This is a genomic window from Candidatus Binatia bacterium (genome assembly GCA_036493895.1).
Taxonomy (GTDB): Bacteria; Desulfobacterota; Binatia; order UBA1149; family CAITLU01; genus DATNBU01.
The window spans coordinates 55,666-113,336 of record DASXOZ010000033.1 but is presented as its reverse complement, the minus strand read 5'-3'; the positions used below and the strand labels follow the sequence as shown (position 1 = coordinate 113,336).

The window sequence follows — 57,671 nt, the reverse complement described above, 5'->3', positions numbered from 1 at the left end:
CCGCGCCCTACGGCCGGCCTGTCGGCGGCGACGGCTCGTCGAATGGCGGCGCAGAGGGCGGCGCCTCGTTGGCGGACGCTGCGCGAGCGGCAGCCAACGTCGCCGCACGCATCTGTTTCCACGCGGGCGGCTGGTAGACGCAGTCGGGATCGGAGCCGAACGCGTCGCCGGTAAGCGCGAAGCTGCGCGCACGCGAGCCTCCGCACACGTGGCGGTAATCGCAGACACCGCACTTGCCGGCGAAGTGGTCGCAGTCGCGCAGCGCCTTCATCAGTCCGTGCTGCTGGTAGACGTCGACGACCGACCGTTCGGGAAAACGGCCGCAGGCAAGCGGAAGAAATCCGCTCGGATGAATCAGGCCCGTGTGCCCGATGAACACGACGCCGTTTCCGTCGTTGGTGCCCGCCATGCCGGGTGCACTCATGAACGACATCGTGGACGACGGGGACATCGCGGGAATGGAGCGATCGAGACCGTCGCCAGGGGCCGCCGCGCCGGCGGCCGTCTTCTTCTCGTGCTTCTGCATCACGAAGCGGCGGTAATGCGGCGCCTCGGTGGTCTTGATCGCGTACTTGTGCCACGCCGACTCGCGCTCGAGCAGCGCGAAGATCGTTTCGTACTCGGCGGGACGGATGCGTGCGTCCGCAGCAGCCCTTCCCACCGGCACGAGGAAGAACACCGACCAGAGCGCGATCGAATAGCCGTCCAGCAGCGCCGCCAGCTGCGAAAGCTCGCCGGCGTTGCCCGAATGGACCGTCGTGTTCACCTGCAGCGACAACCCGTATTCGCGCGCGTCGCGCAGGATCTCCAGGCTTCGCGCAAAGCTGCCGGGCACGCCGCGCAGGCCGTCGTGGCTGGCCGCGCCTGCACCGTCGATACTGACGGCGAGGCGCGCCAGCCCGCATTCGGCCAGCCGTCGCAGCGCCTGGCGCGTGACGAGCGGCGTGGCCGACGGCGTCATGGCCATCGAGAGGCCGATGCCGGTGCCGTGTGCGACGAGATCGAAGATGTCGGGCCGCTTCATCGGGTCGCCGCCGGTCAACACGACGAGCGGAGGCACCGCAAAGCGGCGCAGGTCCTCGAGCAGCAGCTTGGACTCGCCGGCGGACAGCTCTCGCGCGCTGCGCTTGGGCTGCGCGCAGGCCCGGCAATGGGTGCACACGAGATCGCAGGCCTGGGTAGCCTCGTAGAACGCGACGATCGGGCCGCGGTCGAAAGCTGCCCGCGGCGCGGCGGGGCGCGGCCCCGGAGTCGGCGATTCCGTCATGCGGGGCAATGAGCATCATTCGTGCCATCCCCGCGACGCGGAGCCGTGCGACGCGGCCGGAGCATCGGCATCGATTGCAGGGCAATGCCGGCGCGCATGACGACCGGCAGTTGTAACGCCGGCAGCGCAAAATGCGCGATCCGCCGCCCGCGCCGGATGCGCGACTTCCTCACTGCGCCGCTCCAACTTTCCACGAAATGATAAACCAGCCGGAGGTCCGTCGCGGAATTGAGAACAGGACGAAGAACGCTTCCGACGCCGAGGCCGCAAAGATGCAGTTCCACGTCACGAGCCATCGCCACGCCCGGTGGCATGTTTTCTGCTTTTCCCTAGGCGACCAAATCTCGAAACGGCCCAGGCACGTCCCGTCGACTGCGGGACGGCCACGGGTGGCGGCCGGGGACGCCGTCGCATCGATCCGATCGGAAGGAGGCGGACCAATGACGACTTATTCGCGGCTTACGGCGCTCGACCGGTCTTTCCTCGACATCGAGGACCGCAACACCCACATGCACGTCGGCGCCACCTGCATCTTCGAGTGCGGTCCGCTGCACACCGCCGGCGGCGGCATCGACATCGACCGCATGCGCGCCTACGTCGACTCGCGACTTCACCTGCTTCCCCGTTATCGCCAGCACATCGCGCACATCCCGCTCGAAGGCCATCCGGTGTGGGTCGATGACGACCAATTCGACATCCGTTACCACGTCCGCCACCTGAGCCTTCCGCGCCCGGGCTGCGACAGGGAGCTCAAGCGCCTGGCGGGCTGGATCAATTCGCAGCAGCTCGATCGCGGCAAACCGCTGTGGGAGTTGTGGGTCGTCGAAGGTCTCGAGCAGGACCGCTTCGCGGTGATCGCAAAAACCCACCACTGCATGATCGACGGCCTGGCCGGCGCCGACTTCCTCGCAGTGCTGCTGCGGGCCGATGACGATGCGTCGATCGAGGAGCCGCCGCGCTGGCGGCCCCGGCGCGCGCCATCGTCGCTGGACCTGGTGCGCGATGCTGCGCTGCGCCGCCTGACGCTGCCGATCCGCGCCGCGCGCGCAATTGCCGGCGACCCTGCAGGAATGTGGAAGAACACGCGCGACCTGGCCAGCGCGCTGTATGAAACCACGGCCGCCGCGGTGCAGGCGGCTTCGGAGACGCCGCTCAACCGGCCGATCGGCAGCCACCGCCGCTTCGACTGGCTCTGCTTCGAGCTCGAGCAGGTCAAGGCCGTGAAGAACCGCCTCGGCGGCACCATCAACGACATCGTGCTGGCATCGGTCGCCGGCGGGCTGCGCGGCTACCTCGACAATCGCGGCGTCGAGCTCGATCCGTCGTTCCTGTTCCGGACGTTCTGTCCGGTCGGCATCCACACGTCGCAGAGAGGCAACAGTGGAGGCAACTTCGTCTCGGCGATGATGGCCGAGCTGCCGGTAGCCGAACGCGACCCGCTGGCGCGCCTTGCGCTGGTGCGCGCGTCGACCAGGAGCCACAAGGATGCGGCACCTGTGCACGGCACCGAGGTACTCGAGCAACTGGCCGACGAGCTGTTCCCGACGATGCTCGCCAGGTTTGCCTCGACCATCGAGAGCAGCCGCGCGTACAACATGGTCGTCACCAACGTCCCCGGACCGCAGTTCCCGCTCTACCTGCTCGGCGCACCGATGGTCGCGAGCTATCCGCTGGTGCCGCTGTTCGGCCACCAGGGAGTCGGAATCGCGCTGCTCAGCTACGACGGGAAGCTGTGCTGGGGCTTCAGCGCCGATCGCGACGTCGTTCCCGACATTCATGACCTTGTCGAAGGCATCCGGCACGCATTCCACGAGCTTTGCGCGGCCGCGGAGGTGCGTGTCAGCAAGGCTCGCCTCGACGAGGCACCCGCAGCGTCGACGCCGGACGGCCAGAGGAAAACGCGACGAGTCGCTGCGGTGGATCTCGAGCGCGCGGCCGTTCCAGGCTGACGGGGCCGCCGATCGTTACAGCATCGCGAGACTGGAGCGCCGCGCGCCGACGGGAAACGCGGCATCGATCCGCTGCGCATCGTCGTCCGAAAGCACGATGTCGCCGGCACCGGCGTTCTCGGCCGTGTGCACGGAGCTGGCGGACTTCGGGATCGCGAACATCGACGATTCGCGCGTAAGGAACGCCAGCGCCACCTGGCGCGGCGTTGCGCCGATGCGCGTCGCCACTTTCGCCAGCGCCCGCCCTCCCGGCGAGGACGGAGCAGGAAATCGATCGGGCCCGAACGGGGTGTACGCGACGACAGCAACTGCGTTGGCCTCGCACCACGGAATCACGCCGTGCTCGATGCTGCGCTCCTCGAGGTGATAGAGCACCTGGTTGCACGCAATGCGGCCGGGGCCGGCGATCGCAAGCGCTTCGTCGAGATCGCGCACGTCGAAATTGCTGACTCCCCACGAAACGATCTTCCCGTCCTGCACGAGCCGCTCGAAGCCTGCGATCGTATCCTCCAGCGGATGACGGCCTCGCCAGTGGAGGAGATAGCAGTCGAGGCGATCGGTCTTCAGGCGCGACAGCGAGTGTTCGCAGGCGCCCACGACGCCTGCCGTCGAAGCGTGGTCAGGCAATACCTTGGAGACGAGGAACACCTCGTCGCGGCGCGCGCCGATCGCCTCGGCGATCACGACCTCGGCGTCGTCGTACATCTCGGCGGTGTCGATGTGGGTCATCCCCCGGTCGAGACCGCGACCGAGCGCAGCGACCGCGCTGCGCCCGCTGCGCGTGCTGATGCGCCACGTGCCCTGGCCGACGACGGGCACGGCAACACCGGTGCTGCCGAAGAAGCGCAGGCGCATGGGACTCTTCTAGCAGCGTTCGCCGCGGCCGCACAGGACGCCGGCCCGCCCTTTTCCGCCGCGGCGCCTCGCTGCGCTGTCGCGATTCCCCTTTTGCGGCGGCGTCGTTAAGGTCCGCGCGTGTGCACGCTGGCGCTGTATCGCAACGTCTCGCCGCGCTATCCGCTGATCGTCGCCGCCAATCGCGACGAGTTCCTCGGGCGTGCCGCCGCGCCGCCATCTGCGTGGCCCTCCCCGCGGGGAATCGTTGCAGGACGCGACCTGGTAGCGGGCGGCACCTGGCTCGGCTGCCGCGTCGACGGCTCCGGCAGGATCGTCGGGCTGCTCAACCGGCGTCCTGCCGCCGACAAGCCTGCATCGGGGCCCGGTGAGCGCTCGCGGGGCCTCCTTTGCGTGGACGCGCTCGCGTCGCCGAACCTCGACGATTTTTTCGCGAGCCTCGACGCGCGCGAAGCCGCGCGCTACGGGGGATTCAACCTCTTCGTGGCCGATCTGGGCGGTGCGTGCGTCGTCGACAACGGGATTGGCGTGCGCCGGGTCAGCCTCGACGCGGGACTGTCGGTGCTGACGAACCTGGACGTCAACGACCCGCGCTGCCCGCGCCTGGCCGGCGCGACGCGGCGTTTCGATGCCGTTGCACCGCTGCTCCGCAGCGGCGCCGACGTCGCCGAGGCGGTGCCTGCCCTTGCCTTCGTGCTGTCGAGCCACGAGGCCGGACTGGAGCCTGGCTTCGAAGAAGACCCCGCGCTACGCGCCGTCGGAGGCGCGGCCGCGTTCTCGAAGATCTGCGTGCACGTCGCCGATTACGGCACTCGCTCCTCCTCGATGATCTTCGTCGATCCGACGGGCCACGTGCGTTATTTCCACGCCGATGGACCGCCGTGCAAGGCGCAGTTCGTCGAAGTGCCGCGCGCGATCGGTCTTTGAGGCTCAGGCCTCCGGCCCGGACGCCGCGTACCAACGCATGCCGCGCAGCACGTAACCGCTACCCGACACGAAGCTGGCCAGTCCCGTGGCCACGAACACGACGTTCAGCCACACGTGCGGGATGTCGCACCACGTGGCCTGGTCGAGCAGCACCAGCGTCACGGACAACAGCTGCGTGAACGTCGTCAGCTTTCCCGAGAGGGACGGTGCCATCTCCATCGACTTGCCGACGACGGCCGCCGTCAGCAGGAAACCTCCGAGGATCACGACGTCGCGGGTGATGACGACGATCATGAGCGGCCTCGGCACCAGCCCCATGATCCCGAGCGCGATGAAGGAGCTGACGACGAGCAGCTTGTCGGCAAGCGGATCCATGTGCGCGCCGAGCTCGGTGCGAAGGTTCCACATACGCGCGATCATGCCGTCGATCGCATCGGTGATGCCGGCAGCGATGAACACCGCCAGCGCCGCGTCGTTCTGTCCTTCGACGAGCAGCGAGAGGAACAGCGGCACGGCCAGGATGCGCGCCAGCGTCAGGATGTTCGGGATGTTGAACATCGCAGCATTGGGATCGGGGGCTTCCATGTTTCGTCAACGCCGCCGTGCGGCAAACCTCGACCACCCGTAGCCCATTCCGCGCCCGCCGGCACACGAGGGCCTAAGGGGCTGATAAACCTGGGGTTTCCCATTTCCAACCGCGCCAACTTCCGCCTTCCCGGGCATAGCTCATGCCACGAGCCTCGTGCGCGTCCGAATGCGGCCACCTGCAGCCGACTCATCGTCAGGTGCTTCGCGGTCATCGGTCAGGTTCCGCTGCCGCAGGTGGCGATGTCGGGGCCACGACCAGCGACTCGGCGCTTTGATTGCGGACCTGTCGGATCGGCTGCGGGATGGACGAATTCCATTCCCGCCGCCGATCAGCGAACATTCTGACGGAGAGGAACGGCCGCGCTTCAACCAGAGAGCTTGCCGCACCGAATGAAGAACTCGATCCGATATGCCGTAGCGAGCGCTGTGATGATGAGTTGCGCGTGCGCTGCTGCGCAACGAGCTCCTGAGGCTCTTCACCCGCCGAGGTTTGAAGACTATCCGTCGGAGCGGAAAGTCGGTCCTAAAGCAGCTCTACAGCTGCGACGGGGCACACCGCCCTGGGAATTTCGCACCGTCATCAGGTATGGTTACCAGAGTACCCCGGTCAATTTTGCGGGACACTACGTCGTCTTGGATTGGGGCTGTGGCTCCCCATGCCAGCAGTGGGCTTTGATCGACGCCGACACTGGAGTTCCGTACCTCCTTCCGGTCGAAACGATGGGCGAAGCATCATTCAGGCCCGATAGTCGTCTGTTCGAGACCGATCCAGCGTCATGCTCTGGTCTTCAGTGCAACGAGCACTCCGCGCTCTACGTTATCGAGAAGGGGGACTATACCGCCTACTACGTCTGGGATGGTCATTCTCTCGTCGAAATCTACGACACGTGGGACGAGTTGGAGAAGCTCCACGGGCCGGTTCCGGTCATGGAAACGAGCGCACCGCCGGCCGCGCCCGCTCAAAAATGACGGACCGGGTATCCGGACGCACGGATCATCTGCTCGAGCTGACCCGCCGACTTGCGGCTGAGCCACACGATCACTCTGGTGCCGTCCGCCTGCTCGCTTTCTTCGACGACGCGGCCGTTGCGATGCAGCCATGCGCGAGTACGCCCGTCGCCGTGCGGCACGACGATCGCGAGTTTTTCCTCGACCGGAGCGAACGCGTTGTCGAAAGCCTCGAGCAGCGCACCGAAACCATCGCCGGTTCGCGCCGAGACGCCGATCGCTCCCGGCGGCGGCTCTGCAGCAGCTGCCAGGTCGCGCTTGTTGTAGACGAGAAGCCGCGGCCTGCCGGCAGCACCGAGCTCGCCGAGGATTCCTTCGACGACGGTGCGCCGGCCGTCGAGATCCGGTGAAGCGGCATCGACCACGTGCACGACGAGATCCGCCTCGACGACCTGCTCCAGCGTTCCCTTGAATGCGGCGACCAGCTCGTGCGGCAGCTTGGAGACGAAACCCACCGTGTCGACGAGCATCACGACGCGTCCCGACGGCAGCACCAGGCGCCGCGTCGTCGTGTCCAGCGTCGCGAAAAGCTGGTCGGCGACGTAGACGCCGGCCTCCGTCAGCCGGTTCATCAGCGACGATTTGCCGGCGTTCGTATAGCCGACCAGCGCGACGATCGGATACGGCACCGCCTCGCGCTCGCGGCGATTGAGCTTGCGCGTGCGGTCCACTTCCTCGAGGCGATCGTGCAGTTTCTCGATCCTGTCGCGCACCTGGCGACGGTCGGACTCGAGCTGGGTTTCGCCGGGTCCGCGCGTGCCGACGCCGGCCTTCATGCGCGACAAGTGACTCCACGCGCGCGTCAGGCGCGGCAGCATGTACTGGAGCTGGGCCAGCTCCACCTGCAGCTGGCCGGCGCGGGTCTGCGCACGCAGCGCGAAGATGTCCAGGATGAGCTGGCTGCGGTCGAGCACCTTGATCTCGAGGATCTTCTCGAGGTTGCGCCGCTGCGCAGGCGTCAGCGGATCATCGAAGATCACCACGTCGGCGGTGGTCTCGGCCACCGTGCTCTTCAGCTCGTCGACCTTGCCGCTTCCGATGCGCGTGGCGGCCGACAGGCGCTTCATCTGCTGCGACAGACGCGCGACGACCTCGACGCCGGCAGTAGCGGAGAGCAGCGCGAGCTCGTCGAGCGACTCGGCCGCGTGCGTCGCGTCGTGCCCCGCCCACACGAGCACTGCGCGCTCGGCTACGAGGCGTGTCTCGTGTTCCACCGTTGCTCCCGCTGCGGCTCCTCGAGCACGCCGCGCAACTCGATCGACCCCTCGCCGAGAAGCGCGAAAATCGCCTGCAGCAGCCGGTCGTTCGGCTCGACCGCCAGGTCCTGCGGCAGTTCGACCTCGGTTTCGGCGACGCCGTCGCGACGGATCAGAAGGTAGGGCCTGCATTTTCCCGGATATCGGCGAAACTGGGAGCCGAGCGACGAGACAATCGTCTCGGGCAGCCGATCGGAATCGACGCGCAGCGTGATCTTGTCGGTGGACTTGCAGCGCGCCTCCGGCAGCGGCAGCACGAGGTCCGCGATGACCTGCGCCTTGCGCGAGTAGTCCGGTGCCCCCTCTTCATACTCCGCGTCGACGCCCGTAGCTTCCCCGAGCTCGAGTCGCCCGACGATGACAACCGGCTCGCGTCCGACGATCGCGGTCTCGCAGCGGCGGTAGCAGTCGGGCCACGCGATGACTTCCACCAGTCCGTCGCGATCCTCGATGTTGAACGTCGCATAGCGCTCGCCCTTCTTGCTGTTTTTTCGCTGAATCGTGTTCGTGACCCCCGCCACCCTGACCGTCGCTCCGTCGCGCCCCGACTCCAGCTCGCCGATCGGCGTCGCCTTCAGCCACTCCAGGTCGTGAAGGTACCGCTCGAGAGGATGGCCGGAAATGAAGAATCCGACCGCGTCGTGCTCGAACGCCAGCACCTCCAGGGCTTCGTACTCGGCAACGTTCGGAAGCGCCGGTTCGGGCTGGGTCCCGCCGCCCCCGCCGCCGAACAGGCCGATCTGCCCGCTCACCAGGTCCTCGCGAACGCGCTCGGCCCAGCCCGTCGCCGCCTCGATTCCCGCCAGCAGCCGCGCCCGCGAAGGATCGATGCTGGCCATCGCGCCCGCCTTGATGAGACTCTCGATGATGCGCCTGGTCACCTGCGAGCCGCTCGCGCGAAGGCAGAAATCCCCGAGACTGCGGAACTGGCCTTCGAGGCGGGCCTGCGTGATCAGCTCCACGGCCTTCTGGCCGACGCCCTTGACCGCGCCGAGGCCGAAGCGGATGCCCGAGGTGATGACGGTGAACCCTTCCTGGCTTTCGTTCACGTCGGGAGGCAGCACGCGCACGCCGTGCTCGCGCGCATCGGCGAGGTTCTTGTACGTGCGGTCGGCCGATCCCATCTCGAGCGTCAGCAGCGCCGCAAGGAACTCCTTCGGATAGTGCGCCTTCAGCCACGCGGTCTGGTAAGTGACCATCGCGTAAGCGGCCGAGTGCGATTTGTTGAAGCCGTAGGCGCCGAAAGTCTCCATCTGCTCGAACAGCTCGACCGAGACGTGCTCGGGACGGCTGGCGACCCTCGCCCTCTCGAGGAAGATTTCCTTCTCGCGCCGCATGTCCTCGAGCTTCTTCTTGCCCATGACCTTGCGCAACGTGTCGGCCTGCCCGAGGGTGTAGCCCGAGTAGACCTGCGCGATCTGCATCACCTGTTCCTGGTAGACGATGACGCCGTAGGTGTCGCGCAGCACCGGCTCCAGGCATGGATCGAGGTAGCGCACCGGGGTCTTGCCGTTCTTGCGCTCGATGTACTGGTCGACCATGCCGCTGTCGAGGGGGCCCGGACGGTACAGTGCGAGTGCGGCGATCAGGTCCTCGAAGCAGCTCGGCTTCATGCGCGTGAGGATCTTGCGCATGCCGCCGCTTTCGAGCTGGAAGATCCCGATCGTGTCGCCGCGCTGCACCAGCCGGTACGGTGCCGGGTCGTCCAGCGGCAGCGCCGCCATGTCGATGCTGGCCCCGGTGGTTTCGTGCACGCGGCGAACGGCATCGGCGATCAGGGTCAGCGTTTTCAGCCCGAGAAAGTCGAACTTGATCAGGCCGATGGCCTCGACGTCGGGCCCGGAGAACTGCGTGATTACCGTGCCGTCCTTGTCGACGAACAGCGGCACGTCCTCGACCAGCGGCCTGTCCGAGATCACGATTCCCGCGGCGTGCTTGGAAACGTGGCGGGCCAGGCCTTCGAGCTTGATCGCGTACTCGAAGAGCTTGCCTTCGCGCTCGCCCGAATCGCGCAGCTCGCGCAGCTTGGGCTCCATCTCGAGCGCTTCCTCGAGCGGCACGTCGCGCCCCTGCTTGGACGCGGGATACAGCTTGCAGATCCGGTCGGTCTCCCCGAACGTGAAATCGAGGACGCGGCCCACGTCGCGCAGCGCGGCCTTCCCCTTCAGCGTCCCGAACGTGATGATGTGCGCGACCTTGTCCTCGCCGTACTTGCGGCGAACGTAGTCGAGCACCTCCTCGCGCCGCTCGTAGCAGAAGTCGACGTCGATATCCGGCATCGAGACGCGCTCGGGGTTGAGAAAGCGCTCGAACAGGAGGTTGTACGGAAGCGGGTCGATGTCGGTGATCCGCATGGCGTACGAAACCAGGCTGCCGGCCGCCGAGCCGCGGCCCGGTCCCACCGGAATGCCCTGCTCCTTGGCCCAGTTGATGAAGTCCGCGACGATGAGGAAATATCCGGCGAACTTCATCTGCTGGATCATCGCGATCTCGGACTCGAGGCGCGCGCGGTAGCGCTCCTCGTCGACGCTGCGGCCGCCGGCGCGGATCACGGCCAGCCTTTCGTCGAGGCCGCGGCGCGCATCCTCGGCGAGTACGTCGTCGAGACTGCGTCCCGCGGGCACCTGGTAGACCGGAAACTTGTTCTCGCCGAAGCGAAGGTCGAGGTTGCAGCGCTCGGCCAGGCGCGCCGTCTCCTCGACGGCCTGCGGTGCATGCGGGAACGCCGAGAGCATGTCCTCGTAGCCCTTGACGTAGAGCTGGTCGGTCTCGAACTTCCAGCGGTCTTCGTCGATCAGGCGCTTGCCGGTCTGCACGCACAGCAGCACCTCGTGCGCGACGTGGTCGTCGTGCTCGAGGTAGTGGCAGTCGTTGGTGGCCACCAGCGGAATGCCGATCTCCTTCGACCACGGGATCAGCACTTCGTTGACGGCGCGCTGCTCGGGCAGGTGGTTGTCCTGAACCTCGAGGTAGTAGCGGTCGCCGAACAGTCTGGAATATTCCTCGATGGTGGCGCGGGCCCGGTCGAGGCGGTCGGCAGTGATCGCGGTGGCCACCTCACCGGCAAGGCAACCCGAGAGGCAGATCAGCCCTTCGTTCCACTCCTTCAGGATTTCCTTGTCGATGCGGGGTTTGTAGTAGAAGCCGTCCTTGTAGCTCTGCGACACCAGGCGCGAGAGGTTGGCATAGCCGGTCGCGTTCATCGCGAGCAGGATCAGGTGATTGTTTCCCGCCCTTTCGTGGTCGCTGGCCGCGACGGCCGTGCGCTCGAGCCGGCTTCGCGGCGCGACGTAGACCTCGCAGCCGATGATGGGCCGCAGGTCTTCCTTGCGCGCCGCCTTGTAGAACTCGACGGCCCCGAACATGTTGCCATGGTCGGTCATCGCGACCGACTTGAGACCCAGCTTCTTCAACCGCGGCATCAGCCGCGAGATCTTGTTCGCGCCGTCGAGCAGGCTGTACTGGGTGTGCAGGTGCAGGTGCGCGAAGGCTTTCTGCAGGACCAGCCCGTCGCTGCACGTATCGGTGTGCACGTGGGGTTTGGCAGGCTTTGAGTGAGGGTCACTCATGCGTCCGGCCTTGAACGCTCGGTTGCGGCGTCTGGATAATGACTCCGCTCGGTTGTGGCGTCTGGATAATGACCCCGCTCGGTTGTGGCGTCTGGATAATGACCCCGCTCGCCAGCTCGCGGGGTCATTCCCACTCCACGGTGGCCGGCGGCTTGGTCGAGACGTCGTAGACGACGCGGCTCACGCCCTTGACCTCGTTGGCGATGCGCGAAGCCGTCCTCGCGAGCACGTCGGGCGGGAAGCGGAACCAGTCGGCTGTCATGCCGTCTTCGCTGACAATGGCGCGAAGCGCCACCACCAGGTCGTACGTGCGGTAGTCTCCCTGCACCCCGACGGTGCGCACCGGCAGCAGCACTGCGAAAGCCTGCCAGATCTCCTCGTACAACCCGGCGCGATGGATCTCCTCGATGAAGATCGAGTCGGCGCCTCGCAGCATCGCCAGCGCCTCGCGCGTGATCGGTCCGAGAACGCGCACCGCCAGGCCGGGCCCCGGAAACGGATGGCGCCACAGCCAGTCGTGCGGCAGGCCGAGCACCGCGCCGAGTGCGCGGACTTCGTCCTTGAACAGCTCACGCAGCGGTTCGACCAGCGACATGTGCATGCGCTCGGGCAGCCCGCCGACGTTGTGGTGGCTCTTGATCACGGCCGACGGTCCTTTGACGGACACCGACTCGATGACGTCCGGATACAGCGTACCCTGACCGAGGAACGTCGCGCGCGCTCGCCCGTGACGGGGCTTCAGCGACGCCTGTTCGAACACTTCGATGAAAACACGACCGATCGTCTTGCGCTTCTTCTCGGGGTCTTCGATTCCGGCCAGGGCATCGAGAAAGCGATCCGACGCGTCGACGAACAGGAAGTCCTCGCCGAAACGGGGTCCGAGCATCGCACAGACCTGCTCGGCTTCCCCGTGGCGCAGCAGGCCGTTGTCGACGAAGACGCAGGTGAGCTGGCCTGGAACGGCTTTTTCGATCAGCGCCGCCGTCACCGTCGAATCGACGCCGCCGCTGATGCCGCAGACGACCTGCGCGTCGCCGACCAGCGTGCGAATGCGCGAGACCGCGGCTTCCAGGTAATTGTCCATCGTCCAGTCGGCCGACAGCCCGGCGATGCGGAACAGGAAGTTCTCGAGGATCTCGCGGCCGCGCCGGCTGTGCACCACTTCGGGATGGAACTGCACGGCCCAGCGCTGGCGGCCGCGGTTGCGAATGGCGGCCAGCGGAGAACTCGGGCTGGACGCAATCGGCTCCCATCCGCGCGGCAGCGTTTCGAGCCGGTCGCCGTGGCTCATCCACACCGACGTTTTTTCACCGCCGGAGAAGCCGGCGAAAAGATCGTCGCAGACGTCGATGGTGAGATCGGCCTGTCCGTACTCGCGATGATCCGAGCGCAGCACGACGCCGCCGTCGGCCAGGCCGAGAATTCCCATGCCGTAGCAGATGCCGAGCATCGGTACGTCCATGCCCAGAAGAGCCGGCACCGGCGCAGGCGCGCCTTCGTCGTAGACGCTGGCCGGGCCTCCGGAGAGGATCACGGCCGCCGGAGCGATCTCACGGATTTTTTCGGCTGCAAGATTGCAGGGATGGATCTCGCAGTAGACCTTCGCCTCACGCACGCGGCGGGCGATGAGCTGGGTGTACTGGCTGCCGAAGTCGAGGATGAGGACGGTTTGCAAGCTCGAGGGTCCTTGTCGTTTTTTTCAGCTCACGGTCGGGGCATCGCGATGGATTGGCTCATTGTGGCGCTTGGATATCGACCCCGCTCGCGGCTCACTGGGGCGCTTGGATATCGACCCCGCTCGCCAGCTCGCTGGGTCGATCACTCTCTTTGATAGTTCGGCGGCTCCTTGGTCATGACGACGTCGTGGACGTGGCTCTCGCTGAGTCCGGCCAGGGAGACGCGCATGAACACGGCCTTTCGTCGAAGCTCACCCAGGCTGGCGGCGCCGACGTAGCCCATGCCGGCCTTCAGCCCGCCGACGAGTTGGTGGATCGTCGCGCCTGATGCACCTTTGAACGGCGTTCGTCCCTCGATTCCTTCCGGAACCAGCTTGATGTCGTCGGTGTCCTGCTGCGCGTAGCGGTCCTTGCTCTGGCCGCCGCGCATCGCCTCGAGCGACCCCATGCCGCGGTACACCTTGTAGGTGCGGCCCTGGTACAGCACGGTCTCACCCGGGCTCTCTTCGGTTCCGGCCAGCAGGCTTCCGATCATGCACCCGGAAGCACCGGCGGCCAGTGCCTTGGTGATGTCGCCGCTGAAGCGGATGCCGCCGTCGGCGATCACCGGCACTCCGGCGGGATTCGCGGCCTTGCATGCGTCGCTGACGGCAGTGAGCTGCGGAATGCCGACGCCGGAGATGATGCGCGTCGTGCAGATCGATCCGACGCCCATGCCGACCTTGACGGCATCGGCTCCGGCGTCGATCAGCGCCTGCGCACCTTCGGCCGTCGCGACATTGCCGCCGATCACTTCGAGACCGGCGAATTTTTTCTTGATCTCCGCCACTGTCTCCAGCACGTTCTTCGAATGCCCGTGCGCCGTGTCGACGGCGACGACGTCGACGCCGGCCTCGACCAGCGCCGCGACGCGCTCGAGGCGATCGGGCCCGACGCCGACGGCCGCAGCGCACAGAAGCCGGCCAAGGCCGTCCTTGCTCGCGCTCGGGAACTCGATCGACTTCTGGATGTCCTTGACGGTGATCAGGCCGACGAGACTGCCGGCCGCATCGACAACGAGAAGTTTTTCGATGCGGTGCCGGTGCAGCAGCGCAGTGGCGGCTTCGAGCGTGATGTCGGCGCGCGTCGTCACGAGCTCCTCGCTCGTCATCAGCTCGCGGACGCGGCGCTCGAGGTTCTTCTCGAAGCGCACGTCACGATTGGTCAGAATGCCGACGAGACGGCCGCTCTTGGTGACCGGCAGCCCGGAAATGGAGTGCCGCGACATCAGCTCGAGGGCCGCCGACAGCGGGGCATCGGGGTCTACCGTCAGCGGATCGCGCACCATCCAGCTCTCGCTCTTCTTGACCCGGGCCACTTCGGCGGCCTGGTCTTCGGGCGAGAGATTTCGATGGATGAACCCGATGCCGCCGACCCTGGCCATCGCGATCGCCATTCGCGATTCGGTCACGGTGTCCATGGCGGCGCTCAGCAGCGGGATGCTCAGCGAGATGCGCCGGGTCAGCTTCGTGCTGACGTCGGCTTGGGCGGGCAGGATCGAGGAGTCACCGGGGACGAGCAGAACGTCGTCGAAGGTGAGAGCCTCGCGAAGGTTGTCCAAGGCTTCCATGTTGCCTTGTAGCGACCTCCATTTTACGTTGCAACAAAGCCCCGATCCTCTGCGCACAGCGGCGCGGCGCCCTTTCGAACGCGCTGCCTCGTGCAGGGGAGGCCCGCGGTCGCGCCTGCGCACGCCGCAAGCCGGGGCCGGAGCGGGCGGCGACGCCCCGCGACACGATGATCCGTCCTTACCTCGAGATCACGCCGCGCATCGCGGCTTCGGCATGGATCGCACCGTCGGCCGACGTCATCGGCGACGTCGAGATCGGCGACGGCTCGTCCATCTGGTACGCGAGCGTCGTGCGCGGCGACGTGTTTCCGATCCGCATCGGTGCGCGTACCAACGTGCAGGACCATTGCGTGCTGCACGTCACGCACGAGCGTCATGCATGCATTCTCCGCGACGACATCACGATCGGGCACCGCGTCGTGCTGCACGGATGCACCGTCGAAAGCCGTGCGCTCGTCGGCATCGGTGCGATCGTGCTCGACCGCGTGGTCATCGGTGAAGGCGCGCTGGTCGCTGCCGGAGCCCTGGTCACGCCCGGAACCCGCGTGCCGCCCGGCATGGTCGCGATGGGCTCCCCGGCCAGGATCGTCCGCGAGGTTACCGATGCCGAACGCGCGTGGATGGAAGAGTCGTCGCGCAATTACGTGCTCTATGCGCAGCAGCACGCGACGGGAGTGCGTTGAGGAGCTCGATTCCCCGACCGAAACCCCGGCAAGTCGTCGCCCTGCGTCTGTCCGTGGCGTTCAGCGTGCCTGCGTTCGGGCACCGTGCTTCGAACGGCTGCTGCCGCCGCTGCCCTTCTTCGCGCGCGCCGGCCCCTCTCCCTGTTCACGGCCGCCGTGCGAATCGCGCCGCATAAAGCGCAGCCGCAGCGGACTTCCCGCGAAGTCGGCTTCCTCGCGGAAGCAGCGCTCGATGAAGCGCACGTATTCCTCGGGAAGCTCGATGCGGTTGGTGAAGATCGAGATCGTCGGCGGGCGCACACCGGTCTGGGTGCCGTAGAACAGCTTGGCACGGCCGCGCGCCACTACCGGCGGCTCGCGCCGCCGTCCGACCTCCGCGAGGATGCGATTGACCTCGGCCGTGGGCAGGCGCCGGTTGTGTGCGTCCTTGGCCAGGTCGATCAGCGCGAACGCTTCGTCGATGCCCTGGCGCCTCTTCACCGACAGGCGGCCGACCTGGACAGGTGAGAGCGTGCGGTAGACGCTGCGCATCTCGCTCTCGACGCGTGCAAGCTGGGCCTCCGTCGCAAGGTCGGCCTTGTTGACGAGCACGACGAGGGCGCGCCCTTCGTCCCAGGCGCGGCGCGCGATGCGCGCGTCCTGGTCGGTGATCCCTTCTTCCGGCTCGACGAGCAGGACGACGACGTCGGCCCTGTCGATCGCCTCGATCGCCCGCCGGACACTGATCCTTTCGACGCCTTCCTCCACCCGCGAGGGCCGCCGCATGCCAGCAGTATCGAGAAGCAGATAGCGGCGTCCGCCGCGCTCGATTTCCGTGTCGACGACGTCCCTCGTGGTACCCGGCTTGTTGTCGACGAGCGAGAGCATCTGGCCTGCCAGCAGGTTGAGAAGCGAGGACTTTCCGACGTTGGGGCGACCGACGAGCGCGACGCGACACGGACGACCCGTGTCCGCTTGCTCGGCAGCCTCTTCTTCCCCGGAATCTTCACCCTCATACTCACCGTCATCGACGTTCTCGTCCTCTTCCTCGGGGAGACCGCCGGCCTCGCGCACCATGTCGGCGATCATGCTTCGCAGCTCGGAGATGCCGTGTCCGTGCTCGGCCGAAATGACGAGCGGGGGATCGATGCCGAGCGCGCAGAACTCGAGCGCGGTATCCTCGCTTGCCCGGCCCTCGCCCTTGTTCGCGACGTAGATCGCCGGCAGGCCGCTTCGCGAAACCAGGTCGACGGTGTCGCGGTCGAGGGGACCAAGACCGGACCTTGCATCGAACAGCACGATCAGGATGTCGCTCGCGCCGATCGCGCGCACCGTGTGTTCGTGAACCCGGTCCGCAAGCGCGATGTCGGCCTCTCCGCCGAGGCCGCCGGTGTCGACGAGGTCGAGGGGCATGCCTTCCAGGTCCATCGGCTCGACGATGGGATCGCGGGTAATGCCGGGCTCGTCGAGCGTGATCGCACGACGGCGGCCGAGCAGGCGGTTGAACAGCGTCGACTTGCCGACGTTGGGGCGACCGACGATCGCGAGCCGCATTCGCGGCGAAGTGCCGGCTCCACCCCAGGAAGCGGTCGGACGGCTCACAGGCCCAGCTCCTCGAGAAAACGCGGATCGTCCTGCCAGCCCGGCTTCACCTTGACGAACAACTCGAGGAAAATCTTGCGCTCCAGCAGCTCCTCGATGTGCTCCCGTGCGACGATCCCGACGTTTTTGATGCGGCTTCCTCCCTTGCCGACGATGATGCGCTTCGTCGATTCGCTGTCGGTGTAGATCGTCGCCGAGATCGACGTGTGCCGGGGCCCGTCGCGAAAAACGTCGACGGAGACCGCAACGCGGTACGGCAGCTCGCGGTCGAGCTGCACGAAGAGCTGCTCGCGCACCAGCTCTCCGACCAGGTAGCGCTCGCTCTGGTCGGTCAGCAGCTCGGGATCGTACATCCATTGGCCTTCGGGCATGCGCGAGACCAGATGTGCGACGAGCTCTTCGACGCCCTGCCCGCTTCGCGCGCTGACCGGAAAAATCTCGCTGCCCGGCAGCAGTGCCGAGGCCTGCGCGATGCGGGGAAGGACCGCCGGTTTGTCGACGGCATCACACTTGTTCATCACGACGATGGTGCGGGCGGGATCCAGTGAGGCCGCCTCTTCGCGATCGATACCGCGGATGCCGTGCGATGCATCCAGCATCCAGCACACGACATCGGCTTCGCGGAGGCCCTGCCTCGCCTGCGCGTTCATGCGATCGTGCATCAGCCCGTGGATCGGATGGATGCCGGGCGTATCGCAGAACGCAATCTGCACGTTGCCGCGCGTCTCGACGCCGAGCAGGCGCCGGCGCGTGGTCTGGGGCTTCGGCGTCGCAATGCTGAGGGGACGCCCGAGAATACGGTTGAGCAGCGTCGATTTTCCGACGTTCGGAGCCCCCGCGATCGCGACGTAGCCGCAGCGCTGCGCTTCGGGTTGACCGGAAACAGTCACCGGGCGCCTTGATCGAGCGGTTTCTCGCCGGAATCGGCGGCAGCGGCGGCGTTGTCGGCAGCGGCGGCGGCCGCGTCATCGGCAGGACGCGCTTTGGCGCGGCTTCGTCGCTTTCGAGGCGGCGCAGCTTCCGGTTCCGGTGCCGGTTCAGGCGGCAGCGGCTTGTCGCGCAGCACGGCGACTGCTTCGCGCGCCGCCATCTGCTCGGCGCTCTTGCGGCTGGCGCCGCTGCCGTTGCCGATGGTCTCTCCGGCGACGCGGATGGCAACCTCGAAGTGCTTGGCGTGGTCCGGGCCCGACGTCGACACGAGGGAATACGACGGCGTGCAGTGGTAACGGGCCTGGGTCAGCTCCTGGAGCTCGGTCTTCCAATCGTCGCCGGTCGGGTCTGCCGCGGCGATCTCCTGCGCGAACGTCGCTTCGAGAAGCTTGCGCGCCGCTTCGTAGCCGCTATCGAGGAACACGGCCGCGACGACCGCTTCGTAGGTATCCGCAAGGATGTTGGCCTTCTTGCCGCCACCGCTGCGAGCTTCGCCGCGTCCGAGCCGGATCCAGCGCCCGAGATCGAGCCTTGCCGCCGCCGTCGCCAGGCCCTTGGCGCTGACGATGCTCGCACGCATCCTCGTCAGCTCTCCTTCGGCACGCTTCGGATGGCGGCGCAGCAGGAATTCCGACACCGCAAGGTCGAGCACCGCATCGCCGAGGAACTCGAAGGTCTGGTTGCTCTCGAGGTCGCCCTCGGTGGCCGCGGAGCTGTGCACCAGCGCGCGCTCCAGCAGCTTGCGATCGCGAAAGCGGTAGTCGATCAGCGCCTCGAGCGCGTCCAGGCTGGGGCTCGGCTGCGAATCGGCGGTCTTGCGGGCAGTCACGCGAGCCTCCCGACCAGGCCGCCGGCGCTCTCCTCGTCGATCACGACGCGACGGATGCTGCGCCGAAGCTCGCCAACGTCGGGCGGCGTCGCGCAGGAGACGTCGAGATAGTGCTCGCTGTGCCCGCGCCAGCGACCGGTAGCGTCGTCGCGGCTGCCTTCGAAAAGTACGGCGGCGCTGCGACCGACGAAGCGGCGGCGGAAACGCGCCCTCAACTCCACATCGAGATGGCGGACGGCCGCCGCGCGACCGTGAACGGTCGCGTCATCGAGAGGCTTCCATCTTTTGGCCGCCGACGTCGAGCTGCGGATCGAGTACGGGAACACGTGCACGTAGGCCGGAGCCAGTTGTTCCAGGCGATCGCAGGTCGTGCGGAATTCTTCTTCGCTCTCCTCCGGAAAACCGGTGATGAGGTCGGTCCCGATCGCCACGTCGTCGCCGAGTGCCGCTCTCGTGCGCTCGATCGCCGCTCGTGCCTGCGCGAACGTGTAGCGCCGCCTCATGCGCGAAAGCACACCGTCGTCGCACGATTGCAGGGGCACGTGCAGGTGCGGGCAGAAGATGTCGTCGCGCAGCACGTCGAGCAGGCGCGGCGTGAGCTCGGGAGGATCGACGGAGCTCACGCGCACGCGAACCGGCGGTTTTCTGTCGGCAAGGCATTCGAGCAGCCACGCCAGGTCGCGCGGCGGATCGAGGTCGGCTCCGTAGCCTCCGAGATGCACTCCGGTCAGCACGACTTCCCGGAAGCCCGCTGCGGCAAGGCGCTCGATCTCCTCGAGCACCGGCCTGGCATCGACGCTGCGGCTTCGCCCGCGGGCTACCGGAACGATGCAGAAGGTACAGAACAGGTCGCATCCTTCCTGCACCTTGACGAAGGCGCGGCTGCGACCGGCGAACGTATCGATGCCGAGCGTCGCAATACTGTCGGCGTGCCGCAGGTCCGACACGGCCGCGCGGAGGTCGAGCTGCCCGGCGACGGCCTCGAGAAGGTCGTCGATGCGACCGAGCCCGACGACGTGATCGACGTAACCGAGCCGGGTGATTTCCTCGCTGCTCGTCTGCGCGTAGCATCCGGTCATGATCACGCGCCCGGCCGGATTCCTTCGCCGCGCGCGCCGCGCAAGCCGCCTCGCGTCGCGATCGGCGCGATCGGTGACCGTGCAGGAATTGACGACATAGGCGTCGGCGATCTCGTCGAAATCGACTCTCGTCCAGCCGCGTGCGTCCACCCGCTTCTCGATCACGGCAGTGTCGTAGCGGTTGACTTTGCAACCCAGGGTAGCGATCGCGACGCGCACGGCTATCCCCTCATCCCGCCGCCACGACTGGCCACTTCGGCGCCGGGCGCAACGAAGGACTCGCGGATCCAGCCGCCGCCGATCACATCGTCGCCGCGATACAGCACCACCGCCTGGCCGGGCGTTACCGCTTCTTCCGGCTCGGCGAAGCGCACTTCGATCCTCTCGCCGCGACGGTGCACGGTTGCAGGAACCGCCCGGTGCCGGTGGCGGATACGCGCCTCGACCGCCGCGCCTTCCGGCTCCGGCCGGCCCGACGTCCACACGACGCCGTCGGCGACGAGGCCGTCGCGACGCAGCAATCGTCGAGGACCGACGCGCACGGAAGCCGTCTCTGCATCGACCGACTCAACGTACAGCGGCTCGCCTGCAGCCACGCCGAGTCCGCGCCTCTGCCCCACCGTATAACGGTGCACGCCTGCGTGGCGTCCGATCACCGCGCCGTTCTCGGCGAGGATTTCGCCTTCGCGCACCCGACCCGGCGCGAGCTTTTCGACGAAATCCGCGTAGCGGCCGTCGGGAACGAAACAGATTTCCTGGCTGTCGGCCTTTGCCGCCGTCGCGATTCCCCGCGACGCGGCGAATGCGCGCACTTCGTCCTTGGTCATCTCGCCGACGGGAAACAGCGTGCGCGCAAGGCCCTGCTGGTCCATCTCGAACAGGAAGTAGGACTGGTCCTTCGCGTCGTCGCGGCCCCGCAGAAGCCGGCAGCGATCGCCGTCGATGCGGCGGCGCGCGTAGTGCCCGGTAGCGACCCAGCGGGCGCCCAGCTCGGCGGCGCGGCGCCTGAGTGCCGAGAACTTGATCGAGCGGTTGCAAAGGATGCAGGGGCTCGGCGTGCGTCCGGCAAGGTATTCCTCGACGAACGGAGCGATGACGTCGCGCGCGAAGGCCTCGCGCATGTCGAAGACGTAGTGCGGTACGCCGAGGCCGTCGGCCACGCGCGCGGCGTCCTGGAAGTCTTCGAGACTGCAGCAGCCGCTCGAGGATCCCCCGGGCCTTTCCTCGGACAGGCGCAGCGAGATGCCGACGACGTCATAGCCTCGTTCGACCAGAAGCGCGGTCGCCACCGAGCTGTCGACTCCGCCGCTCATCGCGACGACGACGCGCGCGCCGGGCTCGGGCTCGAGCAACGGGGCGAGCATCGCGTCTTCGTGCGCTGCGCCGTTCATGCGGCTTGCCTCGCGCGCCGGATGGTCCGTTCGAGCGCATCGGCCAGAGCGTCCGCATCGTCGCGCTGGGTTCCCCACCCGGCGCTGATGCGCAGCACGCCGCCGTGGTACTGCGGCGCAAGGCCGAGCGCCTTCATCACGTGCGAAGGTTCGGGCGAGCCGGCCGCGCACGCCGAGCCTGCCGAAATGCAGAATCCTTCGAGGTCGAGCGCTGCGATCAGGCTGTCGGCGCTGCAGCCTTCGAGCGCGATCGTCAGCGTGTTGGCCAGTCCGTCGTCCGGGGTGATGCGGACGATTCCGGGCAGCGTCGTGCGAAGACGCTGCCAGAGGCCATTGCGGATCGCCGCAAGCCGGCGCTGCTCGGTGTCCATGCCTTCCAGCGATGCCCGCGCAGCTGCTCCCATCGCGACGATACCGGGTACGTTCGGCGTACCCGCCCTCATCGACCATTCCTGGGGACCGCCGGTCAGCAAAGGACGAAGCAGCCCGCGCAGTCGCGGCGAAACCACCAGCGCGCCGATTCCAGGTGGAGAGCCGAACTTGTGCCCGGACATCGACAATGCGTCGATGCGGCCGCCGAAAGGCAGCAGCAGGCGGCCGGCTGCCTGCGCGACATCGAGATGCACGAAAGCGCCGGCCGGAGCCGCCGCGAGAAGGGAATCGACGGCGAGAATCGCGCCGCTTTCGCCGTTGGCAAGGCCGAGGCTGACGAGAACGGGGCCCGCGCCGAGCGAGGCAAGCGGCGCAAGATCGAGGGACGAATCGCTGCGTGCAGCCAGCCGCACGATGCGGTGTCCGCGCGTTTCGAGGTCATCGACCGTCGCGACGAGCGAATGATGCTCGACCACCGATGTGACGAGCGTCGCTTCTGGCATCGCTGCGGCGAAACCGCGCAGCACGGTATTGTTCGACTCGGTCGCCCCAGACGTGAACACGACGTCGCGTGCAACCGCGCCGTCGGCCAGCGACGCGACACTGCGCCGCGCGTCTTCGATCTCGATGCGGGCCCGCCGTCCGCGCGCGTGCATGCTGGAGGGGTTGCCGCCTCCGCTGTCGATCCACGCCGCCAGCGCTGCCGCGGCTTGCGGCCGCAGCAGACTGCTCGCGTTGTAGTCGAAATAGCCGTGCATCGGCGTGGCCATGACCGCAGGTGCGCGCCTCGTCAGCGCTTGCCCCTTGCGGCCGCGGACCTGGACGTGCGACGGGAAAGCTTCTCCTCCTCGCGCACCAGGTGGTAGACCAGGCTGTCGACCAGCGCCTGCCAGCTCGCCTCGACCACGTTGTGCGACACTCCGACCGAGCCCCAGCGCTTTTCGCCGTCGCCCGATTCGATCAGCACGCGCACGCGGCTTTCGGTTCCGCTGGTGCCGTCGAGCACGCGCACCTTGTAGTCGTGGAGCTGCACCTTCTCGATGCTCGGATAGAACTTGGTCAGAGCCTTGCGCAGCGCGCGGTCGAGCGCGTTGACGGGCCCGTTGCCTTCGGCCGCCGTGTGCTCGACGGCGCCGTCCGGCGCCTCGATCATCACCGTGGCTTCGCACCACGTCCTGCCGTCCTCCGAGCGCTTCTCGTCGGTGACCCGGAAGCCGATCAGGCGGAAGAAGCGGCGGAACGGGTGAAGGTTGCGACGCATCAGCAGCTCGAGCGAAGCGTCGGCCCCTTCGAACTGGAAGCCGCTGTGCTCGAGCTCCTTCAGGTGCGAGAGCAGCGAGGCGAGCTCGTCGTGACGGCCCGCGACGTCGATGCCGAACTGCTCGGCCTTGTGCATGACGTTGCTGCGTCCGGCAAGGTCCGAGATGAGCACCCGCTGGTGGTTGCCGACCAGCGCCGGGTCGATGTGCTCGTACGTGACCGCGTTCTTGCGCACCGCCGCGACGTGAAGGCCGCCCTTGTGCGCGAACGCCGAGCGTCCGACGTACGGAAGCCTCGGCTCGAGCTGCACGTTGGCGAGCTCGGCGCAAAGCCGCGAGAGGTCGGACAGGCGCGCAAGCTGCGCGGAGCTCACACACCGGTAGCCCATCTTGAGCTGGAGATTCGGCACCAGCGTGCAAAGGCTCGCGTTGCCGCAGCGCTCGCCGAACCCGTTGACGGTGCCCTGCACCTGCACTGCACCCGCCTCGACGGCCGCGAGCGAATTGGCCACGGCCAGTCCCGAGTCGTTGTGGCAGTGAATACCGAGAGGAACGCCGATGCTGCCCGCCTCCAGCGTGGCCGCGGCAACGTCGCCCGGCAGCGAGCCGCCGCGCGTATCGCAAAGGCACAGCAGGTCGGCGCCGGCATCGGCCGCGGCCCGCAGGCACGAAATCGCGTACGGGCGGTTGGCGGCAAAGCCGTCGAAGAAATGTTCGGCATCGAGGATCACGCGGTCGACGCGCTTCTTCAGGTACTCGATCGTCCTGGTGATCAGCTCGAGGTTCGCGTCGAGCTCGATGCGCAGGTCCTCGTGGACGTGCAGGTCCCAGGTCTTGGCGACGATGGTGACTACCGGAGTCTTTGCATCGAGCAGCGCCTTCAGGTTCGCGTCGGCCGACGGCGCCTTGCCGGGCCGCATCGTCGAGCCGAACGCCGCGATCCTGGCGTGGCGCAGCTTCTCGCGGCGGATCTCGTCGAAGAATGCCGCGTCGCGGGGGTTGGACCCCGGCCAGCCGCCTTCGATCACCGCGACGCCGAAGTCATCGAGGCGAAGGGCCACGGCAATCTTGTCACGGACGGTGAAGCTCACGCCCTCGCCCTGGGTGCCGTCGCGCAGCGTCGTGTCGTAGATCTCGATCGATCGCGAAGGATGCACGCCGGGAGCACTGGCGTGCGACGCCGAGCGCTTCGAGGCCGCTGCACGAGCGTACGTGCAGTCCTCGCCGTCGTTGCGCCCGGGCGCCTTCTTGCGTCCTTCGCTCAAGCGGTCTCCTGCAGAGCCTTCGCCTCGGGGCCGAGGAAGGCCGCGTGCAGCGCGCGTACCGCCGCATCGACCTGGTCGTTGCCGACGACGACCGAAATCTTGATCTCCGAGGTCGAGATCATCCGGATGTTGATTCTCTCACGGGCGAGCACCTCGAACATGCGCGCCGCGACGCCCGCGTGGTTGCGCATCCCGAGCCCCACCACCGACACCTTGCCAAGCCCCGACTGGGTGCTGACGCCGCGGGCGCCGATGCGCAGCGTCGCTTTTTCGGCGATCGTCTTCGTCGCTTCCAGGTCGGCCGGGGCCACCGTGAACGTCACGTCGGTGCGCCCGTCTACGCCGACGTTCTGCACGATCATGTCGATGACGAGGTTGGCTTCGGCCAGCGGCACGAAGATCGAGGCGGCAAGGCCGGGCGCATCGGGCACCCCTTCGATGGTGACCTTGGCCTGGTCACGCTCGAATGCGACGCCCGAAACGAGAATCTCTTCCATGTCCTGTTCCTCTGCGACGACCCAGGTTCCCTCGACGTCGTTGAAGCTCGAGCGCACGTGCACGGGCACGCTGTAGCGCTTGGCGAATTCCACCGATCGGATCTGCAGCACCTTGGCGCCGAGGCTGGCCAGCTCGAGCATCTCGTCGTACGAGATGCGGTCGAGCTTGCGCGCTCCGTCACAGATGCGCGGGTCGGTCGTGTAGACTCCGTCGACGTCGGTCAGGATCTCGCAGACGTCGGCCTTGATTGCCGCGGCGATCGCGACGCCGGTCGTATCGGAGCCGCCGCGGCCGAGAGTCGTGATGTTGTGATCGTCGTCGACGCCCTGGAACCCCGCGACCACCGCCACGCAGCGCTCCGAGAACGCGCGCTCGATGCGCGAGACGTCGATCGAGCGGATGCGCGCGCGGCCGAACGACGAATCGGTCTGGATGCGTACCTGGTGGCCGAGCAAGGAGACCGCCGGTACGCCGATGTCGTGCAGCGCCATCGCGAGCATCGCGCAGGAGACCTGCTCGCCGGTGGCGACCATCGAGTCGAGCTCGCGGGGATGGGGACTGGCCGAGACCTCGCGCCCGAGCGCGAGCAGGCGGTTGGTTTCGCCCGACATCGCCGAGGCTACGACGGCGATCTCGTGGCCCTGGTCATAGACGCGCTTGACCCGGCGCGCGACGGCCCGGATTCGGTCGGGGGTGCCGACCGACGTGCCACCGTACTTCTGGACGATGCGGATCCTGTTCGACATGCCGGGCCTTGCGGGAGGGGGTCACTGCGAGACGCGAGCCAAGGCCGCGCCGAGTCCGGGACCCCGGAAATTCAGGCGAATCGACCTAACATCGCCGGATTCGACGGCGAGTTCAACGAGGACGATGCGCTCGGGCTCGATCCCTCGGTGGAAAGGCCACCACTCGATCAGCACGATCGCATCTCCGGCCAGTGCAGCCTCCAGGCCGATGCTCTCGAAGGCCCCTTCGACGAGCTCACCCGGAACATCGCCGAAGCGGTACAGGTCCGCGTGAACGAAGGGAATGCGACCTTCGGGATAGTCGACGAGGTAGACGAACGTAGGGCTGGTGACGAGCGCGGGGTCGATGCCGAGACCGGCGGCGACCCCTCTGGCAAAGACCGTCTTGCCGGCACCGAGGGGACCGCAAAGCGCGACCACCGTGTGCGGCGGCAGGGCCTCGGCCAGACGTCGGCCGATGGCTTCGGTTTCTTCCTCGCTGCGGGAGGTCTTCTCGACCACGTTCGCCGAGTCGCCGCCTGCGTGGGCGGCCGCGCTGCCCGTCGAGCTGTCCGTCGAGCTCATTTGGGCTGCCGCGACGCCAGCGCGGCGGGGACGGCGTCGGCGATCTCGGATGCAAGGAAGCCGGAGCGCCCGCCGCAGTACAACGCGTCGCCGGCCATGCCGTGCACGTAGACTCCGAGCCGGGCAGCCTCGAGCGGCGCCAGTCTGGCCGCCAGCGCGCCCAGCATTCCAGCGAGCACGTCGCCGCTGCCGCCGGTTGCCATCCCGGGGTTTCCCGTCGTGTTGAACGCCGTGGTCACGCCGTCCGACACGATCGTCGCCGCTCCTTTCAGGACGACGACACAGCCAAGCTCCTGCGCAATCTTGTCAGCAAATACCTTGCGTGAGAGTTGAACTCTGGCTCCGGTCGTAGCCACCAGTCTTGCCATCTCGCCCGGATGCGGAGTCAGGATCACCTTGGGCGAACCGGCCGCCGAACGCGCGCCGAATGCCGCGTGGCGCCGCGGCCCATCCCAGGACGCGACGGCGTTGAGGGCATCGGCGTCCAGGATAAGCGGCCGCGCGACGGCGAGCAGCGCAGCGACCACGGCGTCGGGACCAGGCCCGCGCCCGATTCCGGGCCCAACGACGATCGCATCCGCTTCGGCCACGGCAGCGGCGATGCGGTCCGCAGCATCTTCGCGCAAACGGCCCTCGTCGTCGGCCGGGAATGACAGCGTCATTGCTTCGGGAAGGGCCCGCGAGACGGCGGCCTGCACGTCGGCGACGCCGACGACGGTGACCAGGCCGGCACCTGAGCGAAGGGCTCCCCGGGCAGCGAGAATCGCCGCTCCCGTTTTTCCGCGGCTCCCGGCGACGATGAAGACGTGTCCGCGGCTGCCCTTGTGGCTGAGCGGGACAAGGCGCGGAAGGGATCCTGCCGTGGTCGCAGCGTCGAGCACGATGCCCTGGCGCACGACTCCGGCCGCATCGAGCTCGCAGAGGCCGATGTCGACGACTCGCACGCGGCCGGCGAAGTCCGGACCATCGGCCAGGAACAGGCCGGGCTTGGCGGCGCCGATCGTCACGGTGGCGCGGCAGCGAACGGCGGCTCCGAGCGGAGTCCCCGAATCGGCACCTAGACCGGAAGAAATATCAGCAGCAACAACAGGTAAGCCGCAGGAGTTCAACGATTCGATAATGGTCCTGGCCGGATCTTCGACCGGCCGCACCAGGCCGGTACCGAAGATCGCATCGAGGACGAGGTCGTGACCGGGAGCGCCCTCGTCGATGAGGCGGCGGGTTTCGTCGATCGAAAGAGTCCGGCCGCCCACCCGGGTCCACTCCTCGAGGTTCCTCGCGGCGTCGCCTCCGGGCGCGGGATCGCCTTCGACGAGACCCACGGTGCATTGCCAGCCCCGCCCGGCCAGCAGCCTGGCAACGACGAACCCGTCGCCCCCGTTGTTGCCGCGACCTGCGACGACGAGCAGGCGGGGCCGCTCGGGCAGTTCCACTGCGTGCAGTTCGCGGTCTTCGAGGGCAGCGGCAATGGCGGCCCCCGCCCTTTCCATCAGCTCGAGCGACGGTGTGCCCGACGCAATGGTTGCGGCATCGAGGTCGCGCATCGCCTCGCGCGAGAGCACCGAGGCGGAGGCCGCGTCGATCTTCACCGCAGCGGTCCGCGGCGCGCCCGCCGGCACGCCTCCATCATCTCGCGCGTCGCTTCCTCGATGCCGACGAACACCGAGCGCGCGATGATCGAGTGCCCGATGTTCAGCTCTTCCATCTCGGGCAGCGCAGCGATCGGGCCGACGTTCTCGAGCGTGAGCCCGTGGCCTGCATTGACCTGGAGCCCCCGCTCGTAAGCGTACGCGGCCGCGCGCGCGATCCTCTCCATGTCGTCGTCGATCTCGCCCTGGCCGCGCGCGTTGGCGTAGCTGCCGGTGTGCAGCTCGACGACGCCGGCACCGACGGCGATCGTCGCGTCGATTTCGCGCAGCTCGGGCTCGATGAACAGGCTGACGGAGATTCCCGCCTCGCGAAGCCGTGCGACCATCGGAGCAAGGTCTTTTTCGCGGCCGGCCACTGCCAGGCCGCCTTCGGTCGTCAGCTCCTCGCGTTTTTCCGGGACGATGCAGACGTCGGCCGGAAGCACCTGGCACGCGAAATCGACCATCGCTGCCGTCGCGGCCATCTCCAGGTTGAGTTTGGTCGAGATCGCCGAAGCCAGGCGCCGGATGTCGTGGTCCTGGATGTGGCGGCGATCCTCGCGAAGGTGCGCGGTGATGCCCGAAGCGCCGCCGCGCTCGGCGGCCAGCGCTGCCTGGACGGGATCGGGATAGCTGACGCCGCGCGCCTGGCGGATCGTCGCGACGTGATCGATGTTGACGCCGAGGCGCAGCAACGTCGCGACGCCGGCAGCCGGCAGCGCGCTTTCGCGCATCGTGCTCACCGCGTCAGCCCAGCGCCGCCTCGATCGCTGCCGCGATGCGGAGGGCGTGGCGATCGACCATGCCTTCTTCCTCGCCTTCGACCATCACGCGTGCCAGCGGTTCGGTACCGGAGAAGCGCACGACCACGCGGCCGCGGCAGCCGAGCGCGTCTTCGGCTTCGGCGATCGCGCCGGCCACCGAAGGAATCGCTTCGAGTGTGCGGCGTTCCTTCACTTTGAGGCTGACGAGGCGCTGCGGATAACTGCGAAGCAGGCTGCGGCCGTGCGACAGCGGCTTTCCGGTCAGCTTCATGCAGGTCAGCACCGACAGCGCGGTGACCATGCCGTCGCCGGTCGTCGCATGGTCGAGGCAGATGATGTGGCCGGATTTTTCGCCGCCGAGCTTGAAGCCGCCTTCGACCATGCGCTCGACGACGTAACGGTCGCCGACGGGCGTGCGCTCGAGCGTGACGCCGCGCTCGCGCAGCAGCACCTCGAGGCCGAAGTTCGACATCACGGTCGCCACCACCGTGTTTCCCGCAAGATCGCCGCGCTCGAGCATCGCAAGCCCGAGAATGGCCAGGACGTGGTCACCGTCGACTTCCTCGCCCTCTTCGTCGACGAGGATGCAGCGGTCGGCGTCGCCGTCGAGCGCGATGCCGACGTCCGCCTTCTCGGCGCGAACTCGCTCGCGCAGCGCCGCGACATGCAGGGCGCCGACGCCGTCGTTGATGTTGTGTCCGTCCGGGGAGACGCCGATCGAGACGACCTCGGCGCCCAGCTCCATCAGCACCTGCGGCGCGACTCGATAGGCCGCACCGTGCGCGCAGTCGATGACGACGCGAAGACCGTCCAAGGTCAGCTCGCGGGGAAGCACCGTCTTCAGGAACACGTTGTAGCGACCGTCGGCATCGTCGATGCGGAACGCCTTGCCTATGCCGCCGCCGGTCGGGCGGATGCAGTCGAGATCGTCGCCGAACATCAGGCTCTCGATGGCCAGCTCGGCCGAATCGGCCAGCTTGAAGCCGTCGGGGCCGAAGAACTTGATGCCGTTGTCGGAGTAGGGATTGTGCGACGCCGAGATCGCAACGCCCGCATCCGCGCGCACGCTGCGCGTAAGGAACGCGATGCCCGGAGTGGGCATCGGCCCTACCAGCAGCACGTCGATGCCCATCGACGTCAGGCCGGCCTCCAGCGCGGTCTCGATCATGTAGCCGGACAGGCGCGTGTCCTTGCCGATGAGGATCTTGTGGCGGCGGTTGCTCGCGGTCTGGAAGTGGCGTCCGACGGCGCGGCCGAGGCGAAGCACCGTTTCCGGCGTCATCGGCTCCTGGTTGGCCGTGCCCCGAATGCCGTCGGTGCCGAAAAGGCGGCGTTCCTTTTTGGCTGGCCCGGCTGGCCCGCCTGGCCCGGCCGACTGGTTCCCCGCTGCCATTGCTGTTCGAGCGCCCGCCGCCGGGCTGGCGCTCAGACTCCTGCCGGCAGCGCAGCCCCGGTGCCGGAGAGAATGACGTCGAGCTCGCGACCGTCGAGGGTCTCGCGCTCGAGCAGGGCCGAGGCCATGCGGTGCAGCGCCTCGATGTTCGCCGACAGGATCGCTTCGGCGCGGCGGTACGCGTTGGTCAGCAGGCTCTTGACCTCGATGTCGACGAGCCGGGCAGTGTCCTCGGAGTACTCGCGCTGGTGGTGAAGGTCGAGCCCGAGGAAAGGCTCCTCGCTGCCGCGCTTGAGCATCACCGGTCCGAGCGATTCGCTCATGCCCCACTCGCAGATCATCTTGTGCGCGAGCTGGGTCGCGCGCTCGATGTCGTTGCCGGCACCGGTCGTGATCTCCTTCAGCACGAGCTCCTCGGCGACGCGGCCGCCGTACAGGATCGCCAGCGTGTTGAGCAGATAGGTGCGGTTGAACGAGTGACGATCCTCTTCGGGGAGCTGCTGCGTGACACCGAGGGCCATGCCGCGCGGTATGATCGTCACCTTGTGCACGGGGTCGGTGCCGGGAAGCATCCGCGCGACCAGCGCGTGTCCCGACTCGTGGTAGGCGGTGTTGCGCTTCTCGTCGTCGGACAGGACCAGGCTGCGGCGCTCGCTGCCCATCAGCACCTTGTCCTTGGCGGACTCGAAATTGCTCTGCGTGACGGTGTCACGGCCTTCGCGCGCGGCCATCAGCGCCGCCTCGTTGACGAGGTTCTCGAGGTCGGCGCCCGAGAAGCCGGGCGTTCCCTTCGCGACGTTCTCGAGCTCGACGTCGGAGCCCAGCGGCACCTTGCGGGTGTGCACCTTGAGGATGCCGGTGCGGCCGCGAACGTCGGGGCGCGGCACGACGACGCGGCGGTCGAAGCGGCCGGGGCGCAGCAGCGCCGGATCGAGCACGTCGGGCCGGTTGGACGCGGCCATGAGGATCACGCCCTCGTTCGACTCGAAGCCGTCCATCTCGACGAGGAGCTGGTTCAGCGTCTGCTCGCGTTCATCGTGGCCGCCGCCGAGGCCGGCTCCGCGGTGGCGCCCGACGGCGTCGATCTCGTCGATGAAAATGATGCACGGCGCATTCTTCTTGCCCTGCACGAAAAGGTCGCGAACGCGCGAAGCGCCCACGCCGACGAACATCTCGACGAAGTCCGATCCCGAAATCGAGAAGAACGGAACGCCCGCTTCGCCGGCCACCGCGCGAGCGAGCAGCGTCTTGCCGGTGCCGGGAGCGCCGACCAGCAGCACACCCTTGGGGATGCGGCCACCGAGGCGCGTGAACTTCTTCGGGTCACGCAGGAACGCGATGATCTCCTCGAGCTCGTCCTTGGCCTCGTCGATGCCGGCGACGTCGCTGAACGTCACCTTGTTGGCGTGCTCGGAGAGCAGCTTGGCCTTGCTCTTGCCGAAGCTCATCGCCTTGCCGCCGCCCACCTGCATCTGGCGCATGAAGAAGATCCACACGCCGACCAGCAGCAGCATCGGGAACCACTGGACCATCATCTCGATGTACCAGGGATCCTGCGTCTCGGGACGCACGGTGAAAGGAATTTCCTTGTCGAGAATGTGCGAGGCCGTGTCGTGGCCCGGAGGCGCGTAGGTGCGGAACTCCTTGTCGCCTTCGAGTCGTCCGCGCAGGGTGTCGCCCTGCATCGTCACCGACTCGACGCGACCTTCGTCGACCTCTTTGATGAACTCGCTGTAGCTCAGCTCCTGGTCCTTGACCTGCTGGGCCTGGAACATGTTGAACAGCAGCACGACCATCAGGCCGAGCACGAGCCAAAGTGCGAGATTTCTGGAGAGCTGGTTCATCTGGTCGAAATGCCGGCTTTACCTGTCTGTTCCCGGGAAACGTGCGCCGCAACGGACAACCTGGCGGGCCCGCGCTGCGACCGGCGCGGTCGAAGCGAGGCAACGTGGCGGATTCCTTCGCGAAATTCCCAGCCGCAGGAACCTAACACGGGCTCGACAAGGCGGCAACACGCTTGTTGGACACTGCCGCGCGCCGCGCGCGTCAACGCCGGGATACCCGGATGATGCATTCGTCACGGTCGGGCGATCTGTCAACGCCGTCGCGAAGACTCTTCGCAAGGCTGCACGGCTTCGGGATCTGCAGGGCGGGACACGTTTTCGGGCTGCCTCGAGGCGTCGGCGCAGATGCGTCCGGCGCGGCACGACAACCTTGCCAGCGGCAGGTCGAGCCCGCCCGCCGCCGGACCGGTGGCCAGCCACTTCTCGATTGCCAGCAGATGGCGGCTCGTGGTCGCCCTGCCGGTACGGTCTTTCAGCCACGACCGCAGCGCGCGCCGGACCAGTGCCTGGTCGGCCCCGGACATCGTTTCCAGGTCCAGCTCGACGCCGGCCTCGCCCCTTCGCGAAGCGTAAGCGAGCAGGCGCGCGGCTTCGCGTTCGAGGAATTCCTCGTCGGCCCGCCACAGCGGCGCAACGTCGAGAAGGTGGTCGAGCGCTCCTTTGCCGAAGCTCGCCTCGATTGCCGGCAGCACCGTGCATCGAAGGCGGCCCCTGGCGTAACGCAGCGACTCGTTGCTCGCGTCCTCTGCCCACTCGACGTCGCGGGCCGCGAGCAGCTCGCGAAGCTCGCTTCGCGAAATGCCGAGCAGGGGCCGCACGAATGGAAGGCGCACGGCCTTCATTCCTGCCAGGCCGCCGAGCCCTGCTCCGCGCAGAAAACGAAAGACGATGGTCTCGATCTGGTCGTCGCGATTGTGGCCGAGAAACACGAGGCGGCAGCCGCGCTGCTCGGCGAGGCGGCCGAGCGCCTGCCGGCGCTGTCGCCTCATCGTATCCTCGTCGCCGCGGCCGGGATCGATCTTTTCGAGGTCGAAGGAGGCGTCGCAGCGCAGCGCCGCCTGTCGCACCAGCTCCTGTTCGGCCGCGGCTTCGGCCCTCATGGCGTGGTCGATGCACGCGACGTGCAGCGTTAGCGAGCGCTCGCGCGCAACCAGCGCGAGGATTTCGAGCAGCGCCATCGAGTCGCTACCGCCGGACACAGCGATCAGCACGTGCTCGCCCCGTGCCCCCGCCTCGTCCAGAACGCGGCCCGTGCGCTCGAGGCAGCGGTACACGACGCGGGGAAGCTTTTTCTGCATCGATTCGTTCACGCCGGGTTCGGGCGAGCGTGTTCCACCCCCGCTGCTGCAGCAACCGTGCGGCGCGGGCAAAGGCCGCGGGAACTGGATCGAGTGGCAATCCGGCACGGATTCGGCGGCGCTGCGGGAAGGCGGCGGGAGCGGGCGGAAAGGAACAAATGGAATTCCGATGGAAAGCCCCGGCGGCTTTTGCCAGCATCGCGGACGATGACAGGTTCCCTTCCCGCTACCGGCAGCGTTGCCGGATGCCTTCCGATTGCGCGGTTGCGAAGCGACCGCGGCAGAACGTCGCCAATTCTGCTGCGTTTGCGCCCTCTTCAGTTGCTGGCTCTCCTGATCGCGCTCTGGCCCGCCTGCGCGGCGGCCGGACAGCTCGAAGAAAAGCCCCCCGCCCCCGAGACTCCTCCTCTCCACGCGGCCGGAGGATGGCCGACCGACCTGACGGCCGATACGAAGAAACCCGGCCGCACTGCCGAGCAGCAGGCCCAGCTCGATGCCGTGACGCACGAGCTGGCGCGGCTTGCCCGAGATTTCGGTCCCGACAGCGTCGTGCTCCAGTCCAAGTTCTTGATCGGGAGCATGGCCGCCGGTGCGATCGGTCCTACCGAGGTGCGCGTCGCGGGTCCGTCGCCGTCGTCCGACGATCACCTGGAGATCGACATCGAGACGGGGCTCTACTTCAGCGGCAAGACGACGACGATCCAGTCGCGCACCGACAAGGTCTGGAACGACGTCGCACTGCCGGTGCTCGACGGCATGAAGTCGTTCCTCATCGAGCCGGCCAACCTCGATCTCGTGTTCCTGTTCGACGTGCAGGACGATGCCCTCACTCCCGAGGCGCTCGACCCGACGGTCGACTCCCGCCACGAGGCGTTCCACGTCAAGCTGAGCCACGCGACGCTCGCCGACATCGCCGTCGACAAGGTCGAAGGCGATGCGGTGCGGCAGCAGGCCGAGCTGACGCCGGTGACGACGGTTCCCAGGCCCGGGCGCCCGGGCCAGCCGGCTTCGTCGACGCAATAACGGGGGCCGGCACCAGCAGCACGATTCCGCTGGTGCCTATTCCGCTGGTGCCTGACCCCATTCCGCTGGTGCCTGACCCCATTCGCGAACGCTGCGTTACTGCAGCGGGAGCGCCGATTTTCCGATCTTCACGACGAGGAAATCATCGCCGTAGAGCTGGTGGCACGTCGTGCACGCGGTCGTCGCGTTCGAGAGCGCCGTTGCAAGGGCCGTCTTGTCCTTGGCAGTGATCGCGGTGCCGATCGGTGCGAGGCTGCCGGTGATGAAGGTGTCGAGGTCCGGTTCCATCCCCGGGCGCGTGAGCGACAGCCGGTCGAACGCTTCTTCGATCTCCTGCCGCTCGTAGTCGGCAAGATCCCAGTTCTGCTTCTTGCCGGCTGCTGCCAGCGCGTTCAGCCGGATGCCGACCTGCAGCATCACCTGCGAAGCGCCCGGCGCGATGTCGCCGAGCACGTTGATCTGGTCGACCGAGTCCGCGTACTTCGATGTGTCGCGGATCCAGCTTCCCTCGGGATCGGGAACGTAGATCGACGACCACACCACCGCTGCGGCACCGAGCAGACCGATTGCCGCAAGGCTGCCGACGAGCCCCTTTCGTCCTCTTCTCCTGCTTGTCATGGGAAACACCCATCCCTTTGCCCCCGCAGGTGGCGAGGGCTGCTGGCGAACTACGGTTTCCCCGGCCGTGTTCGTGGCCGCCGCGCGGTCCCGCGATCGTGATGATCGCGGGACCCGAGGCGGCGGGATGTCGTGTCTGCTAAGGCCCGGTCGCGCTGAAGACCGTGCCGTCAGCCGTTTTCACCTGGCTGAGCGTCGCACCGTAGCAGTGGCCGCTGCTGTCGAGCAGCTGCACGGTCGCGTGCGTGGCACCGTTCAAGGCGGCCGCGATTCCGACAGGCATGTTGTTCGCCGACGAGGTGTTCTTCGCCGAAACCGAGACCTTGCCCTTGCCGGCATCGCCGCCGGAAAGCTGGATCTTCTGCACGCCGTCGGCGGTCAGGTCCTTGTCCTTATACTTGTAGCCGGTGGTCTTGACGCCTTCCCAGCAGGGATCGGTGCCACAATTCTCTCCGCCCTTGACGATGGAAAGCTCGCCCTTCAGCGCGTTGCTGCCGTCGTAAATGCACAGCGCGTAGTTCGTCGTTCCGATCACCGGATCGCCGAAGTCGGTCGCTGCCAGCGCCGGCACCAGCTTCTGGATCTGGGCCTTGAGCTTCTCCTTGCCGGCGCTCTTCTCGTTGACCGACAGCTTGGACTGGCCGGAGGCCGTGCAAGGCGCAGTCGGAGCAGGAGCGCACGCGACCGGGATCGTCGTGGTCGTCGTAGTAGTCGTGGTCGTCGTTGACGTGGTCATCGCCGTGGGCGGGCAACCTGGATCATCCGGCGAGTCGCGAAATCCGTTGCCGTCGTTGTCGAGACCCTTGCCATCGGGATCGCCGATGAAATTCTCCTGGCTGCTGCTGCACGGGTCGTGAAGGTTCGAGGAACCGTTGTGCAGGCGGTAGTACGGAGGCCGCGAATATTCCGGCAATCTTGCCGGCGGCGGATTCGGAATGCCCGTGACGGGGGACCCCGGATAGTGGCAGCTCGAGCAGATCATCACGCCGGCGGCAGCGTGGACGTCGCGCAGCCCGTAACCGGTAGCCTTGGGCTTGCCGCTGGTGATCGAAGTCTCGCCGTAGTTTTGACCGTGGCAGCCGGCGCAGCCGTAGCCACCGCCTACGCCGCTGGTGACGGTCCGCACAGGCGTACTTGCGCCGCCGTGCGGGTGACAGAAGTTGCACTGCATGATGTTGAACTTGTTCAGGTGCTCGTCGTGCAGGGTGTTCGTGGGGCCTCCCTTGAACCCATTGTGGCACTCGACGCAGCCGTGGCTGGTGCCGTCATCGTAGAACTCGTACGCCGCGGCATCGCGCGCGCCCGTCAGCGCAGCCAGCAGCGCTGCCGCCGCGACTGCCGCCAGAACGCCGCTCCTTCGTCTCGCGTCAAGATGGTTCATCTCTCTCCCCTCTATTGCTTCTGTTCTAGCGAGGCCAGGTTCTTCTTCGCGTCGGCGTTGCCGCCGTCCAACGCAAGCGCGTCGCGGAACACCCGGGTCGCGTCGTCTTTCTTGCCGAGCCTGGCCAGCACGACGCCGAGCTGGTTGTAGACCGCAGCGCTCGGCTTCTCTCCCACCGACTTGCGATACGCGGCCTCGGCCTCCTCGAGCTGGCCTTGCCTGGCCAGGGCATCGCCGAGGTTGTTGTACGCCGGCACGTACTTGTCGTCGGCCTCTACGGCCTTTCGGTACTGCTCGACGGCATCGTCCATGCGCCCCTGGCGGGCCAGCGCGAAGCCGAGCCCGTTGTAGGTCTCGGCGTTGGCCTTGCTCGCCAGCGCCTCGCGGTAGTGCGACTCGGCGTCAGCATAGTTGCCCGACATGACGCTGGCTACAGCCAGATTGAAGTGCGCCGAGGCACAGTGGGCGTCCAGCGCCAGGGCTTTCTTGTAGTCCGCCTGCGCCTCGTCCGCCTTGCCGAGCCGGTACAGGATGAACCCGAGATCGCTGTAGATCTCGGCCTTCGGCTGCAGCTCCAGGGACTTGCGATAGTTCGCGGCCGCGTCGTCGAACTGTTCCTGCTCCACCAGCGCCAGCGCCAGGTTGTCCAGGGCCTTGACGTGGTTGGGGTCGGAGGCCAGCGCCTTGCGGTACTCGGCGACGGCGTCGGGAGTCTTGCCTTCCTGGAACAGCGTCCACCCGAGCGCGTTGTGAAGCTCGGCATTGTCCGGATTGACGGCAAGCCCCCTGCGAAACGACCTCTCGGCGCCGGTGTGGTCGCCGGTGTGCTCGTTGGCCATCCCGGCGCGCAGGAACGAGTACGCGTCGAGGAACTGCTCCTTGATCTGCGTGATGCCGTCGTCCGGCAGGCGAACGAACTCCGGGATGTTGGCTGCGCGGTCCGACGACGTGAAGTGCTCGAGCAGCACCGGCGGGCTGTCGTTGCCGTCCGCGTCGATGTGCGTGAGGAAAAGCTGCGTGTACGGCGTGTTCATCTTCGACGAGAAGACGAGCCAGCGGCTGTTGGACGACCAGCTGTGCCAGGAGTTCATCAGCGGCGTGTTGTAGCGAAGCCGCCGCGGCGTGCCGCCCGAAGCCGGGATGATGTACAGCTCGCTGTCGGGCTGCAGCAGCATGTAGCTGTTGGATTTGCAGAAGACGATCCATTTCCCGTCGGGAGAGAACTTGGGGAAATAGTTGCTCTTGCCGTTGCTTCCGGCGCCCTCGATCGGCTCGGCCTTGCCGCCCTTGCCGTCGTTGAACGGGATCCGGAAGAGGTCGTAGCGGAACGGCTGGTGGTCGCGCGTGAACTCCGGGACGTCCTTCTCGTCGATCAGCGCGGCGTTCTGCTGGTCGATCTTCTGGTCGTGGTAGGCCTTGGTGCGCGCGAAGACGAGGGTCTTGCCGTCGGGGCTCCAGACTGCGTTCGTCTGCACGTACTGGGGATCGTCGGCACCCGGAAGGGCCGCAAATTTCTTCGTCTGGCGGTCGTAGACGACGAGGATTCCCTTGATCGGGAAAAACAGCTGCGAGAACGTGATGTCGGGAACCGCGACGAACACCGAGCGGTCCTTGACGGTGCTGATCACGTAGCGGCCGTCGGGCGACATCCTCGAAAGAAGGCCGAAGGTCAGCTCGCCGTCCTCGCGCTTGTAGTCGGCCCAGGTGATGATCTTCTCGTCGTTCATCACCATGTTCTTCGACACCGGCATGATCGCGTAGGCGCCCTTGTCGTTGCCGTAATCGACGTCCATGCCGAGCGCGCTCGCGTTGTCGGCAAACGAGTGGCAGTTGCCGCACACCGGCAGGTTCGAGAGCACGATCGGCGGGCTGTCCTCGTTGTCGACGGTCCCGAAGCGCCAGCGGATCCGCGACGGATCCTGCACGGCAGTAAGGAACGGCAGCGGGACTTCGCGATAGAAGATCGCGTCCTTGACGGGGTCGTCCGACGTGCGGAAGTGCACGCTGACGCTCGAAGGCGCTCCACCGGCGCGCGCGACGGAAATCTCCGCATCCTTGTCGCGGCTCTTCGCCTTGATCTGCCTCCACTGGTCTTCGGACGGTCGCCAGCGCGAGGCGTCGACGCTGGCCGTCGCGGCCGGAGCATCGCCGGCACGAATGGTCACGGTCCAGCGGTCCGCCCCGCCGTCCTGCCAGACGATCGTCGGAGCGACGCCGTCGGGAGGAAACAGCGTCGCTTCCTGCGGGTAGGTGATCTTCAGCGGGACATCGGCGGCGGGGCGCGCAGCGGCGGGCGCGGAAGCGGGCTCTTTGGTGGGAGCCGCAGCCGTCGAATCAGAGGTACTCGCAGCCTTGGCCGAAGCGGCTCCTTGCGCGGGCGGCGCGGCGGAGCTCTGCGCCGCCGGCTTTGCCGGTTCGGTGCCGCGCGGCGCGGCGCTGTTCGAATCGCATCCGGCCGCAGTCATGCACGCGACGGCCAGCAGCGCAGCAAGGAAACGCCGTTTCATCAGGAGCCTCGCGCCTCGCGGCCGAGCGGCAGCAGCGCGACGGCTTCCGCTTCGCACAGCAGCTCGGGGCGGCAAAGAGGTGCATCGACGATCGCGCCCGGAAAACCGCGAAAGCCGTGCGCCGCATAGATCTCGCGCAACACGCCGACGTCCTGCGGTCGTTTCAGGTACGTGACTGCCGAGACGAGGTCGTCGAAACCGGCGCCCTGCTGCTCGAGCAGCGCGCGGATGTTGAGCAGCATCCGTTCGGCCTGGGCGCGAAAATCCCCGACGTGGACGCTGCGCCCTTCCTCGTCGATGCTCGCGGTGCCCGAGATCTGCAGCACCACCTTGTTCGCATCGGCCAGGCGAAGCCCGCGCGAAAAATCGGCGCCGTAAGTCCACGCTTCGTTCAGCGTGGGTGTCGACATCGTCGGCGCCTCGAGCGGCTTTGGCGCGCGCACGGCCTGGAACCCGAGCGTGAAGTCGTGCGCAGCGGAATCAGGAATGCCCTGGACTCCCGTGCTCGCCGGTCGCCGCTCGACGCCCCGGCTGGCGAAGAACTCGCGCCTGGCCTGGTTGAACGCTTCGTAGTCGCGATCGATGTCGCGAAGCTGGATCCACGTGCGCACGACGTCGCGGAAATCCATTCCCGCCTCGCGCAGCAGGGCCTCTCCTTCGCAGAACATTGCGAACGCCTCGTCAAAGGCGCTGCCGCCGCGGCCCGTGGCGCTTGCGCCGCGTCCATGGATGCCGCCGGCGTGCACGTGGGTCTGCTCCCCGACCTCGAGCACCCTTGCACTCTGGCCTGCCGAGCAGGCCGGGCAGCCGCAGGCCGCCCGTCGAACGACGAGCCTGCTCGTCGCATCGCCGCCAACGCGCGGGATTCGCGCGACGGCAGCGAGCTCGAAGGCCGCGCCGTCCAGGGGCGCCTGGCCGATCATCGTAGAGGAAGGAACGCAGCGCCCGCCCTCGGCGCCGCCGAGTACGCGCGCCGCAGCCGCGCGCAGCAGGTCTGCATCCTCGATGCGGCGAAAGAACACCGTCTCGGTGACGAGATCCGCAGCGCCCGCTCCTTCCGATTCCAGCGAAGCGAGCAGCGTGCGGTACAGCGATTCCGCCTGGGTGGCAGCGTCGGCCGCGGAGTCCGCCGGCCGGCAAAGGACGTGGATCTCGTCGGCTACCGGGCCGCGAAAACGGCGAACCAGGTCGGTGGATCTACTGCCGGGATGCATGCGCGACTTTCGTGAAGCAGCGCTGCGCTTGGTGGTGGCCGGGGTCAAGCCGGGTTCGGCGCCGGGCGCCCGCAGGAGGAAGCCGGGCCATTCAGATTGGCACGGCATGGAGCGCCACGCCTCCGTCAGGAGAGAGCGTCCCCGGCCGCCGCAAACGCGGCGACCGGGGACGAAGCAAGTGGGAACCGTGAATTCATTCGCCTCAGCCGCACTGCAGCGTCGCACCCGGCGTCATGTCGGGGTGCTTGTACGTCCCGTAGTCATTCCCGCAGAACCGGTTGGTGTGGTGCGTTCCCGTCGAGTCGACCAGGATGTACGTGAAATCGGCAGCGTACGCCGAGAGCGGATTGCTCATGTCCGGCATCGTTCCGTTGCCCAGGATCGTATTGAACTCCGTGTTGTCGCGATCCGGGTACGGGTCGTACGACGGCATCGCGTGGTTGCAATCGTAGTCGGCGCCGTCCGTCGCCGTGCACCAGTCGATGACGCTGACACCGTAGAAGTTGTTGTTCTCGATGTCGTTCTTCGTGATCAGCACGTCGTCGACGCCGAGGATCAGCACGCCACCGCCTGGGGGGAGACCGGCAGCCATACCGCCCATGGCGCTGTTCGCCGTGTTGTTGTCGTGGATGTGGTTGTTTTGCAGCGTCCACGGACCGTACGCGAACGGCTGGTTTCCAAGCCCGGACGCGTTCGGATGGTAAAGGCCGACGCCCGTCGTGTTGTCGTGGATCTCGTTCTTTTCCATGTCGACGCTGCCCGAGACCGTCACTTCGAGACCCGTCGGGTTGTCGTGAATATCGTTCTGCAACACGCGCACGTCGGTGGACGCCTCCACCCACAGGCCGCTGTCCTTCGAACCGTAAGACGTGTTGCGCTTGACGGTGCCGGTGGCCGAGAGGGTCGGGAAGATCCCGTTCTCCTCGTTGTTGGCCACCGTGTTCTTCTGGATCTGGAAGTTCGAGCAGTAGCGAAGGTGGATTCCGTTGTTATGGAAGCCCTGGATCGTGAAGCCCTGGATGCGGAACCCGTCGACCATCGGGTCCGTATCGTTGACGGGCTCGACGAGGATGCCGTCGCTCTGGCCCGGGACCCCCTCGAGGATGACCGGCGCGTCGGGCTTCGACTTGCCCTTCATCCGGATCGCCTTGTTGACGGTGACCGCAGCGCCGGTCACCGCAACTTCGTGGTACGTGCCGGGCAGCACGAGGACGGTGTCACCGTTGCTCGCCGCGTCCACGCCAGCCTGGATGGTGGTCAACGTCTCACTCGGGCCGACCTTGATCGACTTGGCGGCCGCAAACCCGGGCATCGTTACGATTGTCGCTGCTGCAACGAGTGCAGTGGCGATCCATTGGTCCTTTTTCTTCAACACTTGCCCTCCGCGAAAATCCCAGGGCGCCGGTCCCGGCCGGGCAGCCCCCCATAAAGTGACGTGAGAGTCATATGTCAGATCAATCTGACAGACTCAATGCAATATTTTCGATCAGCGCACGGCAGCGCCGGATCCTGCGGTTCCGGGACGGAAGCGGCCGAAAACATTCAGGATAAGCCGACCCCCAGCAGGGCGCCGATCCCCCACGTCGCGGCACCCGCCGCTGCTCCGAGAAGGAGCATCCGCAGGCCCCCCGCCACTGCGCCGCGCCCGGAGAACAGGCTGAGCACGGCGCCGAGCGCGAACAGCGCCACCGACGACAGCGCGATCGAGATCCGCAGCGCAGAAGCGCCGAGCCCTGCAACGAACGGCAGCAGCGGCAGGGACGCACCTGCCGCAAACGACACGAACGAAGAAAGCGCGGCGCCCAGCGGAGAGCCGAGGTCGTCGGGGTTGAGCCCGAGCTCTTCGCGAGCCAGCGTGTCCAGCGCCGTCTTCGGATCGCGGACGAGCACGTGCGCAAGCTCGCGCGCCTTGTCGACCTCGACGCCGCGCGCCGCGTAGATCAGCGCAAGCTCCTCGGCCTCCTCCTCGGGATAGAGCGCAAGCTCGTCGCGCTCCTGGCCGATCTGGTACTCGAACAGCTCGCGCTGGGAGCGCACCGAGACGTATTCGCCCGCCGCCATCGAGAACGCGCCGGCGAGCAGCCCGGCCGTGCCGGTGAGCAACACTGCGCGCGGGTCGGTCGAAGCTCCCGAGACCCCGAGGATGAGGCACGAGTTCGACACGAGCCCGTCGTTGACGCCGAACACTGCCGCGCGAAGATTGCCGCCGCCGACGCTGCGATGGCGCCCGCCGACTTCGGCAACGGTCGTCGGCATCAGGTGACCGGTGGCCACCGGCGCCGCATCGTACGCCGACAGCCCTCGCACCTTCACCGCCGCGAGCAGAGGCCGGCAGCGCCGCGGCCCGAGAAGTCGTACGAGGAATGCGACGATGCGCAGGCGCGGCGTCGGCCGGAAGCGAAGCGGCTTCTGCGAATCCGGTATCTCGGCCGCGATGATCGCGGCCTGCTCGTCCGATGCTGCCGCCAGCGCGCGGAACAGCCCTGCCCTCCTCTGCTCCGGCTCCTCGTCGGCGACGATGCGATAGACCCAGCTCGACGCCTGCTCGTCGAGCCATCGCTCCAGCGGCGGCTCCGAAGGCCGCAACGGTTCACTCATGCGCGCCGCACCGGTCGTGCATCACAGCAGCTCGACGGCCATCGCGGTGGCTTCCCCGCCGCCGATGCACAGCGAGGCGACGCCGCGCCGCCCGCCGCGGGCGCGCAGCGCGGCAACGAGCGTCACGAGGATGCGGGCGCCCGAGGCTCCGATCGGATGCCCGAGCGCGCAGGCACCGCCGTTGACGTTGACGCGCTCCGGATCGAGGCGATGCTCGCGCACGGCAGCCATCGCGACCACCGCGAAAGCCTCGTTGATCTCGAACAGATCGACGTCGCTTGCAGTCCAGCCGGCAGCGTCGAGCACTTTGGCGATCGCGGCAACCGGCGCCGTCGTGAACCACCCCGGCTCCTGCGCGTGCGTCGCATGCGCGACGATGCGCGCGAGCGGTGCCAGCGATCGCCGCGACGCTTCGCTCTCGCGCGAGAGCACGAGAGCCGCCGCACCATCCGAGATCGACGAAGAGTTGGCCGCGGTTACCGTGCCGTCCTTTCGAAATGCCGGCCTCAGGGTCGGGATCTTCGCAGGATCGGCCGCAAACGGCTGCTCGTCGCGCGCGATGGCGCGCTCTCCACTTCGATCGGCCACGACGACCGGAACGATTTCGGACGCGAACGATCCGTCCTCGTTCGCGCGTTTGGCTCTTTCCAGCGAACGCAGTGCCCAGGCATCCTGCTGCGCGCGCGAGAACGAATACTTCGCGGCACAGTCCTCGGCGAAGGTGCCCATCAGGCGCCCCTTGTCGTAGGCATCCTCGAGCCCGTCGAGGAACATGTGGTCGACGATCGCGCCGTGCCCCATGCGCTGGCCGGCGCGGGCTTTCGGCAGCAGGTACGGGGCGTTCGTCATCGATTCCATGCCGCCGGCAACGACGATGCGGGCGCTGCCGGCAACGAGCACGTCATGGCCGAGCATCGCCGCCTTCATCCCCGAGCCGCACATCTTGTTGATGGTCGTTGCGCCCGTCGACCTGGCAAGCCCGGCGCCGAGGGCAGCCTGGCGCGCCGGTGCCTGCCCCTGCCCTGCCGGCAGCACGCAGCCCATCAACACCTCGTCGATTTCTTCGGCGGCGACTCCGCTGCGCGCGACCGCTTCCGCGATCGCCGCAGCGCCGAGCTGCGGCGCCGACTTGTCGCGAAAAACACCCTGGAAACCGCCGAGTGCCGTGCGCACCGCCGACACGATGAGGACCGGATCGATGCCCGCCATGGCGCACCATTGCCGTTGCGATGCGGCAGCGCCAGCGCATGCCGCGCCGGTGAGCAGCAGCGCGTATGGTCCGTGCGCCGGCGTCCGGTGAACAGGGCCGGCGCCGGATCCCGGGATGATTCCCGCTACTTCACACGCACCGACGCCGTATTGGAGTACGCCGACACCTTGCCCGTCGCCGTGCTGTACGCCTGCACGCGGTAATAGTACGTCCCGCGCGACGCGCTCTGCTGGAAGGTCGTGACGTTGGCGGCCACCTGCGCGATGCGACCGAAAGGACCACGGCTGGACGTTGCCCTCTCGATGGAGAAGCCGCTCTCGTTCGAAGAGTTGTCGGTCCAGGCGAGCCTGACGATCCCGGAGGCGGCCGTGGCCGTAAGGCCGGACGGCGCATTCAGTACCGTCGGGTCCGGGCTCACGTTGATCGTCGATGTCGCGTGGCCCGTCGCACCGAGATTGTCGGTGACGGTGAGCGTGGCTGTAAATGTGCCTGCGCTCGTATACGTGTGCGACGCAGTCACGCCCGATGCGGTGGACCCGTCGCCGAAGCTCCACGCGTACGCTGCAATGCTGCCGTCGCTGTCGCTCGATGCGCTCGCATTGAACGAAACCGCCAGCGGCGCGTTTCCGGAAGTCGGGGTCGCTGTCATCGCTGCCGTCGGCGGCGCGTTCGACGTGGACGAAGCCGCGAGCACCAGCAGCGTCACGCTCTGGGCCTGCACCGACGCCTGCACGCTGGAGCCGGAGACGGCGATCGTCGTCGGACCCGAAATCGTGCCCGAGGCCAGCCGCCAGGAGCTCGCGCTCGCCTGCGGCGTGAAGTTTGCCAGGTTCACCGTCACCGGAGTCGAGCCCGAAAGCACTTTCGAGACGATCATCACCGTGAGCGCGTGGTCGGAGCTGCGCTGCGCCGCGAACACCGACAAGTTGTCGGCGTTGGCCGTCGAAGTCGCCGCGATGCTCGTGTCGCCGAACGTGCCGCGGTTGCCGTCGTAGTTGCGGTACATCTTCATCGCCTTGAATACCGGCGTGGTCGCGTCGGGTGTCGTCCAGCGCGTCGCAAGGTCGAGGCCCTCGCGGCCGAAGATCCCGAGGATGTCGGCCTGGGTGGTCGCGCCGTTCATGTGGCTCTCGGCGCCCCAGTTGTATTCGGTGATCGCGGTCGCGGTGCCGGGATAGTAACTCGCAACCCAATTCTTCAGGCGCGGGATCAGCATGACCTTGTCGCTGATCCACGACTGGTCGACGTAGGCGGGGTCCCACAAGGATCGCGTCGAGCGGTTGCGAAGCTGCTGCATCGACGTCGACGTGTCGCTGCCGAACTCCCCGCCCTGCGGATAGTAATGTACGCTGAAGACGTCGAGCAGGCGGCGCCCTGCAGAGGCCGACGCGCTGCGCATCTGGTCGAGATACCACGGAAGGTAGTCCTGGTTGCCGTGGGAAGACCGGTCCGGATACGGCTGCTGCCAGTTGTGCGCTGCGCCGTACTGCTGGTCGAGACCGCTGTAGAAGTAGCCGGACCAGCCCCATTCCTCCGGCCCGACGACCGTGGCACCGGGATCGACGTTCTTGATGACGGTGGCGTAGCCGATCGTCTTGGATTTCAGCGCGTCCATCGACTCACCGTCGGGGCGCACGTCGCGGTGGGTGGAGAACCAGATGCTCGGCTCGTTGTCGAGGAGGTAGTAGCGCAGGCCGCCGCTCGTGGCCGCGCCCCACGCCTGGACGAGATGCTGGATCCATCCCTGCTCGAGGGTCGTGCTGTTGGGCAGGTTCGCGTCGAGCGGGTTGTTGCCCGTGACGTAGCTGCCGTCGGTGTGCACCCCGTTTCCGGCATCCGGGTACCACTGGGAATCGTTGCCCTGCTGGTGCCCGTACTTCGCGATCGAAAAACTGGCCTTGCGCGAGCGTGACGCGCCGAGGGTCGCGACGTACTCGATCATCGGGATCGTCAGCATCGGCTCGGCGCCGCCGGAGCGGCTGGTCGAGATGAACGTGTCGCCGACCTCGCCCGGGGTGGCGCTCGAGTAGGCCAGGCTCTCGAAGTACCAGTCGGCCGCGCGGTTGTCGGCGTTGAGCTGCCAGTTGTAGCGGCTCGTGTTGTTGCCGCCGCTGCGGTTGAGGGGACAGTTGAGCTCTGTGAGCTGGGCGGCGGTGCCGAAGGCGACGCCGTAGATGCGCGGGTCGATCGCATGGCGCGACGCCCCGGCGTCGATGCTGACGGTGACGGCGGCGTTCTGGGCGCGAGCCGGCGTGACGTCGAGTATGCCGGCGCAGAGCAGCGCGGCGGCGGCGCCGAGGAACGAACGAAACTGCATCGGAAGGCCCCCTTGTTTCACACGCATTCAGCCGGCACCCGCTGCGCCGGCCTCAACACGCAGCACCGATTGTAGGGGCGTGCGCGCTCACCCAACAATGGGATTCGCATCGGTGCGAAAGTACCCGCCGGCTCCGCGCCATCGAGCATTCGGCACGAAGAAGGCGGACCTGTAACTTTCTTCACCACCGGCGACCATGCATCATTCCCCGGATCACCAGCCCCGGATCACCAGCGATCGGAACGGATTGTGCCGCTCATCCCATGCGAAAAGGCAAGAGAATGTCCCCCATCAAAGTAGCCGCCCGCTTATCCTCGTTTCATCGCCTGCTCGGCCGGCTCACTGCCGCAGGAATCCTGCTGGCTGCCTCGCCTGCGTGGGCGACGTTCCACATCTCCCATATCCAGCGCCTGATGTCGGGCCTCAATGGCGCGACCGACGTCCAGTACGTCGAGATCGTCATGGATGCGCTCGGGCAGACCCACGTCGACACGAGCAAGCTGATCGCCTTCGACTCCACCGGGGCCTTCGACCACGTGATCCTCACCGTGCCGTCCAGCCCGACGATCGCGAGCGGCGATGGTCGCCCGTGGATCATGGCGAGCAACGGCTTCCAGGCTGCCTCCGGCATCAAGCCGGACTTCACGTTCGATTCGACCGGCGGCAAAGGGCTCATCCCCGAGAACGGAATGGTGTGCTGGGGCAAGCCGGTCGACCAGACCGACCCCGACAGCACCGACATGATCGACTGCGTGTCGTACGGCAATTACACCGGGCCGGCCAACGTCCACACGAGCGCGCCGAGCGCAGTCACTCCGTTCGGCCACGGCTTGAACCGCATCGCGACCACGCACGACAGCGCCACCGATTTTGCGTGCGAGGATCCGGCGATGCCGGCGAACAACGCGCAGCAGACGGGCCAGATCGACGCGAGCACGTCGTGCAGCGCGGCAGCCGTCTGCGGCGACAACATCGTCGAAGGCTCGGAAGAGTGCGACGACGGCAACACCGCGTTCTCTTCCGGCGACGAATGCTCGGCCACGTGCACGCTGGTCCCGTGCGGAATTCCCACGAATCCGAACGGCACCTCTCCAAAGACCAGCGACGCGTTGTTCGTGCTCAAGGTTTCGGTTGGCTCCGTCCACTGCGACGTCCACGTCTGCGACGTCAACAACAGCGGCGCCGTGACGACCTCCGATGCACTCATCGTGCTGAAGGCGGCGGTCGGCCAGAACGTGTCGCTCAATTGCCCGCTGCTTACGCCGTGATCGCCCGGGTCAGGCACCGGCCTGCCAGTGCCTGACTCCCGGCGTCAGCTCCGTGGCTTCGATGCCGGCCGAGGGCCGGCTTCGATGCCGGCCGAGGGCCGTTACCGAGCCCCAGCGGAGCCTCGTCTCAGCGCGACGAGGGCGTCAGCGACCTCGCGATGGCATGGAGTACCTTCTGCTCGTTGGCCGAGACGTTGAGCACCATGTCGAGGATGCCGCCGCTCGTGGCGGCGACCTTCTTGGCACTCGCGAGCAGGTCTTCGCGAAACTCCGCCAGCTCGGCCGGGTCGAGCACCTTGCAGAGCTCGGCGGCGAACATGTACCAGGCCTTGCGGGCATCGCGGCGAGGGCCGTCGCGAAGCGCGTTCTCGAGAAGCTCGGACGCGGCGCTGCCCGGTTCGATGCCGTGCTCTTTGGCCGCGGAGCGTACCGCGAATGCGTCGGCCTCGCGGATGTGGCCGTCCGCCCACGCGACTTCCACCAGTGGAAACAGCTTGAATGCCGCGATCATCTCGCCGCTCAAGTCGAGCGCCACCAGGTTGTCGAGCACCGCCTCGTCGGTGATGCCGGTCCGGGTGCGGATCTCTTCCTTGTCGATGCGCTGGTGGAAAACCTTTTTCAGCTTCCCGACGAGCTCTTCGTCGCGGTTCTTGAAAAACGTCTCTTCGATCGACCGGCGCCTGGAATCGAGAAAATCCTTTGTCATCGCATCGCTCCAGCGGCCCCGGCGCGGCATTTCCTGCGCAGGCGATGCGCAGGTGAAGCGCTGCCGGTTGCCTGCTTCCATTGTCACCCGAATCGCTCCGCACGCAATTGGAGGCTGTCGCCAACGGCCCTCGGATCGCGCCTCGATTGCGGCACCTGGCATCTGCACCACTGGACACACGGACGTTGCTGCGATTGCGCCGCAGCCGATCGGCTCTGCGACTCTGCTCACTTCGCGGCTTTTGTGCGAGCCGCGCACGCAGTTCATACTCGTGCGCGAGGGCAGCGCCCGGCGCGCGCCACGCTGCACCTCGAGGAGGCCGCTACATGAAGAGACGCATGATTGTTCTTGCCGCCGCGGGGTTGTGCCTGCTCGCCTGGTCGAATGCCGGGCAGGCAGCTCCGGCCAGAGCGCTCGTGCTCGACGATTTCCGTTCGGCAACGACGGACGGGATCGTGCGACTGTGCACCGCACCCGAATCCGATCCGCTCTATCAGGCCGCCGCCGGCTACTGCGTGGGTTACCTCACCGGTGCGTTCCACGCCGAGCGTGCGATCGACGGCGGCCGGCCGACCCTGGTCTGCTTTTCATCGGCCGAGCCTTCGCGCCGGGAAGAAATCGCGAAATTCGTCGCGTGGACCACGAAGCATCCGGAGCACGGCTCCGAGCTGGCCGTCGACACGCTGTTTCGCTACCTCGCGGAGGCTTATCCATGCAAATGACCAATGCAGGGCAAATGACCACTGCAGGGCAGATGACCGACGCAGCGGCAATCGATCGATCGGGAATGGCAGTCGCCGCTTGCGGGAGAACCGGAATGAACATGCGAAAGGCAACCGCCGCTGTCGCGCTCGTCACCGTGTTGTTTTCCGGCTGTGCCGGCATGACCGACACCCAGCAGAGGACGCTGACCGGCGGCGCGGCGGGAGCGGCAGGCGGAGCGGTGATCGGCGCAATCGCAGGAAATGCAGGAATGGGGGCCGCGATCGGCGCCGGCGTCGGCCTTGCCGGCGGCTACCTGTACGGCAAGCACAAGGAAGCCGAGCAGGACGCCTACCAGCAGGGATACCACGCCGGAAAGACGACGAAGTAGAGACGCTCCTTGCGGGCGAACGGCGCGACCGGGCCGGCACTGAGGTGCCGGCCCGGTCGCGAGCCTACTTCTTCTTCTTCGCGCTGTGCTTGAGCTCGATCTGCATCCCGCTCAAGTCGAGGGAGAACTCCAGCCCGATCTGCTTGCCCTTGACCTTGAGCTCCACGCCCTTGCTGTTGGTCAGGTCGGCTTCTTTCGGGCCTCCGGCGAGAGCCACGCCGGCAGTGGTTGCCGTGTAGGTGCCCGCGATGTCGGAGACGTGCTTCAGGTTGTAGACCGTACCGATCAACTCTGCCTTGGATACGCCGATGGTTGCACCGAGGCTCACACCGCCGATTCCCAGCGAGTACGTCTTGCCGTCGTAGTGCAGGATCCCGCTGCCGCCGCTGCCGCCGACAATGAAGCCGGCCTTGTAGATGTTGAACGAGATCGTTCCGGTGGCGCCCGCGTGGGCCGCGGCGGGCGTCCACAAGACGGCGCCGAGGGCCAGCATGGCGCCGAAGATTCTTACGCTGCTGCCGAATTTCAAAGAACGCATGAATTATACCTTCCGTCCGGACGTGCTCCGGAGTTGGCGATCTTCTCGGGGCCGGACGTATTGACCGACTCCACTTTCCCGACGGTTGTCAGTCTGTAACACCGCGCCCCCGGTAGCAAAACGCCGGCGTGCTCACTGTTTCTTTCCAGGCTGGTTGCCGCTCGACGGGAGCTGCGCGCGCACAGCGGCGACGGCTTCGGCGACGTCGCCGCCAAGACCGATGCGCCGGTGCACGATGCGGCTCTCGCGATCGAGCACCGTGATCATGTTGCTGTGCGAGAAACCGCCGTCATTCGTGCGGCGGTAGCTCCATTGCGCGGCTTTCCTGGCGACCTCGAGTGAGCTAGAGGTCACGGCGATGCGCGTCACAACCGCCTCGCTCGTTGTCGGATTCGCCTCCGTCGCGTTGATTGGCCTCGCCAGCTGCAGCGGAAGCGGCGGCCTGCCGGCAGTCAAATTCTTTTTCGGGACCAACGGCGCAGGCGCCTGCTCGGCTCTGACCGTGTCCGTCGACCTCGACGCGGCCTCTTCGGTGACGGCCCTCGAGAACGACGGCTCGCCGTCCTGCGATCTTTCGGCGACGCTGGTCGCGCTGGGCTGCCAGGCGACGTTCACGTCTGCCGTCGTCGCAGGCGCCAACACTCTGGCGGCGAACATTTCCGGATGCAGCATCCCGGACTCCGCCGACGTCTTCGAGTGCCGGTTCACTGCGGCGAACGCCGATCAGATCGGCCCCGCGACGGCTGCGAGCTGCACGTGCCAGCAGGACGGCTGCGACCGCACGCCGCCAGTGTGCGTGAACCAGGATCCTTCGCCCGGCGCCTGCGAGATCTGCGACAACGGAATCGACGACGACGGCAACGGCCTGGTCGATTGCGAAGACCCGAATTGCCGGCACTTCCCGCAGTGCCGGGGCGACACCACGACGACTTCCCTTCCGTAATCTGCCGCGAGCGGCTGGGTAGCCTCGCCGCTGAGCGCGGTCGCGCCGGAGGCGTGCCTCAGCGAACAGTGGATTCGCTTCGAAACAATCGCGACCGGCTGCGTCGAAGGTGCGTGGTTAAAGAGGCTGGATCAGGGACGAGACGGGCTCACGAGGGGGCAGCAGCCACCTTCATGGCGCTTGCCCTCGTTCTTGCATGCAGCCTGGTCGCTTCGGCTGCCCCGAAGCGAGACGGCGATCCCGACCGCGAAGACGCCGGCGAAGAGAGCCACAAAGAGATCGGAAGGACGAGCACGTCCCACGAATCGATCACTTCGTCGACGGAACAAACCGAAAAACAGTGGCCGCTCAGCCCGGAACACCCCGCGCAGCCTGCCCGGCCGCCTCTGCCTCCGCAGCCGCCGCTGCCGGCGCGCCCATCCGGACAGGACCCGCCCCAGCCGGCAGAGCCGGGCATGCAGCAACCGTGACACGAGCGACGGCGGCCGTCGTCACAGCCGCCGCACGATCCCACCTTCCATTCCTTCGTAGTCGCACCCTCACTTTCGACTGACACGGGCAATTCCACGCTGCTTTGGTTCGCGCGCGAAAAGCTCCTGTGGATCTCCGGGCGTTCGTTCTGCGTCGCGCGGAGAGCGGCGCGCCGCGCGCACGGCCGCACGTTCGGCAAAACCTGCGGCGAGTTGTGGCGTCAGCCCGGGTCCGGGCACGATCTCGACCCCGCCCCAGCGAAGCGGCTTGCGGCATTTCGAGCAGGCGCCCTGGGCCGGGCCGACGTGGCCGCACGGTGTATGCCGAAGCAGCAGCGGAGGACCGTCACCGCGATCCATCCACCTGTCGCCCCAGCGCAGCAGCGCGAGCATGACATCGAAAAAATCCGTTCCCTTCTCGGTGAGAAGATACTCGTAGCGCGGCGGGCGAGTCTGGTACTGCCGGCGCTCGAAGAGACCCTCGGCCACCAGCCGGCCGAGTCGCTGCGTCAGGACGTTGCGGCCGATCGACAGGGCGTGCTGGAATTCCTCGAAGCGAGTCGCTCCTAGAAAAGCCTCGCGAATCACGAGCGGCGTCCACCAGTCGCCGAGGAGGTCGACCGTCCTGGCCACCGAACAGGGCCATTCCCGAAATGGGGTCCTTTTCACCGGCCCAAACTAGCAGGTTGCGCTAATGAACGCACTATGCCAGACTCCGTTTCGCTAACGAACTGACTGGCGCCCGCCATGCGCCCCATGGAGAAAAAGCGATGCAGACTGCCGAACGACCGTCCACCCCGGCCTTCCTCGAGTACGCCGAAGCCTTCGAGCGCGGCTTCGCCTCGAGGGACTGGCTTCCCGTCGACCAGTTGATGACCGACGACATCGTCTGGTCGATGGCCGGCATTCCGGCGCCCGTCGGCGGCACGCACGTCGGTCGCAGCGACGCGATCGCCGCGATCCGGACGAGCACCGACAACTTCGATCGCCGCTTCGATCGGCGCGAGCCACGCATCGTCGACGGCCCTCTCGAGATCCCGGGCGGCATTCACATGACGTGGGCGGTGACTTACGTTCGCGAAGGTCTGCCGCCGTTCGTGCTGCTCGGCGAAGAATGGGACTTCTTCCGCGACGGCAAGCTGGAGCTGCACCGCGAACGGATTCACAACATCGAAGAAGCGTGGGCCTTCATGGGCAGGCACGCCGACGCGCTGCTGCACGCGGCATGATCCGGTGACGCGATGCTGATCGACGCGTTCGCGCCCGATCCCGACGCCGTCGAAACGCATCGCATCGAAATCCATGCGCCGCCGCCGGTTGTCTACGACGCGCTCTGGGCCACCGACATCGGCGCGTCGTCGATCATCCGCGCCTTGACGGAGCTGCGCTCGTTGCCGGCAAGAATTGCCGGCAAACGCGATTCGCGCGCAGGATCGCCCGCGTTCAATCTTCAGGCGCTGATCGACCGGGGCTTCGGCAGGATCGCCGAAGATCCGGGGCGCGAAATCGTGCTCGGAGTGAGCGGACGTTTCTGGCGGCCGGTGGACAATCTGCTGCCTTTTCGCGAGCAGGACTTCCGCGGCGCCGTCGCGCCCGGAACGGCGCGCGCGGTCTGGAATTTTGCCGTGACGCCGAAAGGCCCATCGCGCACGCTGCTAACCACCGAGACGCGGGTAGTCTGCGGTGATGCGGCAAGCCGCATCAAGTTTCGCGCGTACTGGATGCTGATCCGGCCGTTCAGCGGGCTCATCCGGCGCATCATGCTGCGCGAGATTGCCCGCAACTGTCTCCGCGCGGCCCCTGGAGCCAGGAATACCGGCATCGAATGACGGGATGTGCGTCGTCGAGATCGACCCGGGGCACACGGCTTTACAGGCGCCGGACGATCCACTGAAACGATCGTTTCATCTCCCGGTCCAGCTCGGATGTGGCTCCGTCGAAGCTGTGATTGGCCGCTTCGATCGCCCGCAGCCTTCGCGATTCGGTGTCCGGACCGAAAAGCTCGCGCGCCTGGTCTGCCGGGACGTATTCGTCGTGAGTGGACTGGATGACGGCAACTCGGGTGGCTCCAAGCGACGACAGTGCTGCGTAGACGTCGAGCGGCTCCGGAGGTGCGTCGGCAGCTGCGTCCAGCGGCGGAGCAACAGCGTTCTCTTCCTCGTGCGTCAGCGCGACGGCGAGGATGCCGAGCAGGTGCCCGTGGAGGTGCGATGCGTAGCCCGCAGCCACCGCGAGTCCGGCACCGCGGGAAACGCCGACGAATACGACAGGAGTAGTCCGCGGCAGGCCGAGCACGGTTTCCGCCTTCGAGACGATCGTCGCGAAGTCGTCGGCGATGTCGGCGGGACTAGGCGCGACCTCTCCTTCCGCGAGGCCGTCTACGTACTGCGGCGCACCGATGCCCGCGATCGGGTAGCCCCATTTCGCAAGCCTGAGAAAAATCCGCTTGTCGTGATCCCGAAAGCCGCCGTCGCCCGTTGCATAAACGATGAGCGGACCGTCGCCGCGCGTCCCGGGCGTCAGGTGCAGCGTGAGCCGGCTGCCGTGGATCACGAACTCCTGTTTGAAATTGGGCGGAGCGTCCGGTCGCATCGACGCGCAACCGGCGACAGACAGAAGCAGCAACAGGGCAGCAACGCGCATTCGCGATCTCACGCGTGCCCGCAGCGGCCCCGGACGGGGAGGCCTCTTGCGAACGTTGCCAACAGGATACCCGCGAACGCCGCCGATGGAAGAAAAAAGCGCCGTCCCCCCACATTGCTCCGGTTTCCGCGCTGGCAGGCGCTCTACCCGCCAGCCAATGCAGCGGCCGGCGCTGCGTTTGGCGATCGCCATGCTGCATTCCATTCAGGGCTGCGTCAGAGCGCGGGGGCAGAACCCGCGGCTGACCGCCACCCGTCCGCCCTGGATCACTGCGTGCATCTTGTAGGCGTTCTCGAGCACGGCGATATCGGCCAGCGGGTCGCCGTCGATGACGAAAAGGTCGCCGCGTGCGCCGACCTTGATCGTGCCGATTTCATCGGAGGCACGCACTATCTCCGCGTTGACGACCGTGGCCGAGCGGAGAATTTCGGCAGACGACAGCACGTGTCGCCGGATCGAGAGCTCGCGGCTCTGCTGGTCGTGAAGCTCGCCGAGAAGATCGGTGCCGAAACCCTTTGATACGCCCGCGCCGCGCGCGAGCTCGAGCGAGTCCAGTCTCACGAGCGCGGGCATCTTCCTTGCCGGGCCGTCACCGGCGAGGCAAAGTGCGTGCGGGCGCGGATCGGAGATGAGCGAAGTTGTCACTTCCGGTTCGAAGCCGGGCTTTTCCGAGCTGGTACGCGAAGGCTGCGAAGCGTACGTGCTCCAGGGCATCGGACTGCCGCTTGCGGCGTACCTGTTTCACGCCGTCAAGCTCGCGCTCTTCGTGCTCGGCTGGACGTTCTTCGTCGGCTTCACCCCTGGGCTCGGCTCGCTTCGCAACATCGGTTCGTGGTGGTTCGAGGGCATCGCCTTCCAGAAGGCGTTCGTGTGGGGCTGCCTCATCGAAGTGCTGGGCTTCGGCTGCATGAGCGGGCCGCTCGGCTTTCGCGTCGTTCCGCCGTTTACCACGTTCCTGCATTTCCTCAGGCCCGGCACCACCAAGCTCGCACCGTGGCCCGATCTGCCCGTGTTCGGCGGGTTCACGCGCACGTGGCTCGACGTGCTGCTCTATGCCGCGTTCCTCGCATCGCTGGTGCGCGCGCTGGTCTCGCCCCAGATCGACACCGCGGTGCTGGTGCCGATCCTCGTGCTGCTGCCGCTTTGCGCGCTCGGCGACAAGACGGTGCTGCTGGCGGCTCGCTTCGAGCACCATTTTTCGATGATCGTCTGCTTCGCGCTGGCGGGCAACTGGATCGCGGCGTGCAAGGCCGTGCAGCTCTCGGTGTGGTTCTGGGCCGGAGTCTCCAAGCTGACGGTCGCGTTCGGTTACGTGGTGCCGATCATGACGGCGAACAATCCGATGCTGGGAAGCCCCGCGCTTCGGCGCCGGATGTTCGTGTCGTATCCGACCGACCTGACACCGTCGCCGCTCGGCAAGCTGATGGCGCACGGGGGGACATTCCTGGAGTTCGCCGCGCCGCTGACGCTTTTCTTCGTCACCGGACCGGGCCCTCTCCAGGTCGTCGGCATCTTCTTCGTGTTGATGCTGCACGGCTTCATCTTGAGCAACATGCCGGCTGGCGCCGTCTTCGAATGGAACCTGCTCAGCATCTTTTCCGCGTTCTTCCTGTTCGTCGGCCATCCGGATGTCCGCATCGCGCAGATCGGATCGTTGCCGCTCACCTTCTATCTCGTCGTGATGCTGATCGCCGTGCCGCTGTACGGCAACTTCGTCCCGTCAAGAGTCTCCTTTCTCCTGGCGATGCGCTATTACGCCGGCAACTGGGCCTGGAACGCCTGGATGTTCCGCGGCGACAGCCAGAAGAAGCTCGACTCACTGAAACGCGCCGCACCGCTTCTGAAGGAACAGCTCGAGCGCTATTCGCCCGCCGATGCCGCCGGCATGGACTCGCGCGGGACGGCGTTTCGTTCCTTGCACCTTCAGGGCCGGGCTCTCGGCCTGCTGCTTCCGCGCGTGCTCGGCGGCCGTCCGTTCGAAGAGTACCGTTACTACGACGGCGAGATTCTCGCCGCCTCGGTGCTCGGCTGGAATTTCGGCGAAGGGCACCTTTGCGACGACGGGCTGCTCACCGCCGTCCAGGCGCAGTGCGGGTTCGAGGAAGGAGAGCTGCGCGTGCTGGCCGTCGAATCGCAGCCGCTGTTCGGCTCGACGCTCGAATGGCGGATTTTCGACGCCGCCACGGGACTCGTTGACCGCGGGTACGTTTCGCTCGACGAGCTCAAGCGGCGAAACCCGTGGGAATATGGGGAAACAGGTGCGTGAGACTCCTCCCGCGGGGGACCTTCAGCTTGCGATGGCCAACGTGCCCGGCATGTCATGAAACTCGGCCTTTACCCTCGCAACATGGGTCCGCAGTCCACCCGCCAGTCGCTGCTGGAGTGCGTTCGCGCAGCAGAAGATTCGGGCATCGACGACGTCTGGGTTGCCGACCACGTCGCAATCCCGCCCGATGACGCGGAAGGTTCCGACGGCCGCTATCTCGATCCGCTCGCGACGCTCGCATTCCTTGCGGGCGCAACCACGCGCGCGTTCGCCGAGGCGGGCGTCACCAGGCTCGTGCACGGCTGGCGCTACGAGAGCCCGTCGGCGTTTCGCCACGCAGCGGAAGTCCTTGGCGGCACGGTGCGGAGCGCCACCGGTTCGTAACGTCCGGGTTACTGGATCTGGCCGAGGATTTCCGCGAGCCGGTTCGCGACAGCGGGCGACTCGAGAATTCCGGTGTGCGTCTCGTCGTAGCCGCGAATCGAGCGCGCTTCCTGCTGCGCTTCCAGGCGAAGCTGGCTCGACAGCGCGACGACGCCGTCGCTGGAATCGCCGCCGTGGTAACCGAAGATCATGTGGTAGGCCATGTGGGCCGGCAGGGTCCGGCGAACGCGGTTCGTCGGCACGTCCTTGTAGAAGAGTCCGTCGAGGAACTCGCTCTTCGGCGCCAGCCCGTGCCAGGACCGGATGACGACCGGCGAGTTTTCCACGCCCTTCCCCGCCGACTCCATGCCACCGAGCGGCGACGAGATCGTCACGAACGTACGCACGCATTTGGTGCCGCTGCGTTCGAAATCGTCGAGCACGAACGAGCGTGCGACCAGCCCTCCCATGCTGTGTGCCACGACGACGGCCTTGTCGAACCGCAGCGACGTGCGAAGGCGTACGAAGAGCTGCGACAACCACTCGCCGAGACCGTCGAGACGCGCGCCCGACGGATAGTACGCGACCCAGGCCTGAAAACGGCGATGATCCAGCGCGCCAACCAGGGCGCGGAAATCGGCAGGCGTGCCGCCGATCCCGTGCACGAACAAAACCGGAATGCGGGCGGGATCGTACGGCTCGAGAAAATAGATGCCGGGCTCGGTGCGGATCAGGAAGTCGTACGGCTTCCACATGCCGGAGCTTGCCACCTTCTGGTCGAAGCGCGGGTCGTCGAGCGGCACGACGCGGCCGGCGACGCTCAGCGCATAAAGGCTGATCGTCTGCTGCTGGTCGGCGCCACGCGCGTGGAGGTCGGCCATCGAGAAGTCGTTGATGCGAAGACGTCCGTCGCGCGGAATCGCAACGTCGATGTCGGTGCGCCGCTCGCCGGCGGCCACCGTGATCGGGTGTTTGTCGTTTACCGGAAGGCCCGGCTCGTCGTTGTAACGTCCGTTGCGGTCCCGGTCTTCGAACGCGGCGACCCAGTAGGTGCCCGGAGCGAGGTGGATCATCCAGGCGCCGGGCTTCTCGGCGACGAAGTAATCGACCAGGTGAAGGCCCTGGGTTCCTGCCGCAACGACACCGACGATCAGAGGGCCCGTCGCTTCGTACCCTGCGGTGGAAACGGTGCCGCCGATCGTTGCGTTGGCGTCGAGCTTCTCGGACTGCTCGTTGACCGCGAGAATCGTCGAGCAGCCGGCGCCGAGAATTGCGCAGACGAGGAGCGTCGCTCCTGCACGCAAGCGGTGTCTTACCTCCAATCGCCTACCGGTAGATCGCATCGCCAGGCTCCAGTATCGGAGCCTATCCGCGCATGCCCGTCGCCTGCGAGGCCGGGTGGAGACTGGCGACGATACTGGGTCGCTTCGCCAGCGTTTCGAACCATCGCACGAGGTTCGGGCAATCGGCCGGCAGCGGCTGACCGACGCTGATGCCGAAGTCGAGCGCGCAGAACAGGATGATGTCCACGATCGTAAAGCGGTCATCGACGACGAAATGCTTCGAGCCGAGCAGGGCGTCGAGCCATCGCAGGCTGTCCTGCGCTGTGGCCTTCAGTCCGGCGGCAGCTTCGGGCAGGCAGCGCATGCGACCGCTGAACAGACCGAGACCTTCGGAGAAGCGAA

Annotated in this window: 50 protein-coding genes and 1 pseudogene (1 of these 51 running past the window's edge); 13 read left to right on the top strand and 38 right to left on the bottom strand. The window is 67.0% G+C overall.

Annotated elements, in window-relative coordinates; all coding sequences use genetic code 11:
* Nucleotides 1-7 precede the first annotated feature (7 nt).
* On the bottom strand, nt 8-1,267 hold the full coding sequence (locus VGK20_09210) for a TIGR04053 family radical SAM/SPASM domain-containing protein (GenBank protein HEY2774215.1): 1,260 nt from the start codon (nt 1,265-1,267) through the stop codon (nt 8-10).
* A complete protein-coding gene (locus tag VGK20_09205) occupies nt 1,264-1,551 on the bottom strand; it encodes a hypothetical protein (GenBank protein HEY2774214.1) in 288 nt (95 codons plus the stop codon). The genes VGK20_09210 and VGK20_09205 overlap by 4 nt, the downstream gene beginning before the upstream one ends.
* 156 nt (nt 1,552-1,707) lie before the next feature.
* Between VGK20_09205 and VGK20_09200 the strand changes: the two genes are divergently transcribed.
* Nucleotides 1,708-3,216, top strand: coding sequence for a wax ester/triacylglycerol synthase family O-acyltransferase (locus VGK20_09200; protein HEY2774213.1), 1,509 nt, complete (start codon nt 1,708-1,710; stop codon nt 3,214-3,216).
* 15 nt (nt 3,217-3,231) lie between these two features.
* Here the strand turns inward: VGK20_09200 and VGK20_09195 are convergent, their stop codons facing one another.
* Complete coding sequence (locus VGK20_09195) at nt 3,232-4,071, bottom strand: aldo/keto reductase (GenBank protein HEY2774212.1); 840 nt, start codon at nt 4,069-4,071, stop codon at nt 3,232-3,234.
* Nucleotides 4,072-4,191: 120 nt separating this feature from the next.
* Here VGK20_09195 and VGK20_09190 point away from each other — a divergent pair, with 120 nt between their 5' ends.
* Entirely contained in the window at nt 4,192-4,998 is an 807-nt protein-coding gene (locus VGK20_09190) for an NRDE family protein (protein HEY2774211.1), read from the top strand.
* A gap of 3 nt (nt 4,999-5,001) precedes the next feature.
* Here the strand turns inward: VGK20_09190 and VGK20_09185 are convergent, their stop codons facing one another.
* Entirely contained in the window at nt 5,002-5,583 is a 582-nt protein-coding gene (locus tag VGK20_09185) for a CDP-alcohol phosphatidyltransferase family protein (GenBank protein ID HEY2774210.1), read from the bottom strand.
* A gap of 675 nt (nt 5,584-6,258) precedes the next feature.
* Here VGK20_09185 and VGK20_09180 point away from each other — a divergent pair.
* A complete protein-coding gene (locus VGK20_09180) occupies nt 6,259-6,555 on the top strand; it encodes a hypothetical protein (GenBank protein ID HEY2774209.1) in 297 nt (98 codons plus the stop codon).
* Here the strand turns inward: VGK20_09180 and hflX are convergent.
* From hflX to guaB, 4 genes are all read right to left on the bottom strand, one after another.
* On the bottom strand, nt 6,546-7,808 hold the full coding sequence (gene hflX, locus VGK20_09175) for a GTPase HflX (GenBank protein ID HEY2774208.1): 1,263 nt from the start codon (nt 7,806-7,808) through the stop codon (nt 6,546-6,548). The two genes, VGK20_09180 and hflX, sit on opposite strands and share 10 nt — an antisense overlap.
* The gene (dnaE, locus tag VGK20_09170) at nt 7,784-11,419 is read right to left on the bottom strand and encodes a DNA polymerase III subunit alpha (protein HEY2774207.1); all 3,636 of its coding nucleotides are present in this window, start codon (nt 11,417-11,419) and stop codon (nt 7,784-7,786) included. Before dnaE ends, hflX begins: the two co-directional genes overlap by 25 nt.
* 124 nt (nt 11,420-11,543) lie before the next feature.
* Nucleotides 11,544-13,094 carry a glutamine-hydrolyzing GMP synthase gene (guaA, locus tag VGK20_09165; GenBank protein ID HEY2774206.1) on the bottom strand — a complete coding sequence of 517 codons (1,551 nt, stop codon included), beginning with the start codon at nt 13,092-13,094 and terminating at the stop codon, nt 11,544-11,546.
* 143 nt (nt 13,095-13,237) lie between these two features.
* Nucleotides 13,238-14,704: an IMP dehydrogenase gene (gene guaB, locus VGK20_09160; protein ID HEY2774205.1), complete on the bottom strand. Its 1,467-nt coding sequence runs from the start codon at nt 14,702-14,704 to the stop codon at nt 13,238-13,240.
* Between the two features lie 167 nt (nt 14,705-14,871).
* Between guaB and VGK20_09155 the strand changes: the two genes are divergently transcribed.
* Nucleotides 14,872-15,387 (top strand): gamma carbonic anhydrase family protein, encoded by a 516-nt coding sequence (locus tag VGK20_09155; protein HEY2774204.1) that lies wholly within the window; start codon nt 14,872-14,874, stop codon nt 15,385-15,387.
* A gap of 60 nt (nt 15,388-15,447) precedes the next feature.
* Here the strand turns inward: VGK20_09155 and der are convergent, their stop codons facing one another.
* From der to tilS, 14 genes are all read right to left on the bottom strand, one after another.
* On the bottom strand, nt 15,448-16,968 hold the full coding sequence (gene der / locus VGK20_09150; GenBank protein ID HEY2774203.1) for a ribosome biogenesis GTPase Der: 1,521 nt from the start codon (nt 16,966-16,968) through the stop codon (nt 15,448-15,450).
* Nucleotides 16,965-17,858 carry a GTPase Era gene (era, locus tag VGK20_09145; GenBank protein ID HEY2774202.1) on the bottom strand — a complete coding sequence of 298 codons (894 nt, stop codon included), beginning with the start codon at nt 17,856-17,858 and terminating at the stop codon, nt 16,965-16,967. Before era ends, der begins: the two co-directional genes overlap by 4 nt.
* Nucleotides 17,855-18,727, bottom strand: coding sequence for a ribonuclease III (gene rnc / locus VGK20_09140; protein HEY2774201.1), 873 nt, complete (start codon nt 18,725-18,727; stop codon nt 17,855-17,857). Before rnc ends, era begins: the two co-directional genes overlap by 4 nt.
* Nucleotides 18,724-20,025, bottom strand: coding sequence for a tRNA (N(6)-L-threonylcarbamoyladenosine(37)-C(2))-methylthiotransferase MtaB (mtaB, locus tag VGK20_09135; GenBank protein HEY2774200.1), 1,302 nt, complete (start codon nt 20,023-20,025; stop codon nt 18,724-18,726). The genes rnc and mtaB overlap by 4 nt, the downstream gene beginning before the upstream one ends.
* A 2-nt stretch (nt 20,026-20,027) precedes the next feature.
* The gene (gene mnmA / locus VGK20_09130; GenBank protein ID HEY2774199.1) at nt 20,028-21,170 is read right to left on the bottom strand and encodes a tRNA 2-thiouridine(34) synthase MnmA; all 1,143 of its coding nucleotides are present in this window, start codon (nt 21,168-21,170) and stop codon (nt 20,028-20,030) included.
* A 23-nt stretch (nt 21,171-21,193) separates the two neighbouring features.
* The gene (locus VGK20_09125; GenBank protein ID HEY2774198.1) at nt 21,194-22,339 is read right to left on the bottom strand and encodes an aminotransferase class V-fold PLP-dependent enzyme; all 1,146 of its coding nucleotides are present in this window, start codon (nt 22,337-22,339) and stop codon (nt 21,194-21,196) included.
* Between the two features lie 20 nt (nt 22,340-22,359).
* Entirely contained in the window at nt 22,360-23,985 is a 1,626-nt protein-coding gene (gene cimA, locus VGK20_09120) for a citramalate synthase (protein HEY2774197.1), read from the bottom strand.
* 104 nt (nt 23,986-24,089) lie between these two features.
* On the bottom strand, nt 24,090-25,337 hold the full coding sequence (locus VGK20_09115) for an aspartate kinase (GenBank protein ID HEY2774196.1): 1,248 nt from the start codon (nt 25,335-25,337) through the stop codon (nt 24,090-24,092).
* 21 nt (nt 25,338-25,358) lie between these two features.
* A complete protein-coding gene (tsaE, locus tag VGK20_09110) occupies nt 25,359-25,901 on the bottom strand; it encodes a tRNA (adenosine(37)-N6)-threonylcarbamoyltransferase complex ATPase subunit type 1 TsaE (protein ID HEY2774195.1) in 543 nt (180 codons plus the stop codon).
* Nucleotides 25,898-27,490, bottom strand: a complete 1,593-nt coding sequence (locus VGK20_09105; GenBank protein ID HEY2774194.1) for an NAD(P)H-hydrate dehydratase — start codon at nt 27,488-27,490, stop codon at nt 25,898-25,900. The genes tsaE and VGK20_09105 overlap by 4 nt, the downstream gene beginning before the upstream one ends.
* Entirely contained in the window at nt 27,487-28,263 is a 777-nt protein-coding gene (gene pdxJ / locus VGK20_09100; GenBank protein ID HEY2774193.1) for a pyridoxine 5'-phosphate synthase, read from the bottom strand. Before pdxJ ends, VGK20_09105 begins: the two co-directional genes overlap by 4 nt.
* 13 nt (nt 28,264-28,276) lie before the next feature.
* Nucleotides 28,277-29,686 carry a phosphoglucosamine mutase gene (gene glmM, locus VGK20_09095; GenBank protein HEY2774192.1) on the bottom strand — a complete coding sequence of 470 codons (1,410 nt, stop codon included), beginning with the start codon at nt 29,684-29,686 and terminating at the stop codon, nt 28,277-28,279.
* 32 nt (nt 29,687-29,718) lie between these two features.
* Nucleotides 29,719-31,530 (bottom strand): ATP-dependent zinc metalloprotease FtsH, encoded by a 1,812-nt coding sequence (gene ftsH / locus VGK20_09090; GenBank protein ID HEY2774191.1) that lies wholly within the window; start codon nt 31,528-31,530, stop codon nt 29,719-29,721.
* A 251-nt stretch (nt 31,531-31,781) separates the two neighbouring features.
* Nucleotides 31,782-32,840, bottom strand: coding sequence for a tRNA lysidine(34) synthetase TilS (tilS, locus tag VGK20_09085; GenBank protein HEY2774190.1), 1,059 nt, complete (start codon nt 32,838-32,840; stop codon nt 31,782-31,784).
* 309 nt (nt 32,841-33,149) lie between these two features.
* On the opposite strand from tilS, the gene VGK20_09080 reads away from it, so the two are divergent.
* Nucleotides 33,150-33,851: a hypothetical protein gene (locus VGK20_09080; protein HEY2774189.1), complete on the top strand. Its 702-nt coding sequence runs from the start codon at nt 33,150-33,152 to the stop codon at nt 33,849-33,851.
* Between the two features lie 96 nt (nt 33,852-33,947).
* Here the strand turns inward: VGK20_09080 and VGK20_09075 are convergent, their stop codons facing one another.
* The 8 genes from VGK20_09075 to VGK20_09040 all read right to left on the bottom strand — a co-directional run bounded on the left by VGK20_09075 (nt 33,948) and on the right by VGK20_09040 (nt 45,696).
* On the bottom strand, nt 33,948-34,469 hold the full coding sequence (locus VGK20_09075; protein ID HEY2774188.1) for a hypothetical protein: 522 nt from the start codon (nt 34,467-34,469) through the stop codon (nt 33,948-33,950).
* 139 nt (nt 34,470-34,608) lie between these two features.
* On the bottom strand, nt 34,609-35,850 hold the full coding sequence (locus VGK20_09070; protein HEY2774187.1) for a hypothetical protein: 1,242 nt from the start codon (nt 35,848-35,850) through the stop codon (nt 34,609-34,611).
* Between the two features lie 11 nt (nt 35,851-35,861).
* Nucleotides 35,862-38,357: a tetratricopeptide repeat protein gene (locus tag VGK20_09065; GenBank protein HEY2774186.1), complete on the bottom strand. Its 2,496-nt coding sequence runs from the start codon at nt 38,355-38,357 to the stop codon at nt 35,862-35,864.
* Entirely contained in the window at nt 38,357-39,571 is a 1,215-nt protein-coding gene (locus VGK20_09060) for a RidA family protein (protein HEY2774185.1), read from the bottom strand. Before VGK20_09060 ends, VGK20_09065 begins: the two co-directional genes overlap by 1 nt.
* A 202-nt stretch (nt 39,572-39,773) precedes the next feature.
* The gene (locus tag VGK20_09055) at nt 39,774-40,943 is read right to left on the bottom strand and encodes a right-handed parallel beta-helix repeat-containing protein (protein HEY2774184.1); all 1,170 of its coding nucleotides are present in this window, start codon (nt 40,941-40,943) and stop codon (nt 39,774-39,776) included.
* Nucleotides 40,944-41,113: 170 nt separating this feature from the next.
* Nucleotides 41,114-42,169, bottom strand: a complete 1,056-nt coding sequence (locus VGK20_09050; GenBank protein HEY2774183.1) for a VIT1/CCC1 transporter family protein — start codon at nt 42,167-42,169, stop codon at nt 41,114-41,116.
* A gap of 21 nt (nt 42,170-42,190) precedes the next feature.
* Nucleotides 42,191-43,378 (bottom strand): acetyl-CoA C-acyltransferase, encoded by a 1,188-nt coding sequence (locus VGK20_09045; GenBank protein ID HEY2774182.1) that lies wholly within the window; start codon nt 43,376-43,378, stop codon nt 42,191-42,193.
* 125 nt (nt 43,379-43,503) lie between these two features.
* Nucleotides 43,504-45,696 carry a glycoside hydrolase family 44 protein gene (locus VGK20_09040; GenBank protein ID HEY2774181.1) on the bottom strand — a complete coding sequence of 731 codons (2,193 nt, stop codon included), beginning with the start codon at nt 45,694-45,696 and terminating at the stop codon, nt 43,504-43,506.
* Nucleotides 45,697-45,977: 281 nt separating this feature from the next.
* Between VGK20_09040 and VGK20_09035 the strand changes: the two genes are divergently transcribed.
* Entirely contained in the window at nt 45,978-46,964 is a 987-nt protein-coding gene (locus tag VGK20_09035; protein HEY2774180.1) for a hypothetical protein, read from the top strand.
* Between the two features lie 127 nt (nt 46,965-47,091).
* Here the strand turns inward: VGK20_09035 and VGK20_09030 are convergent, their stop codons facing one another.
* Complete coding sequence (locus tag VGK20_09030) at nt 47,092-47,670, bottom strand: hypothetical protein (GenBank protein HEY2774179.1); 579 nt, start codon at nt 47,668-47,670, stop codon at nt 47,092-47,094.
* A 326-nt stretch (nt 47,671-47,996) separates the two neighbouring features.
* Here VGK20_09030 and VGK20_09025 point away from each other — a divergent pair, with 326 nt between their 5' ends.
* Together VGK20_09025 and VGK20_09020 are read left to right on the top strand one after the other, a co-directional pair.
* Nucleotides 47,997-48,392, top strand: a complete 396-nt coding sequence (locus VGK20_09025) for a Rap1a/Tai family immunity protein (GenBank protein ID HEY2774178.1) — start codon at nt 47,997-47,999, stop codon at nt 48,390-48,392.
* 95 nt (nt 48,393-48,487) lie between these two features.
* Nucleotides 48,488-48,763, top strand: coding sequence for a YMGG-like glycine zipper-containing protein (locus VGK20_09020; protein HEY2774177.1), 276 nt, complete (start codon nt 48,488-48,490; stop codon nt 48,761-48,763).
* A gap of 64 nt (nt 48,764-48,827) precedes the next feature.
* On the opposite strand, the gene VGK20_09015 is transcribed toward VGK20_09020, so the two are convergent.
* Both VGK20_09015 and VGK20_09010 read right to left on the bottom strand, forming a co-directional pair.
* Nucleotides 48,828-49,301: a hypothetical protein gene (locus tag VGK20_09015; protein HEY2774176.1), complete on the bottom strand. Its 474-nt coding sequence runs from the start codon at nt 49,299-49,301 to the stop codon at nt 48,828-48,830.
* A gap of 132 nt (nt 49,302-49,433) precedes the next feature.
* The gene (locus VGK20_09010; protein ID HEY2774175.1) at nt 49,434-49,655 is read right to left on the bottom strand and encodes a hypothetical protein; all 222 of its coding nucleotides are present in this window, start codon (nt 49,653-49,655) and stop codon (nt 49,434-49,436) included.
* A 4-nt stretch (nt 49,656-49,659) separates the two neighbouring features.
* Here VGK20_09010 and VGK20_09005 point away from each other — a divergent pair, with 4 nt between their 5' ends.
* Nucleotides 49,660-50,244: a hypothetical protein gene (locus VGK20_09005; GenBank protein ID HEY2774174.1), complete on the top strand. Its 585-nt coding sequence runs from the start codon at nt 49,660-49,662 to the stop codon at nt 50,242-50,244.
* Nucleotides 50,245-50,975: 731 nt separating this feature from the next.
* Here VGK20_09005 and VGK20_09000 read toward each other — a convergent pair.
* A pseudogene (locus VGK20_09000) lies at nt 50,976-51,383 on the bottom strand (helix-turn-helix domain-containing protein).
* Nucleotides 51,384-51,484: 101 nt separating this feature from the next.
* Between VGK20_09000 and VGK20_08995 the strand changes: the two are divergent.
* Both VGK20_08995 and VGK20_08990 read left to right on the top strand, forming a co-directional pair.
* Nucleotides 51,485-51,943, top strand: coding sequence for a hypothetical protein (locus VGK20_08995; protein HEY2774173.1), 459 nt, complete (start codon nt 51,485-51,487; stop codon nt 51,941-51,943).
* A 12-nt stretch (nt 51,944-51,955) separates the two neighbouring features.
* A complete protein-coding gene (locus tag VGK20_08990) occupies nt 51,956-52,543 on the top strand; it encodes a hypothetical protein (protein ID HEY2774172.1) in 588 nt (195 codons plus the stop codon).
* A gap of 40 nt (nt 52,544-52,583) precedes the next feature.
* Here VGK20_08990 and VGK20_08985 read toward each other — a convergent pair whose 3' ends face one another.
* A complete protein-coding gene (locus VGK20_08985; protein HEY2774171.1) occupies nt 52,584-53,357 on the bottom strand; it encodes an AcvB/VirJ family lysyl-phosphatidylglycerol hydrolase in 774 nt (257 codons plus the stop codon).
* Between the two features lie 204 nt (nt 53,358-53,561).
* On the bottom strand, nt 53,562-54,071 hold the full coding sequence (locus VGK20_08980) for an amidohydrolase family protein (GenBank protein HEY2774170.1): 510 nt from the start codon (nt 54,069-54,071) through the stop codon (nt 53,562-53,564).
* Here VGK20_08980 and VGK20_08975 point away from each other — a divergent pair.
* Both VGK20_08975 and VGK20_08970 read left to right on the top strand, forming a co-directional pair.
* Nucleotides 53,986-55,623: a DUF3556 domain-containing protein gene (locus VGK20_08975; protein HEY2774169.1), complete on the top strand. Its 1,638-nt coding sequence runs from the start codon at nt 53,986-53,988 to the stop codon at nt 55,621-55,623. The genes VGK20_08980 and VGK20_08975 overlap by 86 nt on opposite strands.
* Before the next feature lie 54 nt (nt 55,624-55,677).
* Nucleotides 55,678-56,007: an LLM class flavin-dependent oxidoreductase gene (locus VGK20_08970; GenBank protein ID HEY2774168.1), complete on the top strand. Its 330-nt coding sequence runs from the start codon at nt 55,678-55,680 to the stop codon at nt 56,005-56,007.
* Between the two features lie 8 nt (nt 56,008-56,015).
* On the opposite strand, the gene VGK20_08965 is transcribed toward VGK20_08970, so the two are convergent.
* Entirely contained in the window at nt 56,016-57,290 is a 1,275-nt protein-coding gene (locus VGK20_08965) for an alpha/beta fold hydrolase (GenBank protein HEY2774167.1), read from the bottom strand.
* Nucleotides 57,291-57,351: 61 nt separating this feature from the next.
* Nucleotides 57,352-57,671 carry the 3' end of a glutathione S-transferase family protein gene (locus VGK20_08960; protein HEY2774166.1) on the bottom strand. The gene runs 331 nt beyond the window's last position, so the window shows 320 of its 651 coding nt (coding positions 332-651); the start codon falls outside the window, past its right edge — the gene reads right to left on this strand; the stop codon is at nt 57,352-57,354.

Excerpts from the sequence above, each read along its gene's own strand:
- VGK20_08995 (HEY2774173.1), top strand. The coding sequence starts at position 51,485 with ATGCAGACTGCCGAACGACCGTCCACCCCGGCCTTCCTCGAGTACGCC.
- VGK20_09210 (HEY2774215.1), bottom strand. The coding sequence starts at position 1,267 with ATGACGGAATCGCCGACTCCGGGGCCGCGCCCCGCCGCGCCGCGGGCA.
- VGK20_09115 (HEY2774196.1), bottom strand. The coding sequence starts at position 25,337 with ATGTCGAACAGGATCCGCATCGTCCAGAAGTACGGTGGCACGTCGGTC.
- VGK20_09200 (HEY2774213.1), top strand. The coding sequence starts at position 1,708 with ATGACGACTTATTCGCGGCTTACGGCGCTCGACCGGTCTTTCCTCGAC.
- VGK20_09040 (HEY2774181.1), bottom strand. The coding sequence starts at position 45,696 with ATGCAGTTTCGTTCGTTCCTCGGCGCCGCCGCCGCGCTGCTCTGCGCC.
- VGK20_08990 (HEY2774172.1), top strand. The coding sequence starts at position 51,956 with ATGCTGATCGACGCGTTCGCGCCCGATCCCGACGCCGTCGAAACGCAT.
- VGK20_09075 (HEY2774188.1), bottom strand. The coding sequence starts at position 34,469 with ATGACAAGCAGGAGAAGAGGACGAAAGGGGCTCGTCGGCAGCCTTGCG.
- pdxJ (HEY2774193.1), bottom strand. The coding sequence starts at position 28,263 with ATGCGCGAAAGCGCGCTGCCGGCTGCCGGCGTCGCGACGTTGCTGCGC.
- VGK20_09020 (HEY2774177.1), top strand. The coding sequence starts at position 48,488 with ATGAACATGCGAAAGGCAACCGCCGCTGTCGCGCTCGTCACCGTGTTG.
- VGK20_09035 (HEY2774180.1), top strand. The coding sequence starts at position 45,978 with ATGTCCCCCATCAAAGTAGCCGCCCGCTTATCCTCGTTTCATCGCCTG.
- VGK20_08975 (HEY2774169.1), top strand. The coding sequence starts at position 53,986 with ATGAGCGAAGTTGTCACTTCCGGTTCGAAGCCGGGCTTTTCCGAGCTG.
- VGK20_09045 (HEY2774182.1), bottom strand. The coding sequence starts at position 43,378 with ATGGCGGGCATCGATCCGGTCCTCATCGTGTCGGCGGTGCGCACGGCA.
- VGK20_09025 (HEY2774178.1), top strand. The coding sequence starts at position 47,997 with ATGAAGAGACGCATGATTGTTCTTGCCGCCGCGGGGTTGTGCCTGCTC.
- VGK20_09065 (HEY2774186.1), bottom strand. The coding sequence starts at position 38,357 with ATGAAACGGCGTTTCCTTGCTGCGCTGCTGGCCGTCGCGTGCATGACT.
- VGK20_09060 (HEY2774185.1), bottom strand. The coding sequence starts at position 39,571 with ATGCATCCCGGCAGTAGATCCACCGACCTGGTTCGCCGTTTTCGCGGC.
- VGK20_09155 (HEY2774204.1), top strand. The coding sequence starts at position 14,872 with ATGATCCGTCCTTACCTCGAGATCACGCCGCGCATCGCGGCTTCGGCA.
- VGK20_09005 (HEY2774174.1), top strand. The coding sequence starts at position 49,660 with ATGCGCGTCACAACCGCCTCGCTCGTTGTCGGATTCGCCTCCGTCGCG.
- VGK20_08970 (HEY2774168.1), top strand. The coding sequence starts at position 55,678 with ATGAAACTCGGCCTTTACCCTCGCAACATGGGTCCGCAGTCCACCCGC.
- tsaE (HEY2774195.1), bottom strand. The coding sequence starts at position 25,901 with ATGAGCTCGACGGACAGCTCGACGGGCAGCGCGGCCGCCCACGCAGGC.
- VGK20_09050 (HEY2774183.1), bottom strand. The coding sequence starts at position 42,169 with ATGAGTGAACCGTTGCGGCCTTCGGAGCCGCCGCTGGAGCGATGGCTC.
- VGK20_09070 (HEY2774187.1), bottom strand. The coding sequence starts at position 35,850 with ATGAACCATCTTGACGCGAGACGAAGGAGCGGCGTTCTGGCGGCAGTC.
- ftsH (HEY2774191.1), bottom strand. The coding sequence starts at position 31,530 with ATGAACCAGCTCTCCAGAAATCTCGCACTTTGGCTCGTGCTCGGCCTG.
- VGK20_08985 (HEY2774171.1), bottom strand. The coding sequence starts at position 53,357 with ATGCGCGTTGCTGCCCTGTTGCTGCTTCTGTCTGTCGCCGGTTGCGCG.
- guaB (HEY2774205.1), bottom strand. The coding sequence starts at position 14,704 with ATGGAAGCCTTGGACAACCTTCGCGAGGCTCTCACCTTCGACGACGTT.
- mnmA (HEY2774199.1), bottom strand. The coding sequence starts at position 21,170 with ATGCTCGCCCCGTTGCTCGAGCCCGAGCCCGGCGCGCGCGTCGTCGTC.
- VGK20_09185 (HEY2774210.1), bottom strand. The coding sequence starts at position 5,583 with ATGGAAGCCCCCGATCCCAATGCTGCGATGTTCAACATCCCGAACATC.
- VGK20_09030 (HEY2774179.1), bottom strand. The coding sequence starts at position 47,670 with ATGACAAAGGATTTTCTCGATTCCAGGCGCCGGTCGATCGAAGAGACG.
- glmM (HEY2774192.1), bottom strand. The coding sequence starts at position 29,686 with ATGGCAGCGGGGAACCAGTCGGCCGGGCCAGGCGGGCCAGCCGGGCCA.
- VGK20_09195 (HEY2774212.1), bottom strand. The coding sequence starts at position 4,071 with ATGCGCCTGCGCTTCTTCGGCAGCACCGGTGTTGCCGTGCCCGTCGTC.
- VGK20_09125 (HEY2774198.1), bottom strand. The coding sequence starts at position 22,339 with ATGGCCACGCCGATGCACGGCTATTTCGACTACAACGCGAGCAGTCTG.
- VGK20_08980 (HEY2774170.1), bottom strand. The coding sequence starts at position 54,071 with ATGCCCTGGAGCACGTACGCTTCGCAGCCTTCGCGTACCAGCTCGGAA.
- dnaE (HEY2774207.1), bottom strand. The coding sequence starts at position 11,419 with ATGAGTGACCCTCACTCAAAGCCTGCCAAACCCCACGTGCACACCGAT.
- VGK20_09015 (HEY2774176.1), bottom strand. The coding sequence starts at position 49,301 with ATGCGTTCTTTGAAATTCGGCAGCAGCGTAAGAATCTTCGGCGCCATG.